50 protein-coding genes, 2 tRNA genes and 1 pseudogene are annotated in these 54,510 nt (G+C 35.2%); 20 read left to right on the forward strand and 33 right to left on the reverse strand.

The features are described 5' to 3' along the window. Nucleotides 1–635: MFS transporter (locus ACIQ1E_RS03325; protein ID WP_396168678.1), on the reverse strand; the 635-nt coding region annotated here is incomplete at its 3' end. A 4-nt stretch (nt 636–639) separates the two neighbouring features. After that, nucleotides 640–2,328 (reverse strand): single-stranded-DNA-specific exonuclease RecJ, encoded by a 1,689-nt coding sequence (recJ, locus tag ACIQ1E_RS03330; protein ID WP_396168680.1) that lies wholly within the window; start codon nt 2,326–2,328, stop codon nt 640–642. Between the two features lie 303 nt (nt 2,329–2,631). Between recJ and ade the strand changes: the two genes are divergently transcribed. Beyond that, nucleotides 2,632–4,254 (forward strand): adenine deaminase, encoded by a 1,623-nt coding sequence (gene ade, locus ACIQ1E_RS03335; RefSeq protein WP_396168682.1) that lies wholly within the window; start codon nt 2,632–2,634, stop codon nt 4,252–4,254. A 172-nt stretch (nt 4,255–4,426) separates the two neighbouring features. Here ade and ACIQ1E_RS03340 read toward each other — a convergent pair whose 3' ends face one another. From ACIQ1E_RS03340 to ACIQ1E_RS03350, 3 genes are all read right to left on the reverse strand, one after another. Further along, nucleotides 4,427–4,774 carry a HopJ type III effector protein gene (locus ACIQ1E_RS03340; RefSeq protein ID WP_396168684.1) on the reverse strand — a complete coding sequence of 116 codons (348 nt, stop codon included), beginning with the start codon at nt 4,772–4,774 and terminating at the stop codon, nt 4,427–4,429. A 376-nt stretch (nt 4,775–5,150) separates the two neighbouring features. After that, the gene (gene rsmI, locus ACIQ1E_RS03345; protein ID WP_396168686.1) at nt 5,151–5,828 is read right to left on the reverse strand and encodes a 16S rRNA (cytidine(1402)-2'-O)-methyltransferase; all 678 of its coding nucleotides are present in this window, start codon (nt 5,826–5,828) and stop codon (nt 5,151–5,153) included. Further along, nucleotides 5,821–6,762, reverse strand: coding sequence for a hypothetical protein (locus tag ACIQ1E_RS03350; RefSeq protein WP_396168688.1), 942 nt, complete (start codon nt 6,760–6,762; stop codon nt 5,821–5,823). The genes rsmI and ACIQ1E_RS03350 overlap by 8 nt, the downstream gene beginning before the upstream one ends. Nucleotides 6,763–6,863: 101 nt before the next feature. Here ACIQ1E_RS03350 and ACIQ1E_RS03355 point away from each other — a divergent pair, with 101 nt between their 5' ends. From ACIQ1E_RS03355 to ACIQ1E_RS03375, 5 genes are all read left to right on the forward strand, one after another. Next, entirely contained in the window at nt 6,864–7,493 is a 630-nt protein-coding gene (locus tag ACIQ1E_RS03355) for a thymidine kinase (protein WP_396168690.1), read from the forward strand. 3 nt (nt 7,494–7,496) lie between these two features. Then, entirely contained in the window at nt 7,497–9,941 is a 2,445-nt protein-coding gene (locus ACIQ1E_RS03360) for a bifunctional UDP-N-acetylmuramoyl-tripeptide:D-alanyl-D-alanine ligase/alanine racemase (RefSeq protein ID WP_396168692.1), read from the forward strand. 51 nt (nt 9,942–9,992) lie between these two features. Next, a complete protein-coding gene (gene mscL / locus ACIQ1E_RS03365; protein ID WP_396168694.1) occupies nt 9,993–10,409 on the forward strand; it encodes a large conductance mechanosensitive channel protein MscL in 417 nt (138 codons plus the stop codon). A gap of 316 nt (nt 10,410–10,725) precedes the next feature. Next, nucleotides 10,726–11,715 carry an aspartate-semialdehyde dehydrogenase gene (locus ACIQ1E_RS03370; protein WP_396168696.1) on the forward strand — a complete coding sequence of 330 codons (990 nt, stop codon included), beginning with the start codon at nt 10,726–10,728 and terminating at the stop codon, nt 11,713–11,715. A gap of 165 nt (nt 11,716–11,880) precedes the next feature. Next, nucleotides 11,881–12,318 (forward strand): hypothetical protein, encoded by a 438-nt coding sequence (locus ACIQ1E_RS03375; RefSeq protein WP_396168697.1) that lies wholly within the window; start codon nt 11,881–11,883, stop codon nt 12,316–12,318. 114 nt (nt 12,319–12,432) lie between these two features. Here ACIQ1E_RS03375 and mtgA read toward each other — a convergent pair whose 3' ends face one another. After that, nucleotides 12,433–13,173, reverse strand: a complete 741-nt coding sequence (gene mtgA, locus ACIQ1E_RS03380) for a monofunctional biosynthetic peptidoglycan transglycosylase (RefSeq protein WP_396168699.1) — start codon at nt 13,171–13,173, stop codon at nt 12,433–12,435. A 129-nt stretch (nt 13,174–13,302) separates the two neighbouring features. Between mtgA and ACIQ1E_RS03385 the strand changes: the two genes are divergently transcribed. Next, nucleotides 13,303–15,204, forward strand: coding sequence for an alpha/beta fold hydrolase (locus tag ACIQ1E_RS03385; protein WP_396168701.1), 1,902 nt, complete (start codon nt 13,303–13,305; stop codon nt 15,202–15,204). A 78-nt stretch (nt 15,205–15,282) separates the two neighbouring features. On the opposite strand, the gene accC is transcribed toward ACIQ1E_RS03385, so the two are convergent. From accC to pdxA, 6 genes are all read right to left on the reverse strand, one after another. Then, nucleotides 15,283–16,629, reverse strand: a complete 1,347-nt coding sequence (gene accC, locus ACIQ1E_RS03390) for an acetyl-CoA carboxylase biotin carboxylase subunit (protein WP_396168703.1) — start codon at nt 16,627–16,629, stop codon at nt 15,283–15,285. A 94-nt stretch (nt 16,630–16,723) separates the two neighbouring features. After that, nucleotides 16,724–17,200 (reverse strand): acetyl-CoA carboxylase biotin carboxyl carrier protein, encoded by a 477-nt coding sequence (gene accB / locus ACIQ1E_RS03395; RefSeq protein ID WP_396168704.1) that lies wholly within the window; start codon nt 17,198–17,200, stop codon nt 16,724–16,726. Between the two features lie 22 nt (nt 17,201–17,222). Beyond that, nucleotides 17,223–18,221: a beta-ketoacyl-ACP synthase III gene (locus tag ACIQ1E_RS03400; RefSeq protein ID WP_396168706.1), complete on the reverse strand. Its 999-nt coding sequence runs from the start codon at nt 18,219–18,221 to the stop codon at nt 17,223–17,225. Between the two features lie 174 nt (nt 18,222–18,395). Then, the gene (rpmF, locus tag ACIQ1E_RS03405; RefSeq protein ID WP_007137315.1) at nt 18,396–18,590 is read right to left on the reverse strand and encodes a 50S ribosomal protein L32; all 195 of its coding nucleotides are present in this window, start codon (nt 18,588–18,590) and stop codon (nt 18,396–18,398) included. Nucleotides 18,591–18,599: 9 nt separating this feature from the next. After that, nucleotides 18,600–19,151 carry a YceD family protein gene (locus ACIQ1E_RS03410; protein ID WP_396168708.1) on the reverse strand — a complete coding sequence of 184 codons (552 nt, stop codon included), beginning with the start codon at nt 19,149–19,151 and terminating at the stop codon, nt 18,600–18,602. Nucleotides 19,152–19,241: 90 nt separating this feature from the next. Further along, nucleotides 19,242–20,285 (reverse strand): 4-hydroxythreonine-4-phosphate dehydrogenase PdxA, encoded by a 1,044-nt coding sequence (pdxA, locus tag ACIQ1E_RS03415; RefSeq protein WP_396168710.1) that lies wholly within the window; start codon nt 20,283–20,285, stop codon nt 19,242–19,244. A 57-nt stretch (nt 20,286–20,342) separates the two neighbouring features. Here pdxA and ACIQ1E_RS03420 point away from each other — a divergent pair, with 57 nt between their 5' ends. Further along, a complete protein-coding gene (locus ACIQ1E_RS03420) occupies nt 20,343–20,930 on the forward strand; it encodes a riboflavin synthase (protein WP_396168712.1) in 588 nt (195 codons plus the stop codon). A gap of 30 nt (nt 20,931–20,960) precedes the next feature. Here ACIQ1E_RS03420 and ACIQ1E_RS03425 read toward each other — a convergent pair whose 3' ends face one another. The 5 genes from ACIQ1E_RS03425 to ACIQ1E_RS03445 all read right to left on the reverse strand — a co-directional run bounded on the left by ACIQ1E_RS03425 (nt 20,961) and on the right by ACIQ1E_RS03445 (nt 25,559). Continuing rightward, the gene (locus tag ACIQ1E_RS03425) at nt 20,961–21,182 is read right to left on the reverse strand and encodes a hypothetical protein (RefSeq protein WP_396168714.1); all 222 of its coding nucleotides are present in this window, start codon (nt 21,180–21,182) and stop codon (nt 20,961–20,963) included. A 215-nt stretch (nt 21,183–21,397) separates the two neighbouring features. Next, nucleotides 21,398–21,469: transfer RNA gene (locus tag ACIQ1E_RS03430), tRNA-Ile, on the reverse strand. Nucleotides 21,470–22,252: 783 nt separating this feature from the next. Further along, nucleotides 22,253–24,457, reverse strand: a complete 2,205-nt coding sequence (locus ACIQ1E_RS03435) for a hypothetical protein (RefSeq protein ID WP_396168716.1) — start codon at nt 24,455–24,457, stop codon at nt 22,253–22,255. Between the two features lie 8 nt (nt 24,458–24,465). Beyond that, nucleotides 24,466–25,080 (reverse strand): outer membrane beta-barrel protein, encoded by a 615-nt coding sequence (locus ACIQ1E_RS03440; RefSeq protein WP_396168718.1) that lies wholly within the window; start codon nt 25,078–25,080, stop codon nt 24,466–24,468. Next, nucleotides 25,077–25,559, reverse strand: a complete 483-nt coding sequence (locus tag ACIQ1E_RS03445) for a T9SS type A sorting domain-containing protein (RefSeq protein WP_396168719.1) — start codon at nt 25,557–25,559, stop codon at nt 25,077–25,079. The genes ACIQ1E_RS03440 and ACIQ1E_RS03445 overlap by 4 nt, the downstream gene beginning before the upstream one ends. Before the next feature lie 323 nt (nt 25,560–25,882). On the opposite strand from ACIQ1E_RS03445, the gene ACIQ1E_RS03450 reads away from it, so the two are divergent. Continuing rightward, on the forward strand, nt 25,883–26,068 hold the full coding sequence (locus tag ACIQ1E_RS03450; RefSeq protein WP_396168721.1) for a hypothetical protein: 186 nt from the start codon (nt 25,883–25,885) through the stop codon (nt 26,066–26,068). A 51-nt stretch (nt 26,069–26,119) separates the two neighbouring features. Here the strand turns inward: ACIQ1E_RS03450 and ACIQ1E_RS03455 are convergent, their stop codons facing one another. Further along, nucleotides 26,120–26,485, reverse strand: coding sequence for an HIT family protein (locus tag ACIQ1E_RS03455; protein ID WP_396168723.1), 366 nt, complete (start codon nt 26,483–26,485; stop codon nt 26,120–26,122). After that, on the reverse strand, nt 26,482–27,486 hold the full coding sequence (locus tag ACIQ1E_RS03460) for an HNH endonuclease (RefSeq protein ID WP_396168725.1): 1,005 nt from the start codon (nt 27,484–27,486) through the stop codon (nt 26,482–26,484). The genes ACIQ1E_RS03455 and ACIQ1E_RS03460 overlap by 4 nt, the downstream gene beginning before the upstream one ends. Before the next feature lie 563 nt (nt 27,487–28,049). On the opposite strand from ACIQ1E_RS03460, the gene ACIQ1E_RS03465 reads away from it, so the two are divergent. Then, on the forward strand, nt 28,050–28,532 hold the full coding sequence (locus tag ACIQ1E_RS03465) for a hypothetical protein (RefSeq protein ID WP_396168727.1): 483 nt from the start codon (nt 28,050–28,052) through the stop codon (nt 28,530–28,532). A gap of 9 nt (nt 28,533–28,541) precedes the next feature. Here ACIQ1E_RS03465 and ACIQ1E_RS03470 read toward each other — a convergent pair whose 3' ends face one another. The 3 genes and pseudogenes from ACIQ1E_RS03470 to ACIQ1E_RS03480 all read right to left on the reverse strand — a co-directional run. Continuing rightward, nucleotides 28,542–29,774: a phage integrase SAM-like domain-containing protein gene (locus ACIQ1E_RS03470; protein ID WP_396168729.1), complete on the reverse strand. Its 1,233-nt coding sequence runs from the start codon at nt 29,772–29,774 to the stop codon at nt 28,542–28,544. A gap of 71 nt (nt 29,775–29,845) precedes the next feature. Then, nucleotides 29,846–29,919: transfer RNA gene (locus ACIQ1E_RS03475), tRNA-Ile, on the reverse strand. Nucleotides 29,920–30,142: 223 nt separating this feature from the next. After that, nucleotides 30,143–30,465 (reverse strand): annotated as a pseudogene (locus tag ACIQ1E_RS03480) (VOC family protein); the annotation flags it as partial. A 150-nt stretch (nt 30,466–30,615) separates the two neighbouring features. Here ACIQ1E_RS03480 and rbfA point away from each other — a divergent pair. Both rbfA and ACIQ1E_RS03490 read left to right on the forward strand, forming a co-directional pair. Further along, complete coding sequence (gene rbfA, locus ACIQ1E_RS03485; RefSeq protein WP_396168731.1) at nt 30,616–31,008, forward strand: 30S ribosome-binding factor RbfA; 393 nt, start codon at nt 30,616–30,618, stop codon at nt 31,006–31,008. Nucleotides 31,009–31,011: 3 nt separating this feature from the next. Beyond that, nucleotides 31,012–32,211: an ABC transporter permease gene (locus ACIQ1E_RS03490; RefSeq protein WP_396168732.1), complete on the forward strand. Its 1,200-nt coding sequence runs from the start codon at nt 31,012–31,014 to the stop codon at nt 32,209–32,211. Nucleotides 32,212–32,228: 17 nt separating this feature from the next. Here ACIQ1E_RS03490 and dusB read toward each other — a convergent pair whose 3' ends face one another. Continuing rightward, entirely contained in the window at nt 32,229–33,221 is a 993-nt protein-coding gene (dusB, locus tag ACIQ1E_RS03495; RefSeq protein ID WP_396168734.1) for a tRNA dihydrouridine synthase DusB, read from the reverse strand. Nucleotides 33,222–33,452: 231 nt separating this feature from the next. On the opposite strand from dusB, the gene lepA reads away from it, so the two are divergent. The 4 genes from lepA to thiL all read left to right on the forward strand — a co-directional run bounded on the left by lepA (nt 33,453) and on the right by thiL (nt 38,032). Further along, complete coding sequence (gene lepA, locus ACIQ1E_RS03500; protein WP_396168735.1) at nt 33,453–35,249, forward strand: translation elongation factor 4; 1,797 nt, start codon at nt 33,453–33,455, stop codon at nt 35,247–35,249. A 49-nt stretch (nt 35,250–35,298) separates the two neighbouring features. Beyond that, nucleotides 35,299–35,913 carry a hypothetical protein gene (locus ACIQ1E_RS03505; RefSeq protein ID WP_396168737.1) on the forward strand — a complete coding sequence of 205 codons (615 nt, stop codon included), beginning with the start codon at nt 35,299–35,301 and terminating at the stop codon, nt 35,911–35,913. Continuing rightward, nucleotides 35,913–36,911, forward strand: a complete 999-nt coding sequence (locus tag ACIQ1E_RS03510) for a DNA adenine methylase (RefSeq protein ID WP_396168738.1) — start codon at nt 35,913–35,915, stop codon at nt 36,909–36,911. The genes ACIQ1E_RS03505 and ACIQ1E_RS03510 overlap by 1 nt, the downstream gene beginning before the upstream one ends. Nucleotides 36,912–36,982: 71 nt before the next feature. Then, a complete protein-coding gene (gene thiL, locus ACIQ1E_RS03515) occupies nt 36,983–38,032 on the forward strand; it encodes a thiamine-phosphate kinase (protein WP_396168739.1) in 1,050 nt (349 codons plus the stop codon). A gap of 55 nt (nt 38,033–38,087) precedes the next feature. Here thiL and ACIQ1E_RS03520 read toward each other — a convergent pair whose 3' ends face one another. The 4 genes from ACIQ1E_RS03520 to ACIQ1E_RS03535 form a co-directional block, all read right to left on the reverse strand. Next, the gene (locus ACIQ1E_RS03520; RefSeq protein ID WP_396168741.1) at nt 38,088–38,780 is read right to left on the reverse strand and encodes a response regulator; all 693 of its coding nucleotides are present in this window, start codon (nt 38,778–38,780) and stop codon (nt 38,088–38,090) included. A 17-nt stretch (nt 38,781–38,797) separates the two neighbouring features. Then, nucleotides 38,798–40,831: a tetratricopeptide repeat protein gene (locus ACIQ1E_RS03525; RefSeq protein ID WP_396168742.1), complete on the reverse strand. Its 2,034-nt coding sequence runs from the start codon at nt 40,829–40,831 to the stop codon at nt 38,798–38,800. 130 nt (nt 40,832–40,961) lie between these two features. Continuing rightward, nucleotides 40,962–41,258 carry a 3-oxoacyl-ACP reductase gene (locus ACIQ1E_RS03530; protein WP_396168743.1) on the reverse strand — a complete coding sequence of 99 codons (297 nt, stop codon included), beginning with the start codon at nt 41,256–41,258 and terminating at the stop codon, nt 40,962–40,964. 181 nt (nt 41,259–41,439) lie between these two features. After that, nucleotides 41,440–42,276, reverse strand: coding sequence for a LytR/AlgR family response regulator transcription factor (locus ACIQ1E_RS03535; RefSeq protein ID WP_396168745.1), 837 nt, complete (start codon nt 42,274–42,276; stop codon nt 41,440–41,442). Nucleotides 42,277–42,633: 357 nt separating this feature from the next. Between ACIQ1E_RS03535 and ACIQ1E_RS03540 the strand changes: the two genes are divergently transcribed. Further along, nucleotides 42,634–43,155 (forward strand): DUF3575 domain-containing protein, encoded by a 522-nt coding sequence (locus ACIQ1E_RS03540; protein ID WP_396168746.1) that lies wholly within the window; start codon nt 42,634–42,636, stop codon nt 43,153–43,155. Nucleotides 43,156–43,212: 57 nt separating this feature from the next. On the opposite strand, the gene ACIQ1E_RS03545 is transcribed toward ACIQ1E_RS03540, so the two are convergent. Further along, nucleotides 43,213–44,754, reverse strand: a complete 1,542-nt coding sequence (locus tag ACIQ1E_RS03545; RefSeq protein WP_396168747.1) for a glycine--tRNA ligase — start codon at nt 44,752–44,754, stop codon at nt 43,213–43,215. A 96-nt stretch (nt 44,755–44,850) separates the two neighbouring features. Between ACIQ1E_RS03545 and ACIQ1E_RS03550 the strand changes: the two genes are divergently transcribed. Next, entirely contained in the window at nt 44,851–45,534 is a 684-nt protein-coding gene (locus tag ACIQ1E_RS03550) for a ComF family protein (protein ID WP_396168749.1), read from the forward strand. 205 nt (nt 45,535–45,739) lie between these two features. After that, a complete protein-coding gene (locus tag ACIQ1E_RS03555) occupies nt 45,740–47,410 on the forward strand; it encodes an Ig-like domain-containing protein (protein WP_396168751.1) in 1,671 nt (556 codons plus the stop codon). On the opposite strand, the gene ACIQ1E_RS03560 is transcribed toward ACIQ1E_RS03555, so the two are convergent. The 5 genes from ACIQ1E_RS03560 to ACIQ1E_RS03580 form a co-directional block, all read right to left on the reverse strand. Next, nucleotides 47,399–48,166: a nitrilase family protein gene (locus ACIQ1E_RS03560; protein ID WP_396168752.1), complete on the reverse strand. Its 768-nt coding sequence runs from the start codon at nt 48,164–48,166 to the stop codon at nt 47,399–47,401. The two genes, ACIQ1E_RS03555 and ACIQ1E_RS03560, sit on opposite strands and share 12 nt — an antisense overlap. Before the next feature lie 40 nt (nt 48,167–48,206). Continuing rightward, nucleotides 48,207–49,220, reverse strand: a complete 1,014-nt coding sequence (locus tag ACIQ1E_RS03565) for a hypothetical protein (protein ID WP_396168754.1) — start codon at nt 49,218–49,220, stop codon at nt 48,207–48,209. A 155-nt stretch (nt 49,221–49,375) separates the two neighbouring features. Then, the gene (locus ACIQ1E_RS03570) at nt 49,376–50,137 is read right to left on the reverse strand and encodes a succinate dehydrogenase/fumarate reductase iron-sulfur subunit (protein ID WP_396168755.1); all 762 of its coding nucleotides are present in this window, start codon (nt 50,135–50,137) and stop codon (nt 49,376–49,378) included. A gap of 7 nt (nt 50,138–50,144) precedes the next feature. Beyond that, on the reverse strand, nt 50,145–52,154 hold the full coding sequence (locus tag ACIQ1E_RS03575; protein WP_396168757.1) for a fumarate reductase/succinate dehydrogenase flavoprotein subunit: 2,010 nt from the start codon (nt 52,152–52,154) through the stop codon (nt 50,145–50,147). A 14-nt stretch (nt 52,155–52,168) separates the two neighbouring features. Next, on the reverse strand, nt 52,169–52,837 hold the full coding sequence (locus tag ACIQ1E_RS03580; RefSeq protein WP_396168759.1) for a succinate dehydrogenase cytochrome b subunit: 669 nt from the start codon (nt 52,835–52,837) through the stop codon (nt 52,169–52,171). A 300-nt stretch (nt 52,838–53,137) separates the two neighbouring features. On the opposite strand from ACIQ1E_RS03580, the gene ACIQ1E_RS03585 reads away from it, so the two are divergent. Continuing rightward, nucleotides 53,138–54,430: an aminopeptidase P family protein gene (locus ACIQ1E_RS03585; protein ID WP_396168761.1), complete on the forward strand. Its 1,293-nt coding sequence runs from the start codon at nt 53,138–53,140 to the stop codon at nt 54,428–54,430. Nucleotides 54,431–54,510: the final 80 nt, after the last annotated feature.

The raw sequence follows: 54,510 nt of genomic DNA on the forward strand, positions 1-54,510 counted from the left end.
CCAATTTTTGGATTCAAAATAGGCTTCTTTGAAATTTGTGTCAACATCATTAAGGCAAAAACTGAACAGGCAAGAATAGTACACATCGACCAATGTACACCAATAAAAGTAATCGAAAATCCTGCAAATGCTGGCCCAACAACAGCTCCAATTTGCCAAACCGAACTGCTCCAAGTGGCTGCATTTGGATAGGCTTTTTTAGGAACAATTAAAGACATCAGCGAAAAGATGGTTGGCCCCAAAAAAGCACGAACTAATCCACCCAAAAAGACCAAAAAATAAATAGAATACAAAATGGTGTCGGTTGACCAATCACTGACCACTCTAGGCCAAGTCAATAAAAACAAGCCAAAACTAATAATAGAAAAACCTAAAATACATTTTACAAGCATTCCTTTTTTCTCTTTCTGATCTACAATATGTCCAGCAAACAAAGCCATCCCAATTGCAGGTATTACCTCCATTAATCCAATCATGCCTAACGAAAGAGCACTTTTGGTCAAACTATACACTTCCCATTCAATGATGATAAACTGCATTGACCAAGCAAAAACCATGGCAAATCGCATCAACAAAAACATATTGAATTCTCTGTATCGCAAAGCTGCGTAGGCATCTCTAACTTTAACTTCCATACTTTTAATTTATATCTTTCAATCGCAATTGAATAGTAGTTTTACCATTCCATTCATTTTCATCGATGCAATAGACCGCATCAAACGGCTTCTTATTTTTAGTCAATTCAATTTTAATTCCTAATCCAAAACCAATTGCCGCCATTCCTTCCGAATTAATCTGACGTACAAAAAGTTTTAAATGTTCATTTTCGGCTCCCAATTGCTGCGCGTAACCTGTGTCATTTACATTTTTAGTCACAAAAACAGGCGTCATATTCTGCGGTCCATAAGGTTCAAATTGTTTCAAAATCCGAATCAATTTTGGCGTAACATCGGATAGTTCTATTTCAGCATCTATCGAAATTTCTGGCGTTAGCATATCGGGATGAATGGTTCTCTCGACTTCTCTTTCGAATGCATTTTTGAAAGCCAAATAGTTTTCTTCCTTCAAAGTCATTCCCGCAGCATACATATGTCCACCAAATTGTTCCAAATGTTCCGAGCAAGCTTCTAAGGCATTATAGACATCAAAACCTTTGACCGATCTGGCCGAAGCGGCATATTTGTCACCACTTTTGGTAAAAACCAAGGTCGGACGATAATAGGTTTCTATCAATCTCGAAGCCACAATTCCAATTACACCTTTGTGCCAATTTTCTTGAAAAACCACTGTCGTAAAACGTTTTTCTTCATTATTTTCCAGAATTTGACCCAGTGCTTCTTTGGTAATTTGTTTGTCTAAATCTTTCCGTTCCGAATTATAGGCTTCGATTTCTGATGCAAATTGTTGGGCTTGTTCAAAATCAAATTCCGAAAGCAGTTCGACAGCGTGATTACCGTGTTTGATTCTTCCCGCTGCATTAATTCGGGGAGCGATTATAAAAACAACATCGGTAATATCTAAGGTTTTCTTTTTTACCTGATGAACCAAAGCTTTGATTCCCGGCCTCGGATCTGCATTGATTACTTGCAAACCAAAATAAGCCATTATTCGATTTTCTCCCGTCATCGGAACGATATCTGCTGCAATTGCCGTAGCCACCAAATCCAAATAAGAAGTCAAATCTTCGATGGTTTGATTTCGGTTTTCACCCAAGGCTTGAATAAGTTTAAAACCAATGCCGCAACCGCACAATTCATCGTAAGGATAGCTACAATCTTCCCTTTTGGGATCCAAAACTGCAACCGCTTCGGGCAAAGACGCTCCTGGTCGGTGGTGGTCACATATGATAAAATCAATGTTTTTTTCTTTGGCGTAAGCAACATGATCGATGGATTTTATACCGCAATCCAAAGCAATAATCAACGAAAAACCATTATCATCGGCATAATCAATTCCTTTGAAAGAAATGCCATATCCTTCGTCATAACGATCTGGAATGTAAGTCGCAACATTTGGATAATAAGTCTTCAAATACGATGAAACCAAGGAAACAGCCGTGGTTCCATCGACATCATAATCTCCAAAAACGAGAATATTTTCGCCGTTTTCAATCGCCAATTCGATACGCTCGACCGCTTTATCCATATCTTTCATCAAAAATGGATTATGCAAATCGGCTAATGTGGGACGAAAAAACAGTCTGGCTTCTTCGTAAGTTTCAATCCCTCGCTGCACTAGTAAAGTGGCCACAAATTCCTCGACTTTCAGAGCTTCAGCAAGTAATTTTATCTTTTCTTCAGCAGGTTTTGGTTTGAGAGTCCAGCGCATATTTGATTTACTAATTAGGGTTTCGTGATATGGACAAATTTAGTTTAAAATAGCTAAATAATGTAAACATTGCGGAAATTAACCGCAGGTTCGCAGATTAAAAAAATTAATAACCTGCGTGGGGCAGATCCTGCGAGATTTGACAATGTGCGTCACAAAACACATAAATGTAAACACAAAAAATCTACGTAATTTCAGCTTTCGGATAAAAAATTAAAAAATAATCTGCGAATCTGCGGTAAAAAAAATTACAACTAAAGTAAAATCGCAGTACTTTTGAGTACATCTTTTTAAAAAAACCAAATGCAAGTTCAAGGACAAATTGTTGACATCGAAAATCGACGCATTTATGCTGGGGAAATCACGGTCGAAAACGGAAAAATCACTTCAATTATTGAAAAAAATCACGATATCAAATCCTTTATTCTTCCTGGATTTATCGATTCTCATATTCATATCGAAAGTTCGATGCTTGTTCCTTCTGAATTTGCAAAAATTGCCGTGCTGCACGGAACGATTGCCACAATATCAGATCCGCACGAAATTGCCAATGTTTTAGGCGCAGCGGGTGTATATTATATGATTGAAAACGGCAAAAAAGTGCCGTTGAAATTTCATTTTGGAGCGCCTTCTTGTGTTCCCGCCACTCAGTTTGAAACCGCAGGAGCGATAATAGATTCAGACGGAATCAAGGAATTGATGTCTTCGCCCGATATTTATTATTTGGCGGAAATGATGAATTATCCCGGCGTTTTATTTGACGAAGCAGAAGTTTTGAAGAAAATCGAATGGGCCAAACATTTCGGCAAACCTGTTGATGGTCACGCTCCTGGATTGCGAGGCGAACCCATAAAAAAATACATTTCTGCTGGAATTACTACCGACCACGAATGCTTCACTTACGAAGAAGCCGAAGAGAAACTATCGCTCGGAATGAAGATTCTCATTCGCGAAGGAAGTGCCGCCAAAAACTTTGAAGCGTTAATTGATTTACTTCCTGAAAACCACGAAAATATGATGTTCTGTTCCGACGACAAACATCCCGACGATTTGATTGTGGGACACATTAATTTGCTTTGTGCGCGTGCTGTTGCCAAAGGAATTGATGTTTTCAAAATCTTGCAAGCCGCTTGCGTGAATCCTGTGAATCATTACAAAATGAACGTGGGATTGTTACAAGAAAACGATGCTGCCGATTTTATCGTGGTTGAAGATTTGATTAATTTTAAAGTAAAACAAACTTATATCAATGGAGAATTAGTTGCTGCTAATGGCGAATCGTTTGTGGCACCTATTCCGTTTGAAACTCCCAATAATTTCAATATCACTTCCAAAGAAATCAGTGATTTTGCCGTTTTGGGTTCTGGCTCAAAAATTAGAATTATCGAAGCTTTAGAAGGACAATTGATTACTAATGAAATTCATCATAAATCATTAATCATTGATGGGCAACTAGTTTCAGACACGGAAAATGACATCTTGAAAATGGCTGTCGTGAATCGTTATGAAAACACAAAACCAGCGATTGCTTTCATCAAGAATTTTGGCTTGAAAAAAGGGGCGATTGCTAGTTCTGTGGCGCACGATTGTCATAATATTGTGGTCGTGGGAACTTCAGACGAGGAAATTTGCAATGCAGTGAATCTAATTATAAAAAATACGGGTGGAGTTTGCGCCGTGAATGGTTTCAAAAACAAAATGCTGCCCTTGCCAGTTGCTGGAATTATGAGCGACAAAAATGGCTGGGAAACCGGAAAATTATATCAGGAAATTGATGCTATGGCAAAAGAATTGGGCAGCAATTTGAAAGCACCTTTTATGACGCTTTCGTTTATGGCTTTGCTAGTTATTCCCGATTTGAAATTATCCGATAAAGGATTGTTTAGCGGAAATACATTTTCATTTGTGGACTTGGAAGTTGTCTAACCATATAAGGCATTTAAGGTCATTTAAGTAGAAATTATTTAACCACAAAGTTCACAAAGAAGGCACGAAGTTCACAAAGATTTTATTGTATTTTTTGTTCATTTAGACGAAGGAGAAATCGCATTAGTTGCTCTCGTTGTGTGATTTCTCCTTCGTCGAAATGACAAACTTTTTAAGCTTTCAAAGTCAAAGCTTCTCCAGCAAACCTAATCCCATCCCAACCTAATTTTATAAAATTGCGAATGTTTTGGTGATTTGTTCCTTCTGGATTTCCTAATACTTCTTCAAAATAATAGGCTCCAAAACAAGCTAATGTTTCTGTCTGAGTTAAATTTTGCAATTTGGCAAAAGCAAATAATTTACAAGAACCTGAGTTTTGTCCAGCTTCATTATGTTGTGTTCCATTATCGAAAGCCGTTGGCGTAAAATCGTAATTTTCCTCAATAACGGCAATGGTTTTTGGGAATGTAATGGTGTTTGGTGTTTGTTTTAACTTTTTTAAAAAAGAAGTGATACTCATTATGTAATTTACCTTGTGTATGATTAAGTAGAATAGGTTTATTTTTGTTTCAAATGTTTAAAGATTTTATAGAAGATCAAGTATTCAACGAAAAGTAAAAAAGTAAAAATTATGCTTAAAAATAAAGTATACATTTCAAAAACAAAACTAATTCCTCCAATTCTTAAATCGGGTTCATTGTAAATTTCAAAAATCATATAAATATTCAAACCCAAATAAAATATTACATTTGAAAAAAAAATAATTTTCCCATTTTTTAAAATATTTTGATTAAAAAGTCTATAAATAAAAAACCAAATTATTGAAACTACAATTTGTAATAACAAAAAATTAGCCATTAAACTCATGAAAATTTCTTGATTATATGATTTATGCATTATTTTGACGATTTACCCGCAACCACAACTACGATTTCTCCTTTTGGTAATTTATTTTCAAAATGGGTCAATACTTCACGCACCGTTCCTCGGACATTCTCTTCGTGCAATTTTGACAATTCTCTTGAAACACAAATTTGTCGGTCTTCGCCAAAATAGGTAATGAATTCAGCCAAGGTCTTGACCAATTTATGTGGAGAAACATATAAAATCATTGTACGTGTTTCTTCGGCGAGAGCCAAATATCGGGTTTGTCTTCCTTTTTTTTCTGGCAAAAAACCTTCGAAAATGAATCTGTCGTTCGGCAAACCACTGTTGACCAAAGCGGGTACAAAAGCCGTGGCTCCTGGCAAACATTCCACATCAATTTTGTTTTCTACACAAGCCCGAGTGAGCAAAAATCCAGGATCGGAAATCGCCGGCGTTCCCGCATCCGAAATCAAAGCAATGGTTTCGCCCGCTTTCAATCTCGAGATTAAATTCTCAACGGTCTTGTGCTCGTTGTGCATATGATGACTGTGCATATGAGTGCCAATCTCGAAATGTTTGAGCAATTTTCCGCTGGTGCGCGTGTCTTCAGCAAGAATCAAATCGACTTCTTTGAGAATTCGAATCGCGCGAAAAGTCATATCTTCGAGGTTGCCAATGGGCGTTGGAACTATATATAATTTACCCATTCGAGAATTTTTTCTCAATAATTTCCATAAAGCGTTGTTCGTATTCTTCTTTACCTACCCAATCTTCATAATCAGGTTTTACCATATCTAAGATAAAATCTTTGGCTTCCGAAAAATTATCATAAGTTATCAATTGATTTAAAACTCGAGTGTAATCTTCCTCGCTATTGCCAAACAGATTTTTTACAAAACCAATTCTATCATTCAAATCAATGTTTATTCCCTGGGATAACTTTTCATTCAAAGAAACTATTTTTGACTCAACCGCATCGGCATTATTTGTCTCCGGTTTCTCAAAATTTAATTCTGGCTCAAGCTCCAATGGACTTTCGATTACAATTGTTGTTGGAATATTCTCAAGTGGATCCACTTTTACAAAATGTGTAGCGTCAAAGTTGCCTCCTAAAAAATCCTCGAACGAAATCTGCACTGCTTCGGCTTTTTTAGGTTCAGAAACCTCCTCTTCATCTTCGATATCTAATTCAAAAGCAGGCATGAAACTAATTTCGTTCGCAGGAACGGCTGCTTCTTCAGCAAGTTCCTCCCCTTCTCCCTCTTCGTCAGGCTCTGGTTCGTTAAATTCAAGTTCGTTCGATGCTGCTATTTCATCATCAACAATTTCATCATCATTGATTTCTTCTAAATCCTCTTCTGCTTCAACAACATTTTCGACAACTGCCTCTAGTTTTGACATTGCAGGTTTCACCTCGGCCAAATGATTTTCTTCGAAAAATTGCTTCATTTTCGCTACTACTTCTGCTTGTCCAATGGTAGGTTTGGCCCCCTCAAAATGTTCTTCTACAAATTGCAAAACAGTCAGTTTTTCATATAGTTTCCTTGTTTCAATGCACAATTGATTGATGTCGGATTTGTTTTTCATCTGCAAAACTCGATGTGCAATACTAATTAAGTCGGCTTCCAATTTTTTCTTCATAACTTTTGAAATTATAGTGAGTAGGGTGTGTCTTTTTTAATAAATTTGTTTCTTTACAAAGTAATAAAAACAATTCCTTTTTAAAGGCAGAAAAATACAAAATGTTTCTCGAAAATACAGTAAATCATAAAGAACAATTTGGTTGGATCGAAGTTATATGCGGTTCAATGTTCTCGGGTAAAACCGAAGAGCTTATTCGCAGACTCAAGCGCGCGCAATTTGCTAAGCAAAAAGTAGAAATTTTTAAGCCTAGTATTGATACTCGCTATCATGATGAAATGGTGGTGTCTCACGATGCGAATGAAATTCGTTCCACGCCAGTTCCAGCGGCGGCCAATATAGCCATTTTGGCTCAAGGTTGCGATGTAGTTGGTATTGACGAAGCCCAATTTTTTGATGACGAAATCGTGAAAATTTGCAACGATTTGGCCAACCAAGGCATACGTGTGATTGTTGCAGGATTGGATATGGATTTCAAGGGAAATCCTTTTGGCCCGATGCCTGCCTTGATGGCTACCGCAGAATATGTAACCAAAGTGCACGCTGTTTGTACTCGCACAGGGAATTTGGCCAATTATAGTTTTAGAAAAACCGACAACGACAAACTTGTGATGCTTGGCGAAACCGAAGAATACGAGCCTTTGAGTCGCGCAGCTTATTTTTATGCGATGCAAAAGAGTGAGGAAAACCATAAATTAGTTGCTGAGAAAACGAACAAAAATCAAGAGTAAACCTTGAATTTATCTACTCACAATATCGAAAAAATCCTTCAAATCCAAAGTACTGAAGAGGGTTTCAATGGAACAATCGATAATGTATCTATTGATAGTCGTTCTTTGCAAAATAATGAAAAAACATTATTTTTTGCCTTAGTAGGCCCCAACAACGATGCACATATTTACATTTCATCCTTAATTGATAAAGGAGTACAAAATTTTGTCGTTACATACATTCCTGATGGATTATCAAACAAAGCTGCTTTTTTTGTTGTTGAGAATACCCTAGATTCCTTACAACAATTTGCGGCTTACCATCGAAACCTTTTTAAATTTCCTGTCATCGGATTGACGGGAAGTAACGGAAAAACAATTGTCAAGGAATGGTTAAACTTTCTTTTGAGTCCTGATTTCAACATCATTCGAAGCCCTAAAAGTTACAATTCTCAAGTTGGCGTTCCCTTATCGGTAATTGCGACCAACGAAATGCACAATCTAGGCATTTTTGAAGCGGGGATTTCCAAAATGAATGAAATGGAAAAATTAGAAACCATCATCAGACCAACTATCGGAATTTTGACCAATATCGGTTCGGCTCACGACGAAGGTTTTGACAATTTGGAGCAAAAAATCAAGGAAAAATTAAAACTTTTCAAACATTCGAAACTACTAATTTATCAAAAAAATAAAATAGTTGACTTATTTATTGCCCCAAAATTAAAATCATTTTCCTGGAGTTTCAGTGATGAATCTGCTGATGTATTTGTCGTTAAAAAAGTAATTGAAGACAAAACGATTTTGCAAATTCGCTATGAAAGAGATAATTTTGATGTGCAAATTCCTTTTCAGGATGAGGCTTCAATTGAAAATGCCATTAGCTGTTTAATGGTTTTTTTAAGTTTCAACTATGACCCGGAAACGATTCAAAATCGAATGAAATGGCTGTATCCCGTAGAAATGAGACTGAAAGTCAAAAACGGAATCAACAACTGTACAGTGATAGATGATAGTTATAGTTCGGATTTTCAGTCGCTGAAAATAGCCTTGGATTTTCTGGAAAGCCAAACTCAATTCAAAAACAAAACGATTATTCTTTCGGATATTTTCCAAAGCGGTTTGCCAAATGAAGCATTGTATTCGAAAGTTTCGCAGTTGATTACCTCTCATAAAATCGATAAGGTTATCGGTATTGGTGAGACTATTTCGGCATTCAAAAATAAATTTGACAATTGCGTAGTTTTTAAAAATACAGCTGATTTCTTTGAGTGTTTCAATACTTTGAATTTCAACAATGAAGCCATCTTAATCAAAGGAGCGAGACATTTTCAATTTGAAGAAATTGTCGCCGCCTTAGAAGAGAAAAAGCACGAAACAGCTTTAGAAATAAACCTCAATGCCATTAGTCATAACCTTAGTTTTTATAAATCAAAACTAAAACCCACAACCAAAATGATGGTAATGGTCAAAGCTTTTGGCTACGGAAGTGGCGGATTTGAAATTGCTAAACTTCTTGAACACCACAAGGTAGATTATTTGGGTGTGGCCTTCGCAGATGAAGGAATTTCATTAAAAAATGCTGGAATTACGTTGCCAATAATGGTCTTAAATCCAGAAACCACAAGTTTTTCGGCAATCATACAATATAAATTAGAGCCTGAAATATACAGTTTGAAAGGACTGAATGCTTTTCTTAAAATTGCCGAACAGCGGAATTTGAAACAGTTTCCTATTCATATCAAACTCGACACTGGAATGCATCGTTTGGGTTTTGAAGAAGAAAATATAGATGAATTGATTTCCGTTTTAAAAGATAATTCATTCGTAAGCGTCAAAAGTATTTTGTCACACATGGCTACGAGTGATGCTTTTGAATTTCGAGAATTTGCGCATTCGCAGATTGATTTATTCGAAAAATTGTCTGCAAAATTGATGATTGCATTACAAATAAGTCCTATTCGGCATATTTTAAACACTTCAGGAATTACTAATTTTCCACAAGCACAATACGATATGGTGCGCCTTGGCATTGGACTTTACGGGGTTTCCAATGATGCCGAAGAACAAAAATATTTGGAAAATGTAGGGACATTAAAATCGATCATTTCACAAATTAGAACCATTCAAGCAGGCGAAAGCGTGGGATATGGAAGACGGTTTGTTGCCAATAAGCCCACAAAAATTGCTACAATTCCTATTGGTTATGCCGATGGAATTTCGAGACATTGGGGAAATGGAGTAGGTTTTGTAACAATTAGTAGCCAAAAAGCAACCATCGTAGGTAGTATTTGTATGGATATGTTGATGGTAGATGTTACCGGAATTGGTTGTAAAGAAGGAGATTCAGTTGTTGTTTTTGGGCTAAATCCTAGCGTTTCAATGATTGCTGAGCAATTACAAACCATTCCTTATGAAATTTTGACTAGCATTTCACAACGGGTAAAACGTATTTTTTACCGAGAATAATAAAAATTTACTATTTTCGTAACTAGTTATTAATCAATAAACAAATATATTATGGGATTTTTTGCAGATTTTAAGGCTTCTTTGATGAAGGGAGACGTATTGAGTTTAGCAACTGCGGTTGTTATTGGCGGTGCTTTTGGCAAAATCGTGGGTTCGGCCGTAGATGATGTTATCATGCCTGTCGTGGGTTTGATCACTGGCGGAATCGATTTTACACAAAAATTCATCACGCTGGACGGAAATAGTTATGATAATCTAGCGGCGGCAAAGACTGCTGGCGCAGCGGTAATTACTTATGGTAATTTAGTGCAAGCAATCATTAATTTTGTCATCATTTCCTTTTTCATTTTTGTAGTTTTAAGAGCTGCTGAAAAAGCTAAAAAGAAAGAAGAAGCTGCACCTGCAGCACCTGCTGGACCAACACAAGAAGAATTGCTTACTCAAATTCGCGATTTGCTTAAAAAATGATACCGATTATGTTTTGCTTCGCCTATTCGCTATCGCTCGGGTCAATATAGTCCAATAATCCCGATTGCTATCGGGAGAACTATATTCAAACTATATCGGTATTATACAGGGAAATTATCTGATTTTTAGAGAATTACACAAAGTTTCAATTTCCGCTACATTATATATTCTAACTAAACCACGCCCAAAAGCGTGGTTCTTTTTTATAATTGTTGTAAATGTAACATTTTGTTATTTTTTGTTAACGCCCTTGTTTTTGTTTAATTATTCCTTACTTTTGTATCTCAAAAAACAAAATAAATTTAAATATAATACTATGAAACTTGCAGTTGTAGGAGCCACTGGAATGGTTGGCGAAATAATGTTAAAAATAATCGAAGAAACTAATTTTCCATACACCGAATTAATTCTTGTTGCTTCAGAAAGATCTGTTGGAAAAGTAATCGAATTTAAAGGTCAAAAACACACCGTAGTCGGATTGCAAACCGCTGTTGATATGAAAGCGGACATTGCTGTTTTTTCTGCTGGTGGTCAAACTTCAATAGACTGGGCGCCAAAATTTGCCGCTGCGGGAACAACCGTTATCGACAATTCATCAGCTTGGAGAATGGACCCCTCTAAAAAACTAATCGTTCCTGAAATCAATGCATCGGAATTGACAAAAGACGATAAAATTATTGCCAATCCAAACTGTTCAACAATACAAATGGTTTTGGCTTTGGCTCCATTACACAAAAAATACAACATCAAGCGTGTGGTGGTTTCAACTTACCAATCAATCACTGGAACTGGGGTAAAAGCTGTTCAACAATTCGAAAATGAATGTGCAGGAATTGAAGGTGATATGGTTTACAAATACAAAATCAACCGCAACTGTATCCCTCAATGCGATAGTTTCGAAGCCAATGGTTATACCAAAGAAGAAATGAAATTGTCAAATGAAACCAAAAAAATATTAGGAGATAACAGTGTTGCTGTAACTGCAACTGCCGTTCGTGTTCCTGTAGTTGGAGGTCACAGTGAAGCTGTCAATGTACAGTTCAGCAATGATTTTGATGTAAACGAAGTTCGAACGATTTTGAGTCAAACCGAAGGCATTGTCGTTCAAGATAATTTAGACACTTTCACCTATCCAATGCCAAGATATTCTGAAGGTAGAAATGAAGTGTTTGTAGGTAGAATTCGTCGTGACGAAAGCCAAGCCAATACTTTAAATATGTGGATTGTTGCCGATAACTTGAGAAAAGGAGCCGCGACAAACACCATTCAAATTGCTCAATATTTGGTTGCACATAATTTAGTGTAAACCCAATAAGTTAATTTTTTCTAATCCGATTGATTTTACTTTATAGTAAAGTCAGTCGGATTTTGTTTTCGTATCTTTTAGATAAATAACAGATATTACTTTGTACGCTATACAATTCAATAAAAATTTCAATACATTTGTAAATAACCTTTTAAAAAGTAACATATGAAAAAAACTGCTTTAGTATTTGTTTTTGCACTATTATTGAATTTTGCAAATGTTTTTGGACAAGCCAGAAAGGAATTAAATTTTGGACTAGTAGGTATTAACTACGAAATTCCTGTTAGTAGAGATATCACTATTGCTCCCGGAGTAGGAACCAGCTTAGATCTGGATTGGATCAATTTAGGGGTAAAAGGAAACTATTATTTTGATAATTTGTTTGGAATTTCAGATGATGCATGGGATGTTTATGGTGGTGCTAATGTTGGTTATTCCATTTTTAATGGAGACGAAAACGGCAAGGATACAAGCGATATGAATTTTGGTCTTCAGTTTGGAGGGCGTTATTTTTGGAATGACAAATGGGGTTTTTATGTAGAAATTGCTGGTGGAAATATTTCTGGATTATCTCCTGGAATTGGATTAACAATGAAGCTATAAAAATCATTAACAAGACAATAAAAAATGCCTAAAGTAAATTTAGGCATTTTTTTATATATCCAAAAAACCTGAAAAAAATCAAAAATCCAAAATTTAATACTATTTATAATTGCTCTAATATTCTATTTTACCAATATGTCCCATAATACGGACAATTTTAGCTTTTCGGTTGTTGATGTAGGATGATGAACTTGTTGCAGAATATTTTCTTGGATTCGGTAAAATAGCTGCAATTCCCGCAGCTTGGGTTTTGGTAAGGCTTTTGGCGTCCTTTCGATACCAATGTTGAGTTGCAGCCTGAGCTCCATAAATGCCATTCCCCATTTCTATACTATTAAGATAGACTTCCATAATGCGCTCTTTGCCCCAAATCAACTCTATTAGAACAGTAAAATACGCTTCAAGCGCTTTGCGCAAATAACTTCGGCCTTGCCAAAGAAATACATTCTTGGCCGTCTGTTGCGAAATAGTGCTCCCTCCCTTAATTCTTCGGCCTCTTTCATTGTTCTTGTACGCTTTTTGCATCGCAGTAAAATCGAAACCATTATGCGTCAAGAAAGTTCCGTCTTCACTTGCAATCACCGCTTTCTGCAGATTATTCGAAATGTTTTCGATGGGTTCCCAATCGTGACTGAAGTAATTTTCCTTTCCTGCCGATATATTTTCTATGGTTCGAATCAGCATCAATGGTGTAAATGGCACTGGCACAAATTTAAAAACCACCACAAAAAAAATAGAACTTCCAAAAAACCACATGGCTGCTTTGAATAAAAACCGTGATAGCTTATTCTTGAAGGTATCTGCGTCTTTACTGGTTGTTTTCTTTGGTTTTTTTGACGTCATTTTTGTTGCCATTCTACTATATCTGAAATTTTTATAAAAGTAAAAAAAATAGCTTCAGTTTTACAATATTAGAATTAATAATCTGCTATTAAATAGGAATAGAATTCGTATTTTTAAACCCTAAAAAATTCACGATAAACAATGAAGAAAACAGCACTTATAACCTTGACAATAATGAGTTTAAACGTAATGGCACAAAATGTAATGTCTCCAGACTTGCTTTTGAAACTAGGAAGAGTATCCCCTTTAGGTATTTCTAAAGACGGGAAAAACATTGTTTACAAAGTAGATATTCCTTCTGCCGAAGAAAATAAATCGAATTCAAAATTGTATTCTTTACCTATAAATGGCGGCAAAGCAACCGAAGTTAGCTCAACCAAAGAGTTATTGAATGACAAAAATATTTCGCCAGATGGAAAATACATTGTTTACGATGAAGTGGTAAAAATAGACAAAGTTCACGGAAAGGATTTTTACCCTGAACTGGAAAAATCCAATGTTCAAATCTATAATGGATTGGATTATCGCCACTGGGACAAATGGAATGAAGGCAAATTCAATCACGTTTTTTATAAGGAAAACAAAGAAGGTGCTGTAGGAATCGACATTTTGAAAGGAGAAAATTTCGATAGCCCACAAAAACCATTTGGCGGAGACGAAGATTATATTTGGTCGCCTGACAGTAAAAGCATTTTATACGTTTGCAAGAAAAAAGCGGGAACATCATACGCCATTAGCACTAACACAGACATTTACGAATACAATTTAGATACTAAAAAAACAATCAACCGAACCGAAGGTAACTTAGGTTATGATACCAACCCAAAATTTTCGCCGGCAGGCAATTTGTCTTGGCTGCAAATGAAACGTGACGGATACGAAGCTGATAAAAATGACATAGTTGTTAGTTTTAAAGGAATTAATATCAACTTAACGGCACATTGGGATGGGACAGTTGAGAGTTTCATATGGAGCGCCGATGGCAAAAAAGTATATTTTCAAGCTCCAATCGATGGGACACTTCAGTTATTTGAAGTAGATTTTCCTGGTCTAACTAAAAAACTACCACAGGTAGTTCAACTGACAAATGGCGATTTTGATGTTTCGGGCTTAATTGGTTTGTCTGGTGACACTGTCCTTGTTACCCGAACCGATATGAATCACGCGGCCGAAATTTATTCTTACAATCTAAAGAATAAAACCTGGCTCCAATTATCTAATGTGAACACGGCAACCTACAATTCATTGGCTTTAAGCAAAACCGAAAAAAGATATGTAACTACTACCGATGGCAAAAAAATGTTGGTTTGGGTAATTCTTCCACCCAATTTTGATGCTACAAAAAAATACCCAACCTTGCTGTATTGCCAAGGCGGACCACAATCTCCATTGACTCAATTTTATTCGTTCCGATGGAATTTCCAATTAATGGCTGCCAATGGTTATATAGTTGTAGCTCCTAATCGTCGCGGAATGCACGGTCACGGCGTAGAATGGAACGAACAAATTAGCAAAGATTGGGGTGGCCAAGTGATGGATGACTGCCTATCGGCGATTGATGATGTGGCTAAAGAAAAATATGTCGACAAAGCCCGTTTGGGTTGTGTTGGCGCAAGTTATGGTGGATATTCAGCTTTTTATCTAGCTGGAATTCATAACAACAGATTCAAAACATTTATTGCCCACGACGGTGTTTTCAATACTCAAAGTATGTTCGGCACTACCGAAGAAGTGTTCTTTAATTATTGGGATTTTGGCGGAGCCTATTGGGAAAAAGATAACGCAATGGCCCAAAAAGCATATACTAAATTCAATCCTATCAATTTTGTCAGTAAGTGGAATGCCCCAATACTAATCATCCAAGGAGGAAATGATTTTAGAGTGCCAATTGGTCAGTCACAAGAAGCATTTCAAGCAGCACAAATGCTCGGGATAAAAAGCAGATTTCTCTATTTTCCAGAAGAAAACCATTGGGTTTTAAAGCCACAAAATGCCTTAGTTTGGCATAGAGAATTTTACAAATGGTTGAAAGAAACTTTGTAGAAAACACTCATTTCGACATACAAAAAATCCCGTTTTCTTTTGGAAAACGGGATTTTTTTTTAAATATAAAGTTAGCTTCTATTCAGGATCATTCATTTTGAAAGTATCCATAAAAGCAGTGGTATAATCACCAGAGATATATCTTGGATCATCCATCAATTGTCTGTGGAACGGAATAGTAGTTTTGATTCCTTCGATAACAAATTCATCCAAAGCTCTTCTCATTTTGCTTATAGCTTCTTCACGCGTTTGAGCGGTCGTAATCAATTTTGCAATCATTGAATCGTAGTTTGGCGGAATTGTGTAACCAGAATAAACGTGTGTGTCCAAACGAACTCCATGACCTCCAGGCATATGAAGTGTAGTTATTTTTCCTGGTGATGGTCTAAATTCATTGTATGGATCTTCGGCATTGATACGACATTCGATGGCGTGCAATTGTGGTAAATAGTTTTTACCAGAAATAGGCACACCAGCAGCCACTAAAATCTGCTCGCGAATTAAATCATAATCAATAACTTGTTCCGTAATTGGGTGCTCTACTTGGATACGTGTATTCATTTCCATAAAGTAGAAATTACGATGTTTGTCAACCAAAAATTCTACGGTTCCAGCACCTTCGTATTTGATGAATTCAGCTGCTTTTACTGCTGCTTCTCCCATCTTTTTACGTAATTCGTCGGTCATAAATGGCGAGGGGGTTTCTTCAGTCAATTTTTGGTGACGTCTTTGAACCGAGCAATCTCTTTCAGAAAGATGACAAGCCTTACCAAAAGAATCACCTACAACTTGAATCTCAATATGTCTTGGTTCTTCGATAAGTTTTTCTAGATACATTCCGTCATTACCAAAAGCTGCCGCTGATTCTTGACGAGCGCCTTCCCAAGCTTTTAGCAAATCCTCTTCGGCCCAAACAGCACGCATTCCTTTTCCGCCGCCACCTGCAGTAGCTTTTAACATTACAGGATAACCCATTTCTTTAGAAAGTGCTTGTGCTTGTTCGAAAGATTCTAATAAACCGTCAGAACCTGGGACGCAAGGAACTCCTGCTGCTTTCATTGTAGCTTTGGCAGAAGCTTTATCTCCCATTCTGTCAATCATTTCAGGCGATGCTCCAATAAATTTTACACCGTGTTCTTGACATATTTTTGAAAATTTTGAATTTTCAGAAAGGAATCCATACCCAGGATGTATTGCATCTGCGTTGGTTATCTCGGCAGCAGCAATAATATTTGACATTTTCAGGTAAGATAAATTGCTTGGTGGTGGTCCTATACAAACCGCTTCGTCAGCAAATTTTACGTGCAAACTATCCGCATCCGCTGTAGAGTAAACAGCTACCGTTTTGATACCCATTTCTCGACAGGTTCTAATGATGCGAAGAGCAATTTCCCCTCTATTTGCAATTAATATTTTTTTAAACATAATCTTTTATTAGATATTAGACAAAGGTCCATTAGACATTAAATTATGAAGTGAGAATACATCTTCTAACTTCTAACTTCTAATTTCTAACTTTTTATGATGGATCTACTAAAAACAAAGGTTGATCGTATTCCACTGGCGACATGTCGTCAACTAAAATCTTAACGATTTTTCCAGAAACTTCAGATTCAATTTCATTAAATAACTTCATTGCCTCCACTACACAAAGAACATCACCTTTTGCTATAGTACTTCCAACTTCTACAAACAAAGGTTTGTCTGGAGATGGTTTTCTATAAAACGTACCAATCATAGGTGATTTTACTGTGATATAATTTGAGTTTTCAACTGCTGGAGCTGCAGGAGTAGCCTCAACTGGAGCGATTTGCTGAGGAACTGCAACTGGTTGTAGTGCAGCTTGAGCCGGCATTTGAACAAATGTAGCTTCTGATACATTTCCTTCTAGAGTTGTTCTAATGGTGATTTTCACATCATCCATTTCTAATTTAACTTCGGCAACACCTGAATTTGCAACGAATTTGATTAGATTTTGAATTTCTTTTAAATCCATAATTACTTGTTTTAGTTTAATTTTATTTTTTATCGTAAGCCCATTTTAGATAAATCGATCCCCAAGAGAATCCGCCGCCGAAAGCTGCAAATATAACTGTATCTCCTTTTTTAAACAAATGTTCAAAATCACTTAGAACTAAAGGAAGAGTTGCCGAAGTTGTGTTTCCGTATCTCTCGATGTTCATCAATACTTTTGAATCTTCTAAATTCATTCTGCTAGAGATCGCATCAATAATTCTTTTGTTAGCTTGGTGTGGTACTAGCCAGGCAACATCTTCATTAGTCAAATTATTTCGCTGCATAATCAAGTCACAAGCATCAGACATATTGGTTACAGCATACTTAAAAACTGTTTTTCCGTCTTGAATAATATTGTGTTGGTTAGCCATAACTGTCTGTTCTGACGCTGGAAAAAGTGAACCTCCCGCTGTCATTTTCAGATATTCTCTGCCTGTTCCATCAGTTCTAAGATATTCATCTTGCAATCCTAAGCCTTCGTAATTAGGTTCGAATAAAGCGGCTCCAGCTCCATCTCCAAAAATTATACAAGTTGCTCTATCGGTGTAATCAACAATAGAAGACATTTTGTCTGCTCCTATTAATAATACTTTTTTATATCTTCCAGATTCTATGTATGCTGCAGCTGTAGACATACCGTATAAAAAACTTGAACAAGCTGATTGCAAATCATAAGCAAATGCATTTGTAGCTCCAATTTCGGTGGCAACGTAAGCCCCAGTCGATGCAACGGGCATATCAGCTGTTGCTGTCGCTAAAAGGACTAAATCTATTTCAAGAGGGTCTATATTTGATTTTTTAATGAGGTCTAAAGCGGCATTTATCGCCAAAAAAGAAGTTCCTTTAGTATCATCTTTTAAAATTCTTCTTTCTTTTATTCCAGTTCTTGAAGTAATCCACTCATCATTGGTGTCAACTAAGGTTTCTAGAATTTTGTTTGTCAGCACGTAGTCTGGAACATAAGCTCCAACAGCTGTGATTGCGGCTGTAATTTTATTCATTATATTCTATTTTTCTAGCCAAATGCTATTATTTAAATAAATTTCTAAAGGACTCGAAAATTACAATTTTTTTTTTAATCCTTCTTGTTTTAATAGTTCTAATTTAACAGAAATTATAAACAACAAAAAAAACTCCCACAAAGTGAGAGTTTAGATATCATTTACAAAAATGTATTAAGCAACAGCTACAGATTTATCTATAACAACCTGCCCTCTATAATACATTTTCCCTTCGTGCCAGTAAGCTCTGTGGTATAAATGTGCTTCTCCTGTAATTGGACAAGTTGCGATTTGAGCTACAGTAGCCTTGTAATGTGTTCTTCTTTTATCTCTTCTTGTTTTGGAGATTTTTCTCTTAGGATGTGCCATTTTACTATATTATTTATCCGTTAATAGTTGCTTTAATTTGTCCCAACGTGGGTCAATATTTTCTTCTTTTTGTTCTTTTTTATTCTCTTTCTTTAGTTCTTTTATTGTCAATTCCTTCAGTTTTGCCAAAGCTTCAGTATTTAAACTTCCATCTTTAACCCCTGGATGAATCCGTCTTAGAGGCACTGATAGCACAATCATTTCATAAATATATTGTGAAATATCTACTTGAAACTCTCCGTGTGGCAAAATAAGCAACTCTTCATTGTCATTATTAAAAGCATCTCCAAAACGAACAATCAATTTCATTTTACCTTTAATTGGCAAATCAAATTCTTCGTTTGTCATATCGCAAGGCACATTTACTGTCCCTTGATGCTTGAAAGCCAACTCTAGTAGAGTACTTTTTTTCTCTAAAACTACATTTACTTTGATGTCTGAATTATTAAATTCGTGATAATCAAAGATTTCAAAGAACGCATTATCTATTTGATATTCAAAATGATGTTTCCCTAGCTTTAATCCTATAAAAGGAATTAAATATTCTTTCGTCTTGTTCATTTCAACAACAATTTTCCCGAAACTTCGGGAGTGCAAAGATATAAAATTATTGGAAATCTAATAATCTTATTTATCTTTTTTTATTTATATCTATTTTTCTTTTGTTTTCAGCGGTTTTTGGCTGATTTCAGCGTACTCATTTCTAGAATTAAAAACATCAATGGCCAAATAAACAGCTTCTTTGAACGAATTATAATCAGCTATGCCTTTTCCAGCGATGTCATACGCTGTTCCGTGATCTGGTGAAGTTCTAATTTTATTTAACCCTGCTGTATAATTTACTCCGTTCCCAAAAGACAATGTTTTGAAAGGAATTAACCCTTGATCATGATAAGTCGCGATAACTGCGTCATATTTATCATATTGATTACTTCCGAAAAACCCGTCGGCAGCAAATGGACCAAAAACCAATGTTCCTTTCTCGAATATTTTTTTTAATGCAGGTTTTAAAACAGTATCGTCTTCTTTACCAATTACACCGCCATCTCCGCAATGAGGATTCAATCCTAAAACGGCAATTTTCGGCTTGTTGATACTAAAATCTTGAATGACAGTCTGTTTTATCGTTTCAATTTTCTTAATAATCAATTCTTCGGTAAGATGAGAAGCAACATCGTTCAACGGGATATGATCCGTAAGCAAACCTACTCTCAAACTGTCTTGAACCATCAACATTAAAGCATTGCCTTCCAATTCCTGATCAAGATAATCGGTATGACCTGGAAATTTAAAATTGTCAGCTTGAATGTTGTACTTATTTATAGGAGCAGTCACCAATACATCTATCAAACCTTCTTTCAACGCCTTGGTCGCAGCAACAAAAGATTTAATCGCGTATTTTCCAACATTTTCATCATTAACCCCAAAATTGATATCTACGCCTTCCTGCCAAACATTCAGCACATTGATTTTTCCTAAAACGATTTGGTCTAACCTATCTATTCCGTGAAGTACGGCTGTAGATTCGAGCGTCTTTTTTATAAAGGAAAGAATTTTTACATTGGCAAAGATCACCGGAGTACACAATTCTAACATTCGAGAATCTTCGAATGTTTTTAGAATAATTTCGCTTCCAATACCGTTTAAATCTCCAATCGAAATTCCAACGATTATATTTTCTGCTTTTTTTATCATGAGATCAGGTATTTATTGCTAATTTTGAAGTGCAAATTTAGTAAAATAAAATAAGAAATGTTTACAGGAATTATAGAATCACTTGGCAAGGTCCAAGAAATAAAAAAAGACAAAGACAACGTTCATATTACCATTGAATCCTTAATCACTGATGAACTTAAGATTGACCAAAGCGTTGCTCATAATGGCATTTGTATGACGATTGTGTCTATCAATAAAAACCTTTACACGGTAACTGCCATTGCTGAAACCATAAAAAAAACAAATTTATCGCAGCTTAAAGTAGGTGATAGCGTTAATCTAGAGAGAGCAATGCGATTAGGGGATCGACTCGATGGCCATATTGTTCAGGGACATGTAGACCAAGTTGCTACTTGCATTGTTGCCAATGAAACTAACGGAAGTTGGTTTTATACATTTGAATATGACGATGCTATTGGCAATATCACTATCGAGAAAGGATCCATAACAGTAAATGGAGTAAGCTTAACAGTTGTAGATTCAAGAAAAAACCAGTTTAGTGTTGCTATTATCCCTTATACTTATGAGCACACTAATTTTAATTCTTTTGAAAATGGCACTAAGGTAAATCTTGAATTCGATTTGATAGGCAAGTATATTTCAAAATTGTATTCGAATAAATAAGAAATGAATTAACCAAAAAAAAACTCCAATTTAACTTGGAGTTTTTGTTTTTATATTGTGATTGTAAATAATGTAAATTCCGAAAAGTATTGCAATTGCAACTAAAATTAAAATACTATCATCTATAGGTAAACCTGGTGGTGGGGGGGGGCTTTTAAAATTTGGTGGTGGGGGCGTTGGTCCTGCAAATAGAACAATACTACCCAAAAGGAATAGCGCTGTTATAAAAAACTTATTTGCAATAATTTTCATATTTATTTAAAAAATAAATCGTTCTTATAGAAAAAGGATACTCTAAAATTATTAGATAACTTGATTTCCATAAAATAGTGTAAGCAAAGTTATTTTTATTTACCAATAAAACAATAATTCAATCGTTAAAAGCACTATTTTTAACGATTAAATACAATGATTTAACATTTGAATAAAAAAAACCTACAAAACTATCGATTCTGCAGGGTTTTATGTGGTCCCACTTGGAATCGAACCAAGCACCTACTGATTATGAGTCAGTTGCTCTAACCGAATGAGCTATAGGAATATAGGACGTTTTAAAAGCCTTACACTGATTGTACAAACTATGCGCAAACCAAAACCTGGTTTTAAAATAGGTTTGTTATACTTGAGCCAAATATATTACTTTTTCCAAAAGAAAAAAAAGAAAAAAAAGAAAGCCATTCAAATTGAGGAAATAATGAACGAGAATGGAAGGAGGCACGACTGACTGGGAGTGAATTATGAACTCTAAATTTGCTTTATTTTTTATCTTTCAGGAAATGGTCATCGTTAGGAATAACACCCAGCAGCACCGCAAAAAAATATGGAATTTTTATGGAATATTTTTTGAGGAGCAAGGTGCGGTGTTGCGGCAAATGACTAGCTACACTAGACCGAGAGTGAAACGTAGCTTTTGCGAAGTGGAAAGAAGGGATAGTAGCGTGAAACGTTGGGGAAAAAATAAAAGTCAGCGAAGCGTTCCTTGATTTAATGCAAAGTGCTAACGGAGCAAACCCCAATAGCTAGTCATAGGAGCAACCGCTGAATCAACAAAGGGCGAAAGACAATAATACTGCTGAAATGTAGTGCAACGGAATGAAGCTGTATGTTGGATTTATTAGCCCTGACGAATGAATTGAGAGAGCGTGTGAAGACTGGGAATGCAGAAAACAAAAAAGAGCTGCTATTTTTCTTAGCTGCTCTTATTTTGGGTTCAAATGGTCTGTGGAATGGAAGGAAGAATGACTGACTGGAACAGCCCAGCGGAACTAAGCAAACGAGAGGAAAGAGACCGCTTGATTGCCCTTTAATACTTAATTAAAACATCAGTTAAAATCTTTAATTCGTAATAATGTACTATAATTAGAATATGAAAGAATATTTGACTTAAAAAACATTTCACCAGATAAAACATCTGCACTTTGCATATAAATTATAGAACCTAGTTGATTCCAATTATTATTTAAACTTCTGTATCTAACATAATAATGTTTTAGAGACAATGAAGTATTATTATTCTTAATAGCTGTTAATATTTCTTCGGAATTATTATTAAAATTAATATAATGTATTGTATTATTAGCTAAGCCAGATGAAAAAACTAAATCATTATTGTATTGATTCCAAGTATTACTTGCTAGATTATACTGAAAAGTTTTAATAAAAACAGGTCTCGAAGTATTATTACCTAAACTAGTATTCCAAAATCCTGTTGATATACCAATTTTTAAACCATTATTTGAAATACAAAATTGCGAACCCCAAGCTAATGGAGTCGGCCCTTCAATAAACCCCCCAACTTGAGTCAATGTTGAACCATTGTAATTGTAAACAGCTGTTCTACCATTTAAACCTCCAGAGACATCTAGTGTCTGGTTACTGTTTGAAACCATGATATAATCTCCATTTTGATTTATTCTGCATTGTCCTCCCCTTATACCCGTCAAAGGGTATTGATTAACATTCCAAGAATTACTATTATTGGTATAAATAATTAAATCCGAATAGTTTGTAGTATAAGGATAATTACCTTTCATAGCAATAATTAGATTGCCAGATTCATTCATTTCATGTGAATCACCAATTGGATTTAAAATTGTAGAATTTAACACCCAGTTATTATTAATTAAATTATATATCTTAAATGAAAAATCTGTTAAATTTGATTCCTTTTGTGTGAAAAATATTTTTGTACCATCACCATTTATGCCAATTACATTACCTAAACTTTGATTTGCATAAGTCCCAATAAAATCTTGTCCAATTTTTTCAAAAACACCATTTTCATACTTTACAATCCAGACTTTTCCAACGTTACTTAAACTAGTTTGAAAATTAGAATTATATATATCATAAGATGCATTTGAAAAAATAAAATATTTTCCATTATTACTTAATCTATGAATTATAACTCCATCAGTACCCTCCTGGCTAGATAAAAAGGTAAATTCTGAATCACTATAACTTGCATTACTCCCAATTGTTACATTTGATGAGCCAGCAGGCCCTTGTGGTCCAGTTTCTCCATTACAAACATATTTTGTTTGTGATACATTTACTTCGTTTGCATCTAAGACTCCATTTAAGTTTGAATCCAAACCTACTTCTATTTTTGTACCTCCGTTTACACAATTTGTTCCTGCCAGTTCAATGGTTGTTTTTATTAATGAATTACTTCCATTACTACCAGCTGTTCCTTTTAGCGAATCCAAGTATTGTTGTAAAGTTCCAGTATTTCCAGCATCCAACCATATTTGATAAGCTGACTTACCAACAGCACCTGGAGTGCCAGCTGTTCCTTTTAGCGAATCCAAGTATTGTTGCAATGTTCCTGTATTTCCAGCATCCAACCATATTTGATAAGCTGACTTACCAACAGCCCCTGGAGTACCAGCTGTTCCTTTTAGCGAATCCAAGTATTGTTGTAAAGTTCCAGTATTTCCAGCATCCAACCATATTTGATAAGCTGACTTACCAACAGCACCTGGAGTGCCAGCTGTTCCTTTTAGCGAATCCAAGTATTGTTGCAATGTTCCTGTATTTCCAGCATCCAACCAAACTTGATACGCTGACTTTCCAACAGCACCTGGTGTACCAGGAGTTCCTGAATTAGCTGCGTAATAAGCATATGGAACAGATGTAAAAGGTTGATTACTTATTTCCAAAAAACCTGAGCAATTTCCTGTGGTGTCTAATTCCACAGCAAGATTTTTTGGATTACCATCCCAATTAATAGTACCAAAATTCAGCGTTGTACCTCCTGTTTTTGTTCCTGTGCCAATTATTAGATTAACCATTCCAAATTCATCTGTGGTAGCAGCTATTGTTTCCTGATATTCTAGAAGAGATGCTCCTTTTAAAATTTTAAAGCGCAAGCAAATGTTTTTGTTTACTAATGGAGCTCTTGAGTTATCAGCTCCTGGCAATTCTTCTCCTTGTGGATTTAATATTACTGCCTGATACGTAATTCCGTTTTGAGCGTTTGAGAATAATGCGAAAAACAGTAAAAATAAAATGTATATTTTTTTCATATTAATTTTTAATTAAAGGCATAATGAACGCCAAATTGTAATTGGTTGGTGCTAAATGATAATTTTTGGTCTGTAGCATTGGTCGGGTTAAGTCCGAAGCAATAGTTATATCCTAGACTTATGAATCCATCAGAAGAAAGATTGTATTTTATTTGAACCCCTATTGAAGGAGTAACTAATAACCCTGAGAATTCTTTTTCATCGGTCAAGTCATAATAAGTTCCATTAATACTTTGTTTGCCACTTACTATTGTTGCCATATTTAAGCCCAATTTAGGTAGAATATCAAAATTACCTCTGTCAACAATAGAGTACATTAAACCTCCTTGCAAACCGAGATATTGAGTTTCCCAGGAATAACTATTTGCTGAATTGCCACCTGTGTTGTTATATTCATTTAAAGCTAAACCTAATGAATAGCTAAATTTTTCATTTTCGAAAGGCTGTATGTATCCTACTTCATAAAAATTACCAGTTCCATTTTTTAAATTAGAATTAGTATTGCCGGATGAATTCTTAAAATTATAAGTAGTGAAATTTTTTCCAGTGGAAAAATAAACCTCTTGGGCTTGAGCTGTTGCCAGCCAACAAAATACTGCAATTAAATAAAATAAATTTTTCATTCTTGTTTTAAAATTTGTGAATAATAAGTGTAGTTGGGAGCTGTTAATCGAGCCAAATAATTACTAGACGGTAATTGGACCAAATCAATAGTTAGGAGAGTCTCAGACGCCATTTTTTCTTCTTTAAAAACCAATCTTCCTCGAATATCAAATACCTCAATTAGTATTTTGTCTTTAACGGGTATAGAAAACTGAAAATTTATAGCAGTTACAAAAGGGTTGGGATAAGTGATGGTAGAAATGGCAGTGATTATATTGTTATTGACATATTTTTTCCAATTACTTTGTTGGAATCCCTGTCCAACTGTATGCCCATTTGTATTGTTACCAATTGCGCTTTGTTGTCCAATAGACTGGCTCACGAGCATTCCATTAGCAATCTCAACACTTTTTCCTTGAGAAGAAAGCATCTGGTGATGGAGTGTTTGTCCGTAAATAAAGGTGTTCAAGCATAAAAACATAAGTACTGTATATCTCATAATTTTTTATATTGTTGGTATTACGGCTACTCGAGAATATTAAAGCTGCTGAATTGATATAGAAACAATTATTCAGTACAATTTTAGCCTTTTACACTGCATTCAAAATGCAGCGGGCAAACTTTAATCAAAATGAACTTTCTATTCATGAAACGAGCTTGATTTCAAGTTAATGACCAAAATTATAGTAAGAGATTATTCTTTCCTTACGGGAAACCTCATTTGGACAAAATAATTTTTTACAAATGTAAATTAAAAACAGTTGTAAACAATCTGATTTTTACAATCACATATTTTTAATCGGTTGAAAGTAATTTTCCAGTATGGAAAAGAGAGTAAGAAAGTCAGAAATGGATCAAGAAATCTTGCTTCTTGGTCAGCGTATCCTTGAGATCATCAAAGAGAAAAACTTTAAGACTAGAGAAGTGGCGCATGATGCTGATATGGACGTTGAGAACCTTAGGAAGTACATTAAGGGCAAGCTGTCCTTTTATAGTTTTCAATTTTAAAAGCCTTTAAAAGATTGTACAAGCTTGTTAGTTGGTTTAGAGGGCTTAATTTTAATAATATCCTTTACCTTCAACACAATGTCTTATGCCTCCTCTAGGGTTTTCCATATCGCCTTTGTATCTTGGTATAATGTGACAATGGAAGTGCATAACAGTTTGACCAGCATCTTCTCCACAATTCATTCCTATGTTGTACCCTGAAGGAGAATGTTGTTTTTCAACCTCTTTTTTACCGCATTTAATAGCTATATTAAGGTCGTTTTTCTCCATTTCATCTAGACTAAAGTAATCATGTTTTAAGGCTTTAGAAATGATTAAAAGATGTCCAGGAGAAACAGGAAACCTATCATAGATTGCAAAGAAATAGTCTGTTTCAAAAACATAGTGCTGTGGATCTATCTGTTGAAAAACACTCATCTGTTGTTCAGTTTGGTTATTAATCTTTTAAAGAAGGGATCTGTTTCTCTGTTGTAATGTGGAGAGTTCTCCCAATAATTGTTCTTGAGGACAATCTTTGCGTTATCATAATGATATAGCATTGACTTATTCCTTTTAATAGGGTTGTCTCCTAGTGCATCAGCAATTTTCTTTTTCCAGGGATGATTGCTTCCCATGATATTCTCATTACGTGCTACCAGCTTCTCAAAGTAGTGCTTTCCTATTAATGCATCATTTTTGTTCATGTTGCAGATGCTATGACTCAACACAAGGTTCCATATTTCATCATGTTGGATGAATTGCCTTGGTAAAACATGATCCACATGAACATCTTTATCCCCAATCCTTTCACCGCAATAGAAACACGTGTTTCCCTGATATCCTTGTAAGAATGGAATGTTGCCTGTAATATTAGTCCTGGTGTAACTATTCGCCAGGTAAACATCTCTAACATCATTAGACAGCTTAAAATCACCATGAGCTAAGGAGAAAGCTCCTTCTAATAAGCTCCATCTTGCATCAAGTTCATCTGTGAGCTCTTGTTTCGATGTTTCATTGATTTGGAAGGTAGCATCATGCAAATAGAGCTTTTTCCCAAAATCAAAGTGGTAGAACTTCTCCCCAACAATATCTTTATCTGTTCCAATGGTCTGAAACCTTGGCACAACATCATTAAAAGCTTCAGTACCTACTGAATAAACTGCTCTCTCAAAATCAATCAATCCTTTGTTTAGAGAATCAATAATCCTCTCCATTTTGGTTTTCCTGGATGGATTGCTTTGTTGTGGGTTGTAGTTTGTTTTCAGCCTCTCAATGTAGTTGTCTAAATAGATTTTAGATAGATGATCCCATTCTACAGCCTCTTTATCTTGAGAAGCTAATTCAAGAATGGTTTTGCCTAATGCAATCTTGTAAGTGGCTTGATTTAAGCCATAAAGCACTATTCCTTTCCAATAGTCTACATCTTCAAATTTATCCATTAGCTATCCTCTATTGATGTGTTAGATTATTACAAACATAAGAATATTTTGTCTTATTAATAAGAATGCTCTTGTTTCTGTTTGAGGGGTAGTACTCCAGGTGAATTATTTGAGACAGGTTTGTTAGTGGGAGTGATCAAGCTATTCACACATTGGTCAAAATAACCATGTCGGTTAGAAATTTTGCGAAATAATATTTATCGTTATAGCCAAATGCACCCAAAATCACCTACAGAAAGCTATATTTATTTACTTATGCCTTCCAACTTTACATTATTGCTTTTACAGGATAATATAGAGTTGATGTGCATACTGCTTTAAAGCAACATATTGATAACTTTACTAGATAATGATTGATTCTGGATCACACTTCAAGATTTAGTTTCATTACATTATAAAGGTGCTTATTCTCAATAAATATTGTTAAAAGTAATCTATATTTAAAGAATAAATAAAATTGAATTGATTATCAGTATTTTAAATAATATTTTATAATCTTTTTATTCAAAATATATCAAATAATGAATTATTTTTATATCTTTGTAGACTAAAAATACATACAAATGGGAGTAGTTGTAAAGCGTTATAAGGATACAAAATTAAAGGAACTTGTTGATACTGAAACAGGAGAGATTATTGATACTAGTGAATTAGGTTTAATACAAAGAGCAAGCACAGGCGAGATTAGCATTAGTAGTAAGACATATGCTTATCTTGATACAAATGTCTTATCAAATCTAATTAAGATTGGGATTAAACAAGTGGATTTAGCACTGCTTATTACGCTTTCAAGTAATTTACTTATTGGGTGTAATGTTTGCATGAAAGATGAAAATGACCCTCATACTACCTCAAGTATAGCTAAATTGATTGGAAACTCTGACCAAGCAGTGAAAATCAAATTAAATAGATTGTTAAAGTTAAAAGCTCTACATTATGGAATATTGAAAGAAAACAAAAGGTTAGGGAAAGTGTACATAATAAATCCTCACATTATTAGGAAGGGGCTTAAATTTAAAGCTTCCTTAGGTATTATTTTTATGTAGCGTATTAAACTACATCTTAATAACATGCTGATGCATCGCATCTAGCACGTCCACTTCGAATGAATCAAGGTAGATGTTAGTTATCTTGTTCCCGTATTCATGTCCTAGAGACTCAGCCACTAATTCATTGGAATAACCCATTCGCTTAGCTATGGTGGCAAATGAATGTCTGGATGTGTAAGTCTGTATAGAATTCAACAACCCACATTCAGCCGAAAGCTTCTTCAAATATTTATTGGTGGTCTTGATGCATTGCTGAATGATTCTTTTAGCTCTAATGCTGTCTTCTGTAACACCATTTGGAATAATTGGCAGTAGATAATTACTCCCAGGAGCACGCATCTGATTTATTATAGATTCTGCCTCAGGAAACAGCTTTACACTATAGTTTTTGTGTGTTTTTCTTCGCTTGTATTCAATCCTTCCATCGATGATGTTTGAATGCTTTAAATAAGCTAGATCGGTGAAAGAGATTCCACGCAAAAAGAAGCTCAACATGAAGTAATTTAAAGACTTCCAACAGGTTGAATTCTTCTCTACGTGAATTTGTAATAGCTTGGCAATATCATCCTTTAAAATAGCTCTTTTTGCTGTCTTTTCACTCTTGATACTGATGTCATGGAATGGATAAAATGACCTATCAACCACCTTCATCTTAATAGCCTTATTGTAGATAGCTCGAATGGATCTAAAATAGTTTGACACGCTGTTTATTTTGAGTCCTGAGGTGGTCAAATGATAGCTAAATTGGTCTAAGAGCTTGTAATTAACCTCTTCGAAAGAAACATCCTTCCCACAATAAGTAATAAGTCTGTTTACTGCAGTTTGATAGACCAATGCATTCCCCACTCTGTTAGCTTCCATCATTTGCTGAATTATTTTATCAGCAAATACTTGGAAAGTTTCAGGAGCTTCATCTTGTGGCTTTCCAGAGAGCATTGCTTTGAGCTTCTCAATCGAAAATTCATCATCAAGAGTAAGAATAGCTTGTTCGATTTTGAAATAGTGCTTTGAGAGTTTGATGTTAAGAAGTTTGGAGTTTGGGTGTGACTTTACCACTTGTCCCTTTTTTTCATCCCAATAATTCTGTTGGAGCGATACACCAGAATTAAAGGTGTACACTTTCTTAAAATCAGTTATTCTAAAGATGATGTTGAATGTACCATCAGATTTTGCTCTTCGAAGGTCTAAAAGCGTCTTAATATTTGCCATAAAAGATGATTTATGGTCTTGGTCTGCCATTTTGTGCAAACTATGTGCAAACTATTAAAACAAAAAAGACCTCACAGGATTGTGAAGTCTTTAAATTGTTGTGGTCCCACTTGGAATCGAACCAAGCACCTACTGATTATGAGTCAGTTGCTCTAACCGAATGAGCTATAGGACCATTTATGCGGTTGCAAAAATAGTACTATTTTATATTTATTGCAACTATTTTTGAAGTAGATTGTTTAATCCTTCAAATAAATAGTTTTTTAAAATTGGAACCGATTGATTATTAGATTTTTTCTACCTCAAAAAAAAGAGAGAAATTATCTAATTTCTTGGCATAACTCAATCAAAACGCCATTTGTGCTTTTTGGATGCAAAAAAACAACTAATTTGTTATCCGCTCCTTTTTTTGGAATTTCATTCAAAACGACAAAGCCTTCATTTTTTAATCGAATCACTTCTGAAAAAATGTCCTCTACATCAAAAGCAATGTGGTGAATTCCTTCTCCTTTTTTTGCAATAAACTTTGCAATAGGGCTTTCGGGATTTGTTGCTTCAAGAAGTTCAATTTTATTTGGACCACAAAAAAAAAAGCTGTCTTTACACCCTCAGATGCCACCTCTTCTTCTTTGTATGCAGGCGCTCCAAATAATTTTTCGTAAATTTTTGAAGTCTCGTTTAAATTGGAAACTGCAATTCCAATATGTTCAATTTTTCTCATTATTTGATTTTTTAGGCCCGTAGTTAAATTTGCATAAACTATATGTAAATATAAATAAAATTAAAGCTTAGATAAAGCATTTTAATCGCTAAAAATCTAAACTTTAATGTATAAATCTTTTACGGCTGAAAAAATTTGTATTTTTGCACCATGGAAACAAATAGACAGAAAAAAATAGGAGGCGTTATTCAAAAAGATTTGGTCGACATCCTTCAAGGTGAAGTGAGAAAAAACGGAGTGACCAATTTGATCATATCGGTATCTAAGGTAAGCGTAACCACCGACTTATCGGTGGCGACCGTATATCTAAGCATCTTTCCACAAGAAAAAGCACAAGAAACTCTAGTAGGAATAAAAGCTAATTCTAAATTAATCAAACACGATTTGTCTCAACGCGTGCGCCTGCAATTGCGTAAAGTTCCGAATTTAGTTTTCTTTTTAGATGACTCATTAGATTATATTGAAAAAATAGATAATGCACTTTCAAACAAAGAAAATCCAATTGAAAACCGCGATCTTTTAGACAAACGCAGATTTCAATAAAAATTGAATTTCTCCTTATACATAGCCAAACGTTATATTTTTAGTAGCAGTAAAAACAACGCTATCAATATCATCAATCGAATTGCCAGTATGGGAATCATCGTGGGCGCGATGGCTTTATTTGTTGTTTTATCTGTCTTTAGCGGATTGAAAGTTTTTAGCCTTTCGTTTTCTAATGATATTGATCCCGATTTAAAAGCAACAAGCACATTAGGAAAATCTTTTCTCATCTCTCCAGCCCAAGAAACCGAAATAAAGAACATCGAAGGCATTGCTTCTTATAGCAAAATAATAGAAGAGCGCGTTTTATTTACTTTCGATGGCAAACAAGAAGTTACTTATCTGAAAGGAGTAGACGCCGATTACAACAAAGTAAGCACCATAAAAAAAACTCTTTATAATGGTGAATGGCTAAAAACGAACACTTACGAAGTAGTTGTAGGTTATGGAATTGCAAATACCTTTTCGATGGGATTGCTGGATTACAACAATTCACTCGAAGTTTTAGTTCCAAAACCCGGAAAAGGCGCTATCGAAAATCCAGAAGATGCCTTTAATGAAATAGCCGTTATCCCTGTTGGTATTTATGCCATCAGCGAAGATTTGGATTCTAAATATGTTTTTGCCGATTTAGGTTTGGCCCAAGAATTATTAGAATACAAACCCAACCAGATTTCAGGACTAGAAATCAAAATGGTAAAAGATGCCGATGAAAAAGCTATTATCAGTAAACTTCAAACCATTTTCAAAAACAAAATCACTGTTAAAAATAGGGCTCAACTCAACGAATCTCTGTACAAAATGTTGAATACCGAAAATCTTGCAGTTTATTTGATTTTTACTTTGGTGATTGTAATCGCGCTTTTCAATCTCATTGGTGCTTTGATAATGATGATTTTGGATAAAAAAGCAAATTTGAAAACCTTATTAAACCTAGGAACAGAAATCAAGGATTTACGTAAAATATTTCTGTTGCAAGGCACCTTATTGAGTGCTTTTGGCGGAATTATTGGCTTAGTCTTAGGAATTGCAATTGTGTTATTACAACAACACTTCGAATTGATAATGATTACACCAACTCTAGCATATCCTGTAGTTTTTTCTATCGAAAATGTATTGATTGTCTTGGCAACTATCATCACTCTTGGCTTCATCGCTTCATTAATTGCAAGTAGCCGAGTGAGTACTAAGTTATTAGATTAGCCGACTTGGAATCATTTTTATACCACCTCATACCCTGAATACGCCTCTTCAATCTCATTCAAATGAGCAAATAATTCTTCTGGTTTGTCGAGAGTTACTAGCTTTTGTCTAAAGGTTTTAAACGAATGAATTCCTTTAAAATAATTAGTGTAATGCGGGCGGGTTTCTACAATTCCGAGTCGTTCCCCTTTCCAATCCATTGCCCAGGTTAGGTGATTGCGAACGGCTTCCACTCTATCGGCAACTGTTGGTTTTGCTAAATGTTCTCCTGTATTGAAGTAATGTTTGATTTCATTGAAAATCCAAGGATAACCAATAGCAGCACGACCAATCATAATTCCGTCGATACCGTATTCATTTTTATATTGCAATGCTTTTTCAGGTGAATCGATATCACCATTTCCGAAAATAGGCATCGTAATTCTGGGATTATTTTTCACTCGGGCAATGTGTGACCAATCCGAATGACCTTTGTACATTTGAGCACGAGTTCTGGCGTGAATGCTCAAGGCAGCAACACCAATGTCCTGCAAACGCTCAGCAACCTCATCGATATTGATAGAAGTATCGTCCCAACCCAAACGTGTTTTTACAGTAACAGGTAAATGTGTGCTATCGATAACAGCTTGCGTCAAGCGAATCATTAAATCGACATCTTTCAGAACTCCTGCTCCTGCTCCTTTGCAAACGACTTTCTTAACAGGACAACCGAAATTAATATCAATAATATCCGGATTTACCGTAGAAACTATTTTAGAACTGAGCGCCATCGCTTCTTCATCTCCGCCAAAAATCTGAATTCCAACTGGGCGTTCGTAATCGAAAATATCTAGTTTCATTCGGCTTTTGATGGCGTCGCGAATTAATCCCTCAGAGGAAATAAACTCGGAATACATCAAGTCGGCTCCGTGTTGCTTGCATAATCTTCGAAATGGCGGATCGCTCACATCTTCCATAGGTGCAAGAAGTAACGGAAAATCAGGAAGTTCTATGTTGCCAATCTTTATCAAGAGAATATTTTTTGCAAAGATAGATTTTTTAGATGAAAAGACGATAACACAACTATAAACCGAGTAGTTTGTTATGGATGGACTTTGAAACTGCTGAATTTAAACTATATTTGCAGATTAATTGCGTGAGGGATAGCAGCGGCATCCTTTTGTGGAGCGATAGCGCAACAAAAGATATAGCGGATAGCCCGACCCTTGTGGTCACGCCAAAAAAATTGACACAAACAAAGAATGAAAAACATACGAAATTTTTGCATTATTGCACACATTGATCACGGAAAAAGCACCCTAGCCGACAGACTTCTTGGCGCTACACAAACCGTTACGGCTCGTGAGGAAAAAGCCCAATTGCTAGACAATATGGACCTGGAACGCGAACGTGGGATTACCATAAAAAGTCACGCCATCCAGATGGAATATACTTACAAAGGTGAGGATTATATCCTGAATTTGATTGATACTCCGGGACACGTGGATTTTTCGTATGAAGTTTCCCGTTCAATTGCGGCTTGTGAAGGAGCGCTTTTGATTGTTGATGCCGCTCAAAGTATTCAGGCACAAACGATTTCGAATTTATATTTGGCTCTTGAAAATGATTTAGAAATTATTCCAGTTTTGAATAAAGTAGATTTGCCAAGTGCTAATCCTGATGAAGTTAGCGATGACATTGTTGATTTATTGGGTTGCAAACTAGATGAAATTATTCACGCTTCTGGTAAAACAGGTTTGGGTGTTGAGAATATTTTGGCAGCCATTATCGAAAGAATTCCTCCTCCAAAAGGGAATATTGACGAGCCTTTACAAGCCTTGATTTTTGATTCGCATTACAATCCGTTTCGTGGTATTGAAGTAATTTTCCGTGTGAAAAATGGACAAATCAAGAAAGGTCAGAAAATAAAATTTATGGCCACCGACAATGAATATTTTGCTGACGAAGTTGGTACCTTGAAATTGAATCAGGTGCCTAAAAATGTTATTTCTGCAGGAGATGTTGGTTATTTAATTTCTGGTATTAAAGAAGCAAAAGAAGTAAAAGTGGGTGATACCATCACCGATGCCAAAACTCCGACCACCAATATGATTCACGGTTTCGAAGATGTGAAACCTATGGTGTTTGCGGGAATTTATCCCGTTGATACTGATGACTATGAAGAGTTGCGAAATTCTATGGAAAAACTTCAGTTGAATGATGCTTCGCTGGTATTTTTACCTGAAAGTTCGGCTGCTTTAGGCTTTGGTTTCCGTTGCGGATTCTTAGGGATGTTGCATATGGAAATCATTCAGGAACGATTGGAACGTGAATTCGATATGACCGTAATTACTACTGTTCCCAACGTTTCCTATTTGGCTTATACCAAAAAAGATCCCGAAACTCCTTTTGTAGTAAATAATCCTTCCGACTTGCCGGAACCTTCGCGTTTAGACAGAGTTGAAGAACCTTATATCAAAGCAACCATCATCACAAAATCGGATTTTGTGGGTAATGTGATGTCTTTGTGTATCGAAAAACGTGGCGTAATAACCAATCAAACCTACTTGACTACTGAGCGAGTTGAATTGAATTTCGATATGCCATTGGCTGAGATTGTATTCGATTTTTATGATCGTTTGAAAACGGTTTCCAAAGGATATGCTTCGTTTGACTATTCGCCTATTGGAATGCGAACCTCGAAATTAGTGAAACTTGATGTGCTATTAAATTCGCAATCTGTTGATGCGCTTTCGGCATTAATTCACGAAAGCAACGCTTATGATATCGGGAAAAAAATGTGTGAGAAATTGCGCCAATTGATCCCTAGACAACAATTTGATATTCCGATTCAAGCGGCTATTGGAGCAAAAATCATTGCTCGTGAAACCATCAAAGCATTACGTAAAGACGTTACTGCCAAATGTTATGGTGGAGATATCTCGCGTAAACGTAAATTGCTGGAAAAGCAGAAAAAAGGTAAAAAACGCATGAGACTGGTTGGAAATGTTGAGATTCCGCAAGAAGCGTTTATGGCTGTTTTGAAGTTGAATGATTAGAAAAAGTGTCATTATCGGATTGTAAAAGTTTTTATCTTAATTCAAAAAGATGGATTTTATCAAACTTGAAACTCAGTTAAAAGAAAGGTTGAATTTTTCATATTATTGGGGTAGAAAACAATCGAACGAATGGGATACTAAAACAAATTTCATTTATACGACCTATACTTTCGAAAAATTAGTTGAGATTACCGCCCATTTTACTAGTGATGAAAAGAATTATGCCTTCAATCGATGGTATAATTTCTGGTCGGCTATGGCTGTAGAAAAACTATTTTCTTTGCATAAAAAGGTAGTTCCAAACTTGAATAAATATGACAAACTAGTCGATTTTTCTATTGACACTATTTCCTTTGACCACAAAACATCGGTATTCCCAAAAGGGTTTAATCAATCATTTGAATTTGCCAAACAAAACCCTTCAGACCTGATCACTTGGCTGTATTTGAACCAAAGTCAAGACGGAAGAAAGCATCTAGAAAACAGATTGTTTGTAGTTTTGTACGATAAAAATGGTGATCATTGGAAATTGAAATCTGAAATAGGATTAATAAAAGAACAAATCGATAATTATGTCGAGCATTTCGACGAAAAGCACCTTTTTTCTGTAACCATAGAGAACAAAAAAATCATATCCGATATTATTTGGATAGAAAAAGAATAATGAACTATATAGGCTCAAAACAAAAACTTTCATCCTTTATTTCATCTGCCGTACATTCGGTTGTGGGTGATGATTTATCTCAAAAAACATTTTGTGATTTATTCGCTGGGACTGGAATTGTGGGCCGCAACTTCAAAAAAGACGTCAAAAAAGTAATTAGTAATGACTTAGAATACTACAGCTTTGTCTTGAATAAAAATTATATCGAAAACCACGAACCTATCGATTATCATTCAGTCATTTCAGAATTGAATGAATTAGAAGGCGTCGAAGGATTTGTTTTTAATGAATATTCTGAAAACGGAACATCCGAAAGATTGTATTTTTCTGAGAATAACGGAAAAAAAATTGATGCCATCCGCCAGAAAATTGAATATTGGAAAGCATCAAATCAAATTAATTCGAATCTCTATTATTTCCTTTTAGCTTCCTTACTCGAAAGTGCTGATAAGGTTGCGAATACGGCTTCGGTTTATGGTGCTTACTTGAAACACATTAAAAAATCGGCACAAAAACAATTGATTTTGGAACCTGCATTATTTGAAATCAACGAAAACAAACACGAGGTTTATAATGAGGATAGTAACGCTTTAATTAAAAAAATAGAAGGCGATATTTTGTATTTAGACCCACCTTACAATGCTCGTCAATACGGATCTAACTATCATATCCTGAATACCATAGCCCAATACGATTCCTTTATTCCAAAAGGAAAAACTGGTTTGCGGGAGTACAACAGATCCAATTATTGCAGCAAGGCTAATGTGAAAAAATCATTTGAATATTTAATAAAAAATGCTGCTTTTAAATATACTTTTTTAAGTTACAACAACGAAGGATTGATGTCTGAAGAAGAAATAAGAAGCATAATGTCAAAATATGGCAACTATGATTTGGCGACAACAGAGTACCAAAGATTCAAAGCCGACAAAACCGAAAACCGGAATCATATTGCCAACAGCACTACCGAATTTTTGCATATTTTAGAAAAAAAATAAGACACTAATAATTTGTCAAGATACAGTGTCAAAAGCCTTCGTATCTTTATAAAACTCAATAAAAAACTACAATGATAGAAGATAAATCACCGCAACGAACCAGTATAGCTCAACTTGGAGAATTTGGTCTGATAGACCATTTGACTAAAAACTTTCAAATTAACCAATCTTCTACTTTAAAAGGAATTGGAGATGATGCAGCTGTTTTGGATTTCAAAGACAAAAAAGTAGTAGTTTCGACAGATATTTTGGTCGAGGGCGTTCATTTCGATTTAAGTTATATGCCTTTAAAACACTTAGGTTATAAAGCCGTCGTGGTCAATGTGTCTGACATTTGCGCCATGAATGCGAAAGCGACGCAAATACTAGTTACCCTAGCTGTTTCTAACCGTTTCCCGCTGGAAGCTTTAGAGGAGCTATTCGAAGGAATTACACTCGCTGCCAATGAATATAAAGTAGATGTTGTTGGTGGCGATACCACTTCCTCTCAAAAAGGAATGATTATCAGCATAACTGTTATTGGCGAAGCAGACGAAAATGAACTTGTGTATAGAAACGGAGCTGGTCAAACCGATTTACTAGTTGTAACCGGCGATATTGGCGCAGCTTATATGGGGTTGCAAGTTTTGGAACGTGAGAAACAAGTTTTTCAGGTAAACCCCAATTCGCAACCCGATTTGGATGGATACGCTTATTTAATTGAGCGCCAACTGAAACCAGAGGCTCGCAAAGACGTTCGTACTTTGCTACATGCCTTAGAAATAAAACCAACTGCAATGATTGACATTTCGGATGGATTGTCGTCTGAAATTATGCATTTGTGCAAACAATCGAAAGTAGGTTGTAATTTATACGAAGACAAATTGCCACTTGATCCCCAATTTATGAATGTTTGTGAAGAATTTAATTTAGACGCTACGACCGTAGCCATCAATGGTGGCGAAGATTATGAATTACTTTTCACCATTAAAATGGAAGATTTTGAAAAAATAAAAGGAAATCCAAACTTCACGATTATTGGCCATATGACTCAAGAAAGCGAAGGAATCCATTTGGTAACTCGTGCTAACACTCGAATTCCGCTTAAAGCTCGTGGCTGGAATGCTTTGAGTGAAGAATAAAACACAAAAAAACGGCACGTATAAGGTGCCGTTTTCTATTTAATTATGGTAAGGCTTAAAACAACAAACCTCTGTCTTTAGCTACTTTCACCAATTCAAGATCAGTCTCATTTTCGATACCTAAAATTTTCTTTAGATTCATTTTCCTTTTTTCAATTGCGCTTAAAGAAATAGGAACATATTGCGGAATATCTTTCGTTTTCGTTCCTTTAGATAAATGAAAAAGAATTTGTTTGTCGAAAAGATCGATTTCAATCGCTTCTAGTTCTGAAACATCTAGCATTTTCTGAATGGATTGACTATAATAAGTTTCATTATTGATGACCTTATTAAAACCAAAAAGAAGCTCATCGAATGTTAAATCATTTTTTATAACTAACCCAAGTGGATTTATAGCTTCTATTATTGTCCTGATTTTTAGCAATTCGGTATACATCGTAAGCAAAATAATTTTGCAATTGGGCATGTATTCATTCAGTAGCTTTGCTAAATCTTCTCCAGAAAAAATACCTTTTTCATCATAGGAAGGCATACTAATATCCAAAAAAGCAATGTCAAAAGCCCTAGTCTCGGGGTTTGTTATCACATTATAGCCAGATTCACAATCTTTTGCCTCTGTAATAAAAAACTCATATTCCTTTGGATTGTATCTTGTAATTGCGTTTTTATACCCTTGAATAATAAATGGGTGATCATCTACAATTAATATGTTGTTTTTTATTGTTACTAATTCAGCAGTTGAATCCATTGTCTTTGTATTGTAATTTATGATTTTTTAATGGGTACAGAAACCGTAATTTTTGTTCCTTCTCCTTTTTTTGATTGTATTTCAAAAGTTCCTTCGCATTCATTTATTCTAGAAAGCATATTCTGCAAGCCAATTCCCTTTTTCTTCTTATTTACATTAAATCCGACTCCATCATCACTAATATATAAAAACAAATTGTCAACATCTTTTCTAAATTCTATTTTAATGTTTTTAGCATTAGCATACTTATTGATGTTTTGAATGGATTCCTGAACGACACGATATAAATTAATTTTGATCGCGTTACTCATTATATCCCATTTTATTGTAGAATCAATAGACGAAACCAATTTTGCCTTGAAGGTCTTTTTTTGCTCTTCTAAAAGATTATCTACAATGGCTACGAAGTTATTAATTAAATCCGATTTTTCTTTACTTAAATCATGTGAAATTTCACGAATATCTTGTTCAATATTTTTCAATTCCGTTAAGTAGCTGTCTCTCTGCTCGGAAGCATGTTCATCATGGAATTTATTCAAGCTGTCCAAATTCATTCGAACCCCAAACATCCTACCCAAAACACCGTCATGCAATTCTTGAGCCACACGTTTTTTTTCAATCACTCTTATGGTTTCCACATCGTTTTGTTGCGAAATCATTAAATTATAGATTTCCTCATTGGCTTTTTGTTGTTCCTGCTTGTACAAAAGCTCCCTATTTTTCGCCTTTTGCGCCTTAATGATATACATAAACATTCCTAAAATCAATATAGAACCAAAAATATAAACCAAATTCCGGTTTTGAACCGTTAAATCCGTGTTTTCTTGTTTGATTTCGTCCGTTTCATACTCAATGCGTGAGAATTTTTCTGCTGTTTTTCGGTCTGCTTTTTGCAAACTATCATTGATGCGAATGTATTCCTTGTTGTATTCCGTTGCTTTTTGCGGTTCTATAATCGCTAATTGTTTAAGAGGTAGCAAATAATTTCTTTTATTTTTTGAATTTTCAGCGGTTTTCATCGCTCCATTTGCAAACTCCAAAGCTTTAACTCTATCCCCTCGAGCGGCAAAAAACTCTGATAAACGTATTTGATTAACAATAATTCCAGAGGTTAACTTCAAACTATCTCTTATCCGTAAAGATTCATAAAAAAGATCAGGCAATCCTTGTTCTTGTTTTAACTTAAAACGAGAATAGCCCAAATTATCTTTCAACATTGCATACAAAGGTGGTTTGTACAATAATAAGTCTTGTTTTTGTTTAAGTCCTTCCTCAAAATACGGGATAGCTTGTTTGTCTTTGTTTAGATTTTGATACACCAATCCCAAATTATTCAAAGAAGTGGCTCTGGACTGAAATTCTACAGGGGTGGGATTTTTTTCTAAACCTTGCAAAGCTTTGTTGTGGTATTCTACAGCTTTGGTATACTCTCCGAGCTCATTATAAACTAAGCCTAAAAGATTATTAGATTCATAAAGAATATCATTAGCTTTCTCTCCCTTGATTGCCTTTAATGCTTTAAATACGGATATTTCGCTTCCCAAATAGTCACTTTCGGCATATTGTAACAACGCAATATTTAATCGAGTTCGTGCTTCATTGTATTTTTCGATAAGATTATTATACATCTTCTCAGATTTATAATAGTTTACATAAGCAGAATCCGAAACGCCTTGTGCTCCATAATAATCCCCTAAGTAGCTATAGGCTTTGGCGATACTCAAGCTATCCTTGCCAATAGTCGCCTTTTCTAAAACTATATTGGCTATTTCACGATATTTATTCCAATCGTTTAAGTTGTAATAGCGATTAGCGATTCGAAAAAGATTAGCTCTATGCAGTGAATCGTTGTCTTGCTCTATGACAATAGTAAATGCTTTTTGGATGTATTCTCGCCTTTTTTTTGTTGTGGCGCCAAAATCATTCGCTTTGGTAAGATAGCTCGAAAGACTATCTTCTGAGGAAACAGTATTTGAATCGGCTGAACTCTTCTTAGTGCAAGCAAGAATTGTCAGTAATATAAATAATATTATGTAGAGGCTATTTTTCAATTAGTCTTGTTGAATTGCGTCAAAAATACTAAATAAAACGAATGAACATAAAAAAGGCTATCAAATATTTGATAGCCTTTGAATATATTATACAAACGAAGATAAATATCAGCAAAAAAAGTAAAATAAATTAGTCTAATCTTACGTTTCCTCCAGCCATTCCAGAACCCGAAGCATCTAGTCTTACATTTCCTCCAGCCATTCCTGACCCAGAAGCATCTAATCTTACATTTCCTCCAGCCATTCCTGATCCAGAAGCATCTAGTCTTACGTTTCCTCCAGCCATTCCTGACCCAGAAGCATCTAATCTTACATTTCCTCCAGCCATTCCTGACCCAGAAGCGTTTATTTTAGTTTCCGGCGTTGTGAAAGAGGTTAATATCATTACCAATGTTAATAGTCCGATTGTTAAAAATGATTTTTTCATAATATGGGGTTTTTATATTGTTATTTCGGTTTTACTTAAGTTGTGTGTCCAATGACTACCATTGAATCACGGTGTAAAACTACATAGCATATCTCGAAAATCGCAGCAAAAATGGGCGTTTGTGGTAGAACACGCTCGTTTGATAGTGAATGGCCCTCAAATCTGGGTGGATGAATATTTCCTAGATTTCCAAATAATTGCCATTGGCAAAATCGGAGATAATGGCATCAATGTTTTCCTTATAAGATTTAGAAAACGGTATTTTAGTAGTGGTGTTTTTGATGTAACAAACGGCATTTCCGGTATGAATCCTCGAAATGTAATTGCTATTCACTATATAACTGTTATGAATTCTTGCAAACGGAGCGGATAAAATGCCCTCAAAATGTTTCAATGTTTTGAAAGCGGTAACCATTTCACCGTTATTCAAGTGAATATCCGTTGAGTTATTATCGGCTTGGAAATAACAAATATCTCTAGCGTCGATATAGCGGTAATCGCCGTAAGATTTGATACATAAAATAAGTGGTTGTTCTGAACTCGGAAGCCGCTGTTCTATTGTTTTTTCAGTTGCCGATTCTACGGTAAGTCTGGGTGCTTTTTCGAGAACCTGATTTGGAACAAGATAAGCTTCGTCATCTCCAATTGCTTTTTTTAATTTTAGAAGTGATTTCACCAAATCGATTCGTTGAACGGGCTTGATCAAATAATCGGCTACCTCATATTGAATAGCTTCAAAAGCTAATTCTTTTGTAGAGGTTGTAATAATGATTTTAGGAATAACCTTCAGATACCGATACAATTCATTGATTAGAGCCAATGATAAGTTAGTCGTTTTATCTTCTGGATCAATTTCGAGGAAAATTAGTTTTGGATTGTGTTCGAGAATTAGATTTAAACCATCCGTGTAGTTATTGGCCGAAGCTGCAAAGACAAGCTCCGAAAAACCCTCAGCAATTGCCTTAGTTTTCAAAACACTTTCTTGATCGTCGTCAATAATAATGTACGGGTAATTCATCAATGTTTTGTCCTAATTCGTTAGGCATAACATTAGACTTTCGAAGTTAACACTTCAAATTATTAAGTAATTTGGTAGTTTTGGGGAAACTAGTGCAATAGAATCTCTTGTTTTTTCTTAAAAAAATCCTATTTAACAAGCTAAAAATAAACATTTACCTCATTTTTCATATAAGTTGTTAATATATTATTAACAAATGTTAACACAAAGAGATGAAGTGCAAATAAATCCGATGAAATACACAAAATATTTTATTAAACATTTAACGTATAAGATGTTGTATTCCAAATTTAAAATACTTTTTAAGCAGTAATGCCTTATTTTTTTCTTATTTTTGAAAATAAAAAATTTAGAAAAATGAAAAAAATAATTGCAATTGCTTGTTTATCCCTTTTCGCTTTTGGTTATAGCCAAGATAAAACTGATTTTCCTAAAAACGAAATTAAAGGAAATGCCCTTATGTTAGTTGCTGGGGCATTTGAAGTCACTTACGAACGAATACTCAATGAAGAATCTGGCGTTGGTATTTCCCTTTTTGTGCCGTATGATAATGAAATAGATACAAAATTTTCCTTGACTCCTTATTATCGATTTTATTTTGGAAAAAAAACAGCCGCAGGATTTTTTGCGGAGGGTTTTGGAATGATTGACTCTTATACTCAAGAAGCTTCTGATGGAGATTTTTTCACAACTTATGTTGGTCCAGAAAAGAATATTACCGATTTTGCTCTTGGATTTGGATTAGGAGGAAAATGGATAACGAGAAAAGGGTTTGTCTTTGAAATAAATGCTGGTATTGGCCGTAATTTATTCAATAGTAACGGAACCGATCACGAATTTGTAGGCAGAGGTGGAATTACTCTTGGCTACAGATTTTAAATCATTAAAAAAGGCTTCTCAATTTAAGAAGCCTTTTTTAATAAACGAATGATGTTATTACATCTTCATCAACCAATTTTTCATCGAAACTTCATTTTCAATGATTGATTTCAAGTCAGCAATAGCCACGCGATCTTGTTTCATTGAATCTCTGTGACGAATGGTTACCGTTTGATCTTCGACAGTTTGGTGATCTACTGTGATACAGAATGGAGTCCCCAACGCATCTTGTCTTCTGTAACGACGACCTACAGCATCTTTCTCATCATAAGCCACATTGAAATCCCAACGTAAATCATCAATGATTTTATGAGCGATTTCTGGCAATCCGTCTTTTTTAACCAAGGGTAAAATTGCCGCTTTTGTTGGTGCCAAAACTGATGGTAATTTTAAAACTGTTCTCGTTGAACCGTCTTCTAATGTTTCTTCTTTTAATGAAGTAGAAAAAATAGCCAAGAACATTCTATCCAAACCAACAGAAGTCTCTACGACATAAGGAACATAGTTTTGATTCAATTCAGCATCGAAATACTGTAATTTTCTTCCCGAAAATTGCTCGTGCGCTTTCAAATCAAAATCGGTACGCGAATGAATTCCTTCCAATTCTTTGAAACCAAAAGGGAAATTAAACTCAATATCAGCTGCTGCATTGGCGTAATGAGCTAATTTTTCGTGATCGTGGAAACGATAATTTTCTTTTCCTAAACCAAGAGACAAATGCCAGTTCAAACGAGTTGTTTTCCAATGCTCGTACCATTGCATTTCTTCGCCAGGACGCACAAAAAATTGCATTTCCATTTGTTCAAACTCCCGCATACGGAAAATGAATTGTCTGGCTACGATTTCGTTTCTAAATGCTTTACCTGTTTGAGCAATACCGAAAGGAACCTTCATTCGTCCTGATTTTTGAACATTCAAGAAGTTTACAAAAATACCTTGAGCCGTTTCTGGACGCAAATATAAATCCATTGCTGTATCTGCAGAAGCTCCTAATTTTGTACCAAACATCAAGTTGAATTGACGCACTTCGGTCCAATTTCTAGAACCTGATTCTGGACAAGCAATTTCTAATTCTTCGATTAAGGCTTTTACATCTTCTAGATCTCCCGAGCCTAAAGAACGACCCATTCTTTCCAGAATTTCTCTTTCTTTAGCCAGATATTCAACTACTCTTGCATTGGTGGTGATAAATTCTTGTTCATTGAAAGCCTCTCCAAAACGAGTTTTCGCTTTTTCGATTTCTTTTTTTGCTTTTAGATTCAGCTTTTCGGCATAATCTTCAATCAAAACATCGGCTCTGTATCTTCTTTTGGAATCTTTGTTGTCAATTAATGGATCGTTGAAAGCATCTACGTGACCTGAAGCTTTCCAAGTCGTTGGGTGCATCAAAATCGCGGCGTCGAGTCCAACAATGTTATCGTTCATTTGAACCATTGCCTTCCACCAATATTCGCGTATGTTCTTTTTTAATTCTACTCCGTTTTGTGCATAATCATAGACTGCACTTAAACCATCGTAAATTTCGCTTGACGGAAAAATAAATCCGTATTCTTTTGCATGCGAAACTACATTCTTAAATAAATCTTCTTGTTTTGCCATAGTGGTGCAAAAATATAAAAAGTGAACTTAAAAAAAGAAACATTTCCGAAGTTTGAAGCCAAGATTTTGCTATTTTTATGAAAATTTGGCGTTTTTATGTTTCAAACCCTAATCAATCTATTTTTTCCAGCCGTTTGTGCAGGTTGTCATTCGTTTTTACTATCGAATGAAAACGTGATTTGTACCATTTGCCGACACAATATTCCACTGACCAATCATCATTTGAATCCAGAAAATGAAGCCGTTAAAAAGTTTTATGGTCGAATTCCGGTCGAACACACATCAGCATTATTGTATTTTCATAAAAAAGGAATCGTTCAGGAATTAATTCACAATTTGAAATACAAAGGACAAGAAGAAATTGGCACTGTTCTGGGAGAATGGTATGCCGAAGATTTGAAAAATTTGGAAATAATACAATCCGTCGATGAAATCATTCCCGTGCCGTTACACAAAAGAAAACTTCGGGAAAGAGGTTACAACCAAGTAACTAATTTTGGCACAGCGCTTTCAACTGGTTTAAATATTCCTTACAACCACGATTTATTAGTTCGGAACATTTATTCGAAAACCCAGTCCAAAAAAAACTTATTGAATAGAAGCGAAGGCATCGACGCTGTTTTTGATGTTACCTTTACCGAAAAAGACTACAACAAACATTTCTTGCTTATTGATGATGTGATTACCACTGGCTCAACACTTGATGCTTGTTCGCACGCCTTGATGAAAATTCCTGGAGCAAGAATTAGTATAGTTTGTATGGCGATGGCGCATTCTTGATTAGTTGTTTAAAGTAAAATTCAATCTGAAATGCGGATGTTTTTAGCCCAGATGGATAAATTGCTCTCGCAATTACCTTTTTCTTTTTCCTTTAAAAAGAAAAAGATACAGTGTAGAGCTGGAAATAGCTCCCAATAAAAATTTAAAACATTTCATTTACAGCGAATATAATTGTTATTTTGTGTCTTCTAAAAATTGATTCATTATGTTGAAAAACAACTCTAGATATTTTCTATTTCTATTCGTATTATTTATGGTAAGTTGCGCCAAGAGAGGCAGCATCACTGGCGGTTTGAAAGATACGCTTGCTCCAGTTTTGAAATCGAGTTATCCCAAAAATTTTAGCACCGACTTTAAAGGAACCGAAATCAAATTGACTTTTGACGAATTTGTCAAGTTAAAAGATATAAAGAAGCAGTTAATTATTTCGCCGCCAATGAAGAACGAACCCCTTATTTTACCCACGACTGCAAGTAAAACAATTACCGTGAAAATTAACGACACTTTGCAACCCAATACTACTTATAGTTTCAATTTTGGGCAAAGTATAGAAGACAACAACGAAGGAAACCCTTATAATCAGTTTAAATATGTGTTTTCTACCGGAAGTATTATCGATTCGTTATCTATTTCGGGAACGGTAAAAGATGCGTACACTAAAGATGTAGAATCCTTTGTTTCGGTGATGCTATATGAGGTAAATGACAAATATACTGATTCCGTGGTTTACAAAGAATACCCACGGTATATTACAAATACGTTGGACAGTTTGAAAACTTTTAAATTAGAAAATTTAAAAGCAGGCAACTACCTAATTGTCGCGATGAAAGATTACGGTTCTAATAACAAATTCAATCCTAACAAGGATAAAATTGGTTTTAATAAACAATTTATAACCGTGCCAACGGACTCGCTATTTGAGTTGAAATTATTTAAAGAAGTGCCTCCATTTAAAGCCCAAAAGCCTTATCAAGCCTCCGGAAATAAAATTGTGCTTCCTTATGAAGGAAAAGCAAAGGGAATTAAATTGGCATTGAAAAATAACACTACCGATTTACCCACAATAATCACTCAATTCCCTAAAAAGGATTCGATTCAAATATGGTTCAAACCCTTGAAAACAGATTCTCTTTCTTTGGCGGTTTCGAAGGGCAACTACAGTAAGAATTTTAGTTTTAAAGTTAAAGAACAGAAAAAAGACAGCTTAAATATCGGCACTTTGCAAAATAGCGATTCTGGTTTTAGGGATAAATTTACTTTAGAAAGTGCGACGCCATTGACTAAAATTGACAATTCCAAAATAAAACTCATTACAAAAGATTCAACAGCTGTGGTGTTTACCACTAAATATGATGAATTTACACAACGTCTTCAATTTGATTTCAAGAAAGATTTTGAAGAAAACTATACCATACAATTGATGCCCGGCGCATTGATTGATTATTTAGACCAATCCAACAAAGCCTTAACATTCAAGTTGAGCACTAAAAGCCAAGCAGATTTTGGGAATCTAAAAGTGAATTTACAAAACGTGAAAAGATTTCCTGTTTTAGTGCAATTGACTAATAAAACAGGGGAGGTTTTAGCTACGGAATACAGCGAAAGTAAAACAATAGTGGAATTTAATTTGATTGACCCTGCGCTTTTTTCGCTTAGGGCGATTTACGACGACAACAAAAACAAGGAATGGGATACAGGAAATTACTTGGAGAAACGTCAAGCAGAAGAAGTAATCTATTTTTCGAAAGAAATAGATGTCCGTGCCAATTGGGATGTGGAACAAGTTTTTGATTTGAGTATTCCTTACAGTCCCGAACCTATTAAGAAAGTTAAACCCAAGAAAGACGTAAAAAAAAAATCTAGATCAAGTTTTTAGGTTAAAGAAATCTCTGTCGTTCAGGAATCCTAGTTTGTTCCTGGTTTCGAGCAATTTTTCTTTGTCTAATTCTACAATGAAAATTCCGTCGGTTTCTTGTGGTTCCAGCAGATAATTTCCTAGAAAATCGACTGCTTGTGCGTGTCCATTGTATTCATAATTATTGTCATCTAAGCCAATTCTATTTACCCCAATAGTATAACACATATTCTCGACTGCGCGTGCTTTGAGCAAAATATCCCAAGCATTGACGCGAGGCTTCGGCCAATTGGCAACATAAAATAAAAGATCATAATTTTCGACATTTCGCGCAAAAACAGGAAAACGCAAATCGTAACAAATAAGTGGACAAATTTTCCAACCCAGATAATCTACAATCAATTTTTCATTGCCTGAAGTATAGACTTTGTCTTCGCCAGCCAAGGTAAATAAATGTCTTTTGTCATAAAACTGAACTTCCCCCGATGGAAAAACAAAAACCAATCTATTGTAGAAATTATCATTTTCTTTGATAATTAAACTGCCTGTAATGGCGCTATTTTTGGCTTTTGCTAGAGATTGAAGCAAGAGTACTGTTTCGCCTTGCATTGATTCAGCGACAGATTGAGGGTTCATTGTGAAACCTGTAGTAAACATTTCAGGAAGCACAATCAAATCTACTTGTTCGGTAATAGCATTAATTTTTTCTTCGAAATGATTTCGATTGGCAATTGGGTTTTCCCAAAATAAAGAAGATTGGATGAGTGCGATTTTCATTTTATAAAATTACTAAAAAATGGCGCACAGATAACACGGATCAAACAGATTTATACGGACTTGAAATCAGTTTTATTCTAAAATATTCAAAGCAATAAATAAGAATTGGAAACGAAACAAAAACAATCCAAATTACAGATTGTCTACTTATAATTTGGAATTCATAATTAAACCAAAACAAAGACGCCGAAAAGACTAAACAAAATAAAGAATACCAAACACTAACTTGATTTTCAGAAAATCTTTCAATATGATCTTTTTTTAAAACTTTGCGACGACGAGAAGTCTGAAATATACGTTCACCTTTATCCGGCAAAAATCCTAAAATCATATTAATATTTTGAGCAATATAGATTGCGGAAATGCCTAATAAAAAATATTGAACAAAAACGAAAACACCTTCTTGAAATGATAAAGCATCACTTATTTCTCCGTTTTTAAAAATACTAATAATGTAGTCTAATGCCAATAGAATCATTACTAAAGAACTCCAGAGACTCAACAAAAAACGATTTGTCTTGGAGAGCGGACTTTTTGTAAAAGCATTTATAATAGAAAACAATGTAAAAAGAATTATAATAAAGAAAAACACATAGATAATCTTTGCATAAATATAAACTCTTGAAAAATCTACCAACCAATAAATAATGGCAATAGAATGTAATAGTGTAACTCCTTCTGTTAATTGTGGAATTATCAAGATTCTGTTTTTTTTAAATTTAACTAAAAATGCCAATATAAAACACAACAAAAAAGCATAGGTTATAAAAAATATTTCGTGTTCGACCTTAAGGCTAGCCTTATGGATCATAATGAAAACAAAAAAAGTGCCCCCAAGTGCAATTACAAAATTTTCAATTAGTGGCCTCCAAGTGCCATACAATCTTTTGCCTTGGAAAATAAGACCCAGAATTAAAGGGAAAAAATTCCACTGGTTTAGCCTTACAAGGAGATATAATACATATAGAATAAGAGGGATTATAAAAAACCCAACTACAGCGTAAAGCATCTTATGACCGCTGTCGTTGTTGTCAAATATACTTTTATGGTTCATTTAATTTTGTGAAAAATATTACAGTCTAAATATAACCGTTTTATCTTATAAAAGCCAACAATTAAATAGACAAAAAAAACGCATCCAAATTAATGAATGCGTATTTTTGTAGTATTCAAACCTCATAGGTTTTCAAAACCTATGAGGTTTAGTTTTTATTTCAAACTTGCAGAAAGATATTCTCTGTTCATACGAGCGATGTTTTCCAAAGAAATTCCTTTTGGACATTCAATTTCGCAAGCTCCAGTGTTGGTACAGTTTCCGAAACCTTCTAAATCCATTTGACGTACCATATTCAGTACACGGTCAGTCGCTTCAATTTGTCCTTGTGGTAATAACGCATATTGAGATACTTTTGCTCCAACAAATAACATAGCTGAGCCATTTTTACAAGTAGCTACACAAGCGCCACAACCGATACAAGCAGCTGCTTCAAAAGCTTTGTCTGCATCATTTTTGTTAATTAGAGTTGCATTCGCATCGATAGTGTTTCCGGAAGTGTTTACCGATACGAATCCACCTGCTTGCTGAATTCTTTCGAATGAAGATCTGTCTACTACTAAGTCTTTAATCACTGGGAAAGCAACACTTCTCCAAGGCTCAATCACGATGGTATCTCCATCATTGAACATTCTCATGTGCAATTGACAAGTTGTGATTCCTGTGTCTGGACCGTGTGCACGTCCGTTGATGTATAAAGAGCACATTCCGCAAATACCTTCACGACAGTCGTGGTCAAATGCGATTGGCTCTTTTCTTTCGTTTACTAATTGTTCGTTCAATTGGTCTAACATTTCCAAAAACGAACTGGCCGTAGAAACATCATTCAATTTGTATGTTTCCATTTTCCCTTTTGCTTTAGCATTTTTCTGACGCCAAATATTAAGGGTTATATTGATATTTTTTGCTGCGCTCATAATTTTTTTATTTGTAATTTCTTGCGGCTATTTTGATAAATTCGTAATTCAATTCTTCTTTATGAAGCTCTTCTTTACTGATGTCATCGCCTTTGTATTCCCATGCACCAACAAATTTAAAGTTTACGTCATCACGAAGTGTTTCTCCTTCTGCATCTTGATATTCTTCACGGAAGTGACCTCCACAAGATTCATTTCTTTGTAAAGCATCGATGGCCATCAATTGTCCTAATTCGATAAAATCAGCTACACGCAGTGCTTTTTCTAATTCTGGATTCAATTCGTCTGCGCTTCCAGGAACATAAACATCTTTCAAAAATTCTGCTTTCAAAGCTGCAATTTCTGAAATGGCTTCTGTTAAACCTTTCTCAGTACGTCCCATTCCAACTTTATTCCACATAATCAAACCTAAACGTTTGTGGAAATGATCCACAGTTTTTGTTCCATTATTGTTTAAGAATTTATCGATAGAATCTTTAACACTCTTTTCGGCAGCTGCAAATTCTGGCGAATCAGTAGAGATTTTTCCAGTACGAATATCATCAGCTAAATAATCAGAAACCGTGTATGGCAATACAAAATATCCATCAGCCAAACCTTGCATCAAAGCCGAAGCTCCTAAACGATTTGCTCCGTGATCAGAAAAGTTTGCCTCTCCAGCAACGAAACAACCCGGAATTGTAGATTGTAAGTTATAATCAACCCAAACACCACCCATTGTATAGTGAACAGCCGGATAGATTTTCATTGGCGTTTCATAAGGATTCTCATCGGTGATTTTTTGGTACATAGTAAACAAGTTACCATATTTTTCTTCTAACCATTTTTTACCTAAAGTCACAATTTCTTCTTGTGAAGGATTGTGATTTCCTTTAGCGAAAGCGGCTTGTTTTCCTTTAGATTGAATCTCAGTAGAGAAATCCAAATAAACACCTTCGTTAGTATCGTTAGCTTCAATACCGTGACCTGCGTCACAAACTTCTTTCGCCGCTCTTGAAGAAATATCTCTAGGAGCTAAATTTCCGTATGATGGATATTTCCTCTCTAAATAGTAATCTCTATCTTCTTCGGCTATTTGTGAGGCTTTCAATTTTCCTTCACGAATGGCTGCTGCATCTTCTTTTTTCTTAGGAACCCAAATACGACCAGAGTTTCTCAATGACTCCGACATCAAAGTCAATTTAGATTGATTGGTTCCGTGAACTGGAATACAAGTAGGGTGAATTTGAACATAACAAGGATTTGCAAATAAAGCTCCTTGTTTGTGTACTTTCCAACCTGCAGTAACGTTCGATCCCATTGCATTGGTAGAAAGAAAATAAACGTTTCCGTAACCTCCGGTTGCAATAATTACAGCGTGAGCAGAATGTCTTTCTAATTCTCCGGTTACCAAGTTACGAGCAATGATTCCGCGAGCTTTACCATTTACCTTCACTAATTCCAACATTTCGTGGCGATTGTACATCTCTATTTTTCCTAGACCAATTTGTCTTGAAAGCGCAGAATAAGCACCTAATAACAACTGTTGTCCAGTTTGTCCTGCCGCGTAAAAAGTACGTTGCAATTGAGTACCACCAAAAGAGCGGTTATCCAAATATCCACCGTAATCACGTGCGAATGGAACTCCTTGAGCCACACATTGGTCGATGATATTTCCAGAAACTTCAGCTAAACGGTGTACGTTTGCCTCACGAGCTCTGTAATCTCCACCTTTGATTGTATCGTAAAACAAACGGTACGTACTATCACCATCATTTTGATAATTTTTTGCAGCATTGATTCCTCCTTGGGCAGCAATAGAGTGTGCACGACGTGGAGAATCTTGGTAGCAAAATGCTTTTACATTATAACCCATTTCAGCAAAAGAGGCTGCAGCAGAAGCACCTGCCAAACCTGTTCCTACTACGATAATGTCTATTTTTGGTCGGTTGTTTGGAGCAACTAACTTTAAGTGATCTTTATAATCAGTCCATTTTTGTGAAATGTGACCTTCTGGTATTTTAGAATCTAGTTTCATTATATAGATTGATATTAATTATTAAAAAAATGGTGAAATAATGCAATGAAAATAAATCCAACAGGAACTATTACCGCAAATGCATAACATATTCCATGCAATGATTTTCCAATTTTATTGTCAAATCCTATGGACTGCAAAGATGAAGTGAAACCGTGCCAAAGGTGAACTGATAATAAAACGAAGGCAATGCTATACAAACCTGTACGAACTGGACTTTCAAACTTAGCAACTAATTCGTGAAAATATCTTGTTTCATCAATCGCATTCCCTTCTACATATTTATACGCCATTTCGTGAAACCAAAAATCGTACATATGCAGTCCTAAAAAAGCCAACACCACCACCCCAGAAATAATCATATTTCTAGATGCCCAAGAAGCATTTGCAGCTCCGTTGTATTTCACATAGGCTACAGGTCTTGCGCTTCTGTTTTTCAACTCCAGAACGAAACCCATCACGAAGTGAAAAACTACTCCAGCGATTAAAACCGGTTGCATTACAAACTGGATTAACGGATTGTAACCCATAAAATGTGACATCGCATTAAATGAATCAGCGCTAAAAACGGAGACCATATTAATAAAAAAGTGAAGCGATAGAAACATAATCAAAAAAAGTCCTGAAAGCGCCATTGCCACTTTTTTAGCGATTGACGACTTCAATATTGCAGATTTTGCCATAAGTAATTTGAATATAATTTAATAAAAATTTACGCAAAAATAAAGGAAATTCAAGTGATGCACAACCTTTTTTCGTTATTTATAATTATTCTTTTTTTTTGAATTTCATATAAAAATTAAGCCGCTAACAACCATTAAATCAGTTAATAACTCGAAATTTACAAATAAACCTTTTTATGTTCCAAAGATTTAATTTTAATTTAATAATTGTTTAGTTTTATACTTGTGCAATTATTTTTAGCTAAAGCCCTTTTTTTCTTCCAAAGTTCCTACTTTTGAATACTTATAATTTATAGTTATATGAAATACCATCAAATCGACCGACAACTTTTTATAAAAAATCGCGCTAAATTCACAGCTCAAATGGTGCCAAATAGCGTGGCCGTTTTTAATTCTAATGACATCTATCCCGTTTCTGCCGATAGCACTTTGCCGTTTGCGCAGCACCGGGATATTTTCTATTTAAGCGGCGTGGATCAAGAAGAAAGCATTTTGTTGCTTTTCCCAGACGCACCTTATGAAAACCAAAAAGAAATGTTGTTTCTGAAAGAAACCAGCGAACACATCGCGATTTGGGAAGGCGAAAAACTGACCAAAGAACGCGCTTTCGAAGTCTCAGGAATCAAAACCGTGCATTGGTTGCAAGATTTTGAAAAAGTTTTATTCGAGCTAATGACGTATTCGGATACAATTTATATCAATACCAATGAGCATTACCGCGCCTCAGTCCAAACAGAAACCCGTGAAGCCCGTTTTGTAAAATGGTGGAAAGAGAAATATCCTGCGCATCAGGTTGCCAAAAGCAATCCTATTTTGCAACGCATTCGTTCTGTGAAAGAAACAGAAGAATTGGATTTAATTCAAAATGCCTGCGATATCACCGAAAAAGGTTTTAGAAGATTACTTCCTTTTGTAAAGCCAAACGTGATGGAATACGAAATCGAAGCCGAACTGATTCACGAATTCATTCGCAATCGTTCCAAAGGGTTTGCCTACACTCCAATTATTGCTTCGGGAAACAATGCCAATGTCTTACACTATATCGAAAACAACCAGCAATGTAAAGCGGGAGATTTGATTTTATTGGACGTAGCTGCCGAATATGCGAATTATTCAAGTGACTTAACCCGAACTATTCCTGTTTCTGGACGCTATAACGACAGACAAAAAGCAGTTTACAATGCTGTTCTTCGTGTAAAAAACGAAGCAACAAAAATGCTAACTCCAGGAACACTTTGGAAAGAATATCATTATGAAGTCGGCAAAGTAATGACTTCGGAATTGCTTGGGTTAGGGCTTATCGATAAAGCCGACGTGCAAAACGAAAATCCAGATTGGCCAGCCTACAAAAAATATTTTATGCACGGAACTTCCCACCATATGGGATTGGACACCCACGATTACGGAAAACTGACCGAACCGATGCAAGCCAATATGGTTTTTACAGTTGAGCCTGGAATCTACATTCCTGCCGAAGGTTTCGGAATCCGATTAGAAGACAATGTGGTGGTTCAAAAATCTGGAGAACCTTTCAATTTAATGCGAAACATCCCGATTGAGATTGAGGAAATTGAGAGTTTGATGAATATTTAAGTCATTCTTTTTATTGATTTTTTGAACCATTAATTAAGTTTTATTAAGAAGTTTTACAAATCTTGATTTTCTTAATTTCT

This window comes from Flavobacterium sp., from assembly GCF_044348915.1.
Lineage (GTDB): Bacteria > Bacteroidota > Bacteroidia > Flavobacteriales > Flavobacteriaceae > Flavobacterium.

What these genes read in the sequence shown, in the direction of transcription:
- recJ (WP_396168680.1), bottom strand. Translation starts at nt 2,328, where the DNA reads ATGCGCTGGACTCTCAAACCAAAACCTGCTGAAGAAAAGATAAAATTA.
- ade (WP_396168682.1), top strand. Translation starts at nt 2,632, where the DNA reads ATGCAAGTTCAAGGACAAATTGTTGACATCGAAAATCGACGCATTTAT.
- ACIQ1E_RS03340 (WP_396168684.1), bottom strand. Translation starts at nt 4,774, where the DNA reads ATGAGTATCACTTCTTTTTTAAAAAAGTTAAAACAAACACCAAACACC.
- rsmI (WP_396168686.1), bottom strand. Translation starts at nt 5,828, where the DNA reads ATGGGTAAATTATATATAGTTCCAACGCCCATTGGCAACCTCGAAGAT.
- ACIQ1E_RS03350 (WP_396168688.1), bottom strand. Translation starts at nt 6,762, where the DNA reads ATGAAGAAAAAATTGGAAGCCGACTTAATTAGTATTGCACATCGAGTT.
- ACIQ1E_RS03355 (WP_396168690.1), top strand. Translation starts at nt 6,864, where the DNA reads ATGTTTCTCGAAAATACAGTAAATCATAAAGAACAATTTGGTTGGATC.
- mscL (WP_396168694.1), top strand. Translation starts at nt 9,993, where the DNA reads ATGGGATTTTTTGCAGATTTTAAGGCTTCTTTGATGAAGGGAGACGTA.
- ACIQ1E_RS03370 (WP_396168696.1), top strand. Translation starts at nt 10,726, where the DNA reads ATGAAACTTGCAGTTGTAGGAGCCACTGGAATGGTTGGCGAAATAATG.
- ACIQ1E_RS03375 (WP_396168697.1), top strand. Translation starts at nt 11,881, where the DNA reads ATGAAAAAAACTGCTTTAGTATTTGTTTTTGCACTATTATTGAATTTT.
- mtgA (WP_396168699.1), bottom strand. Translation starts at nt 13,173, where the DNA reads ATGGCAACAAAAATGACGTCAAAAAAACCAAAGAAAACAACCAGTAAA.
- ACIQ1E_RS03385 (WP_396168701.1), top strand. Translation starts at nt 13,303, where the DNA reads ATGAAGAAAACAGCACTTATAACCTTGACAATAATGAGTTTAAACGTA.
- accC (WP_396168703.1), bottom strand. Translation starts at nt 16,629, where the DNA reads ATGTTTAAAAAAATATTAATTGCAAATAGAGGGGAAATTGCTCTTCGC.
- accB (WP_396168704.1), bottom strand. Translation starts at nt 17,200, where the DNA reads ATGGATTTAAAAGAAATTCAAAATCTAATCAAATTCGTTGCAAATTCA.
- ACIQ1E_RS03400 (WP_396168706.1), bottom strand. Translation starts at nt 18,221, where the DNA reads ATGAATAAAATTACAGCCGCAATCACAGCTGTTGGAGCTTATGTTCCA.
- rpmF (WP_007137315.1), bottom strand. Translation starts at nt 18,590, where the DNA reads ATGGCACATCCTAAGAGAAAAATCTCCAAAACAAGAAGAGATAAAAGA.
- ACIQ1E_RS03410 (WP_396168708.1), bottom strand. Translation starts at nt 19,151, where the DNA reads ATGAACAAGACGAAAGAATATTTAATTCCTTTTATAGGATTAAAGCTA.
- pdxA (WP_396168710.1), bottom strand. Translation starts at nt 20,285, where the DNA reads ATGATAAAAAAAGCAGAAAATATAATCGTTGGAATTTCGATTGGAGAT.
- ACIQ1E_RS03420 (WP_396168712.1), top strand. Translation starts at nt 20,343, where the DNA reads ATGTTTACAGGAATTATAGAATCACTTGGCAAGGTCCAAGAAATAAAA.
- ACIQ1E_RS03425 (WP_396168714.1), bottom strand. Translation starts at nt 21,182, where the DNA reads ATGAAAATTATTGCAAATAAGTTTTTTATAACAGCGCTATTCCTTTTG.
- ACIQ1E_RS03435 (WP_396168716.1), bottom strand. Translation starts at nt 24,457, where the DNA reads ATGAAAAAAATATACATTTTATTTTTACTGTTTTTCGCATTATTCTCA.
- ACIQ1E_RS03440 (WP_396168718.1), bottom strand. Translation starts at nt 25,080, where the DNA reads ATGAAAAATTTATTTTATTTAATTGCAGTATTTTGTTGGCTGGCAACA.
- ACIQ1E_RS03445 (WP_396168719.1), bottom strand. Translation starts at nt 25,559, where the DNA reads ATGAGATATACAGTACTTATGTTTTTATGCTTGAACACCTTTATTTAC.
- ACIQ1E_RS03450 (WP_396168721.1), top strand. Translation starts at nt 25,883, where the DNA reads ATGGAAAAGAGAGTAAGAAAGTCAGAAATGGATCAAGAAATCTTGCTT.
- ACIQ1E_RS03455 (WP_396168723.1), bottom strand. Translation starts at nt 26,485, where the DNA reads ATGAGTGTTTTTCAACAGATAGATCCACAGCACTATGTTTTTGAAACA.
- ACIQ1E_RS03460 (WP_396168725.1), bottom strand. Translation starts at nt 27,486, where the DNA reads ATGGATAAATTTGAAGATGTAGACTATTGGAAAGGAATAGTGCTTTAT.
- ACIQ1E_RS03465 (WP_396168727.1), top strand. Translation starts at nt 28,050, where the DNA reads ATGGGAGTAGTTGTAAAGCGTTATAAGGATACAAAATTAAAGGAACTT.
- ACIQ1E_RS03470 (WP_396168729.1), bottom strand. Translation starts at nt 29,774, where the DNA reads ATGGCAGACCAAGACCATAAATCATCTTTTATGGCAAATATTAAGACG.
- rbfA (WP_396168731.1), top strand. Translation starts at nt 30,616, where the DNA reads ATGGAAACAAATAGACAGAAAAAAATAGGAGGCGTTATTCAAAAAGAT.
- lepA (WP_396168735.1), top strand. Translation starts at nt 33,453, where the DNA reads ATGAAAAACATACGAAATTTTTGCATTATTGCACACATTGATCACGGA.
- ACIQ1E_RS03505 (WP_396168737.1), top strand. Translation starts at nt 35,299, where the DNA reads ATGGATTTTATCAAACTTGAAACTCAGTTAAAAGAAAGGTTGAATTTT.
- ACIQ1E_RS03510 (WP_396168738.1), top strand. Translation starts at nt 35,913, where the DNA reads ATGAACTATATAGGCTCAAAACAAAAACTTTCATCCTTTATTTCATCT.
- thiL (WP_396168739.1), top strand. Translation starts at nt 36,983, where the DNA reads ATGATAGAAGATAAATCACCGCAACGAACCAGTATAGCTCAACTTGGA.
- ACIQ1E_RS03520 (WP_396168741.1), bottom strand. Translation starts at nt 38,780, where the DNA reads ATGGATTCAACTGCTGAATTAGTAACAATAAAAAACAACATATTAATT.
- ACIQ1E_RS03530 (WP_396168743.1), bottom strand. Translation starts at nt 41,258, where the DNA reads ATGAAAAAATCATTTTTAACAATCGGACTATTAACATTGGTAATGATA.
- ACIQ1E_RS03535 (WP_396168745.1), bottom strand. Translation starts at nt 42,276, where the DNA reads ATGAATTACCCGTACATTATTATTGACGACGATCAAGAAAGTGTTTTG.
- ACIQ1E_RS03540 (WP_396168746.1), top strand. Translation starts at nt 42,634, where the DNA reads ATGAAAAAAATAATTGCAATTGCTTGTTTATCCCTTTTCGCTTTTGGT.
- ACIQ1E_RS03545 (WP_396168747.1), bottom strand. Translation starts at nt 44,754, where the DNA reads ATGGCAAAACAAGAAGATTTATTTAAGAATGTAGTTTCGCATGCAAAA.
- ACIQ1E_RS03550 (WP_396168749.1), top strand. Translation starts at nt 44,851, where the DNA reads ATGTTTCAAACCCTAATCAATCTATTTTTTCCAGCCGTTTGTGCAGGT.
- ACIQ1E_RS03555 (WP_396168751.1), top strand. Translation starts at nt 45,740, where the DNA reads ATGTTGAAAAACAACTCTAGATATTTTCTATTTCTATTCGTATTATTT.
- ACIQ1E_RS03560 (WP_396168752.1), bottom strand. Translation starts at nt 48,166, where the DNA reads ATGAAAATCGCACTCATCCAATCTTCTTTATTTTGGGAAAACCCAATT.
- ACIQ1E_RS03565 (WP_396168754.1), bottom strand. Translation starts at nt 49,220, where the DNA reads ATGAACCATAAAAGTATATTTGACAACAACGACAGCGGTCATAAGATG.
- ACIQ1E_RS03570 (WP_396168755.1), bottom strand. Translation starts at nt 50,137, where the DNA reads ATGAGCGCAGCAAAAAATATCAATATAACCCTTAATATTTGGCGTCAG.
- ACIQ1E_RS03575 (WP_396168757.1), bottom strand. Translation starts at nt 52,154, where the DNA reads ATGAAACTAGATTCTAAAATACCAGAAGGTCACATTTCACAAAAATGG.
- ACIQ1E_RS03580 (WP_396168759.1), bottom strand. Translation starts at nt 52,837, where the DNA reads ATGGCAAAATCTGCAATATTGAAGTCGTCAATCGCTAAAAAAGTGGCA.
- ACIQ1E_RS03585 (WP_396168761.1), top strand. Translation starts at nt 53,138, where the DNA reads ATGAAATACCATCAAATCGACCGACAACTTTTTATAAAAAATCGCGCT.